We start from the raw sequence: 55,600 nt of genomic DNA on the forward strand, positions 1-55,600 counted from the left end.
CCCGCCCACGCTCCCCCCGGCCGCGCGCGGTCCCCCCCCCCCCGCCACCCCCCGCCCCCCCCCCCCCGCCCGCCCCCGGGGGGTTACCGCCGGGGCACGTCGCTTTTCGGGCGTGTCCTGGCGTTTCGCCGGGCAGGACCGGCGCCTCGACGCCCCGGTGATGCACCGCAGATCGACCGCCGAGAACGGTAGACTGTCGGTTGACGTTTGGGCTGGGAAGGCGCGCATGAACGATCTGGTCGACACCACCGAGATGTACCTGCGGACTATCTACGACCTCGAGGAAGAGGGCGTGGTGCCGCTGCGTGCGCGTATTGCCGAACGGCTCGACCAGAGCGGGCCGACGGTCAGCCAGACGGTGTCGCGGATGGAACGCGACGGCCTGCTGCACGTCGCGGGCGACCGGCACCTGGAGCTGACCGACAAGGGTCGTGCCCTCGCTGTCGCCGTGATGCGTAAGCACCGGCTCGCCGAACGGTTGTTGGTCGATGTGATCGGATTGCCGTGGGAGGACGTCCACGCCGAGGCCTGCCGCTGGGAACACGTGATGAGTGAGGACGTGGAGCGTCGGCTGGTTCAGGTGCTCGACAATCCGACCACCTCACCGTTCGGCAACCCCATCCCCGGCCTCGCCGATCTGGGTGTCGGCACGATCGGGATCGACGATGTCAGCCTCGTCCGGCTCACCGAGCTCCCGGTCGGGTTGCCGGTGGCCGTGGTGGTGCGCCAACTCACCGAGCACGTTCAGGGTGACACCGAGCTCATCGGCCGGCTCAAGGATGCCGGCGTGGTGCCCAATGCCAGGGTCACCGTGGAGGCCAACGACCACGGCGGCGTGATGATCGTGATCCCCGGGCATCAGCAGGTGGAACTGCCCCACCACATGGCACACGCGGTCCGCGTCGAGAAGGTCTGATTCCTTCAGCCCGCCCGCCGGCGCCACGTCCGGCGCGGCGGTAACTGCACGCCGAGTTGCTCGGCCATCCGATACCCGGTGATGGCGAGATCCCGGATTCGTTCGGGTCGCATCCCCGACTGCAAGGCGGTATCGAGCATTCCGGCCATCCGATGGGTCGGTCGGGCCTGTAGGGCAGCGTCCAACGACACCCCGGCCAATGGGCCGTCACCGCGGGCATACGCCGAAAAGGCGAGAAGAACAAGCGCTTCCACGCGCCACGGTTCGGGCAGAGTGCGAGCCAGCAATCCCCACAAAGCTTCGGCTTGCTCGGCGCATTCCCCGACTGCCAACGCGTAGAGCGTGTCCCGGACCCTGGGATCGGCCAGACCGAGCGCCAATTGCGCCAACTCGGCATGTGCCGGCGTCTGCCCCTCGGCCACCTGCAGGGCCGCAGCCATCACGGCCTCCACATCGCCACGCACATCGGCATCGGGACGGGAGTCCGGGCACCCCGGCCGTTGTGTGGCGAACGCCAACGACCGCTGCATCGATGCCGCCGCGACCGGATCCGGCTGGATCACCTGCAGCAGTTCCTCGCGGCTGGCGTAGAGCCGCCGGCCGTCCAGCACCGCGGCGGCCGCCAGCGGTGAGGCACCCGGATCATCGACGTATCCCGCCTCACCGCAGCCGTCGGCGCAGCGCCAGCGTCCACCTGCGGCCACCCGGTCCACGACGTGCGCGGCGTAGAGGTCGATGCCTACGGCGGCCAGGTCCTGGTCCAACATCAATGCCTGATCGCGGTAGCGGTCATCACAGCTCTGGCAGTCCGCGCTGTTTTCACAGCCGGCGTCCACGATGACCGCGATCACCGCGTCCGCTCCTGCCGCGTCCGCCAGTTCGGCCAGATGCTCGATGCGCTCGGCCATTTCGGTCATGTCGGTGCTCAGATCGGCGCGCATGACGCAACCCAACTCACCGCGGCTGACGGTGACGACGACGAGGCTCTGCTGCGGCACGAAGCCCAGAACCGGGGGGAGGGCGGCGATCAGCGCTCCCGGCTTGCTGAGGTGATAGTCGAATTGCGGGGTGGACGGTGGTGTTGTCATGGACCGACGGTGTCAACCGCGACCGTCATCCACCGCGACACCGCGGGGCCTCGGCGGGGTGGCTGGGGATGAATGCTGCGCTGGGGATAACCTGCGTGCGCTCAGCCGCTTCCGAAACTAGCAGTCCGAATCGAACGCCGCGGGCGCGGAATCGCCGTCTCCGCCGGCTTCGGCCCTGGCCAGCAGAGCCGCGATCCGCCCGTCGAATCGCGGTGAATAGGACACGTCGTCGTCACATCCACCGCCGTCGAGCCCGCCGACCAGTCCCGTCACCGTCGACCCGGAAACCCACGGCGCGCCGCTGAATCCGTCGGTGAGTCCGATACAGGCCAATGCCGGAAATCCCTGCGGCGACCACTCGGTCGCGCCGCGACAAGCCAGCGGGCTGCCACCCTCACCCATCGGGTAACCGGTCACCGTGACGGCGCTGCCTGCCTCCGGCGCCGAACCCAACGTCAGCCCGCCACCGGCGTCCGCCAGCAGGCTGGAGCCGGAACCGCCGGTCACCCGCACGATGGCGTAGTCGGCCTGCGGGTCCTGCCCGTCGGTCCAGCGTGGGTCGAGATAGACCGTGCTGACGTGCCACGTGTCACCTCCGCCCTCGCCGAAACCGGGTACGAACGTGGTGTCGACACCGTCGAGCAGGCAGTGCGCGGCGGTGAGGACGAGATCGCCGGTGGTGCTGTCCAGCACCGCGCCGCTGCAGGTGTGCATCGTGGTGTCGCCGAGGAACAGCGCTCCCACCCGCCGATCCGGCGTCACCGCCTCGGCTCCGGCGTGTGACAACGGATCCGCCGCGGCCGGTGGACGGCTCGGCGCCGCCGTCGGGCCCGTGGACTCGGCACCGACCGTCCGGCCGCCCGGCACGCCACAAGCCGCGACTCCCACGGCCAGCACGGCCGCGGCGACTGTGAGCTTTGCCATCGAGGTCGTGCGCATCATCGCAATCTTGCCTGATTGTGGGGATGTCCGTCGGAATGCCGCACACCACCGCGGGCGTTCGGACGCACAAATGGGGCGGATCGAACCCGCCACGTGGGTATGCGAGACACTGGATGGCACGGTGGTAGCCCGCCACAGCGTGTTACCGCAGTGAGGAGACGAGCGAGATGACCGACAGCACCGACACCCCCGACCAGCACTACCAGCCCGATCAGAGCGGCATGTACGAGCTTGAGTTCCCGGCGCCGCAGCTGTCGGCATCGGACGGCCGCGGGCCGGTGCTCATCCACGCCCTGGAGGGTTTCTCCGACGCCGGGCACGCGATCCGGCTCGCCGCCGAACACCTCAAGGACACCCTCGACACCGAACTCGTGGCGTCTTTTGCCATCGACGAGCTGCTCGACTACCGGTCGCGCCGGCCATTGATGACCTTCAAGACCGACCACTTCACCAGCTATGACGAACCCGAGCTGAACCTGTACGCGCTCCACGACGGGCTCGGTACACCGTTTCTGTTGTTGGCCGGCCTGGAGCCGGACCTGCGCTGGGAGCGCTTCATCACCGCGGTCCGGCTTCTGGCCGAGCAGCTGGGGGTGCGGCAGGTGATCGGGCTGGGCACGATTCCGATGGCAGTGCCGCACACGCGCCCGGTCATGCTGACCGCGCATGCCAACAACAAGGAACTGATCACGGATCACACCCCGTGGGTCGGCGAAATCCAGGTTCCGGCGAGTGTTTCCAATCTGCTCGAGTATCGGATGGCTCAGCACGGCCACGAGGTGGTGGGGTACACCGTGCACGTGCCGCACTACCTGGCGCAGACCGCCTACCCGCCGGCCGCCGAGGCGCTGCTCGCCGAGGTCGCGCGCACCGGTTCGCTACAGCTGCCGTTGGAGAAACTGTCCGAGGCCGGCGCCGAGGTGTACGGCAAAATCAACGAGCAGGTAGAGGCCAGCGCCGAAGTCGCTCAAGTGGTGACGGGGTTGGAGCGCCAGTACGATGCGTTCGTTGCCGCACAGGAGAATCGGTCTCTGCTCGCGCATGACGAGGACCTGCCCAGTGGCGACGAACTCGGAGCGGAGTTCGAACGCTTTCTCGCCCAAGAGGCCGACAAGCACAAAGAGGACAAATACAAGGACGGACGAGACGGCTTCGGCGAGGGATTCCCGAACGGCGACACCCACTCCTAGGCGCCCGCGCGCGGGCCGAGAGCGAGGTTGACCAGCATGACCGAGCGCAAACCGAATCTGCGGCCCGTTCGCGAGCTCACCCCGACGCTCGAATACCGCACGATCCACGGCTACCGGCGGGCGTTCCGGGTGGCCGGCTCCGGACCGGCCATCCTCTTGATCCACGGCATCGGTGACAACTCCACCACCTGGCATTCGGTGCAGTCGACGCTGGCGCAGCGATTCACGGTGATCGCGCCGGACCTGCTCGGCCACGGCAGCTCAGACAAGCCGCGGGCGGATTACTCGGTGGCCGCCTATGCCAACGGCATGCGCGATCTGCTCAGCGTGCTCGACATCGACCGGGTGACCGTCGTCGGCCACTCGCTGGGCGGTGGTGTCGCCATGCAGTTCGCGTATCAGTTCCCGCAGTTGGTGGACCGGCTCATCCTGGTGGGTGCCGGCGGGGTGACCAAGGATGTGAATGCGGCGTTGCGGGTCGCGTCACTGCCCATGGGCACTGAAGCCCTGGCCCTGCTGCGCCTGCCGCTGGTACTCCCCACCTTGCAACTGGTGGGCCGCGCGGCTGGGTCGTTGCTGGGTTCCACCGGGCTGGGCCGCGACATCCCCGACATGTTGCGCATCCTGGCCGATCTGCCCGAGCCGACGGCCTCGTCGGCATTCGCCCGGACCCTGCGCGCCGTAGTGGATTGGCGAGGGCAGGTGGTCACCATGCTGGACCGCTGTTACCTGACCGAATCGGTTCCGGTCCAATTGATCTGGGGTGAGTGCGATTCGGTCATCCCCGTCAGCCACGCCGAGATGGCACACGCCGCAATGCCCGGTTCTCGGTTGGAGATCTTCGCTGGGTCCGGGCATTTTCCGTTCCACGACGACCCTGACCGCTTCGTCGAGGTGGTCGAGCGCTTCATCGATTCCACCGAACCCTCGGTCTACGACCAGGATCGGTTGCGTCATCTGCTGCGCGCGGGATTGAGCGAATCGGTGATCAGCGGGCCGTTCGACACGCAGGTTGCCGTGCTCGACGCCATGGGCACCGACGAGCGCAGCGCGACCTGATGAGGGTGGCGTGGCGGTCCGCCGGTGACGCCACCACGGTCCACCCAGACCACGAGCGCGGCCACGTAGCATCGGGGCTATGGCCATCGACGTCACCGTGTTGCGGGTGTTCACCGACTCCGAAGGCAAGCACGGCAATCCGCTCGGTGTGATCGACAACAGCACCGTCGCGCCGACCGACCGTCAGCGCATCGCCACCGAATTGGGTTACAGCGAAACCGTATTCGTCGATCTGCCACAGCCGGGCGCGAACTCTGCGCAGGCACGCATCTTCACACCTGTCGCCGAGATGCCGTTCGCCGGCCACCCCACCGTGGGGGCCTCCTGGTGGCTGCGTGAACTCGGGCGGCCCGTCAACACCCTGCAGGTGCCCGCAGGGATCGTTCAGGTCGCTTACGACGGCGAGTTGGCCGCGGTCAGTGCGCGTTCGGAGTGGGCACCGGAATTCGCCATCCATGACCTGACCTCCACCGACGAGCTCTTCGCCGCCAGAGCCGACGACTACGCCGACGACGTCGAGAACTATCTGTGGACCTGGCTGGATCGGGATCGAGGCGTACTGCGGTCGCGGATGTTCGCCGCGCACCTGGGCATTGCCGAAGACGAGGCCACGGGTTCAGCCGCGGTGCGCATGACCGACTATCTCAGCCGCGACCTGACGATCATCCAGGGCAAGGGTTCGGTGATCGAAACCCGATGGAGCGCGGAGGGCTGGGTCCGTGTGGCCGGACGGGTTGTCAACGACGGCACCACGCAAGTGGGCTGACTGTCCTGAATTACGCCTCGGCGCGGTGAGCCCGCAGCGCCTCGATCTCACGTTCGAAGTCTTCGGCTGACGAGAACGAGCGGTACACCGAGGCGAATCGCAAATAGGCAACCTCGTCGAGTTCGCGCAACGGGCCCAGGATCGCCAATCCGACCTCGTGGCTGGGAATCTCGGGGGTGCCGAGGCCACGCACCGCGTCCTCGACCTTCTGCGCCAGCACGTTGAGCGCGTCATCGTCGACCTGTCGGCCCTGGCAGGATCGGCGTACGCCGCGGATGACCTTCTCACGGCTGAACGGCTCGGTCACCCCACTGCGCTTGACCACCGCCAGCACCGCCGTCTCGACGGTGGTGAATCGACGGCCGCACTCTGGGCAGGACCGTCGCCGCCGAATCGCCTGGCCTTCGTCCGTCTCGCGGGAATCGACCACACGCGAGTCGGGATGACGGCAGAACGGACAATGCATTACCGCTCCTTCGTCATGCTGCCGGACAACTAGTTCGAGCGCCCTTGAGCGTACCCGCGCTGCCCTCGGCAGGTTCACCGCCGGGTCCAGTGGCGTGTAGGTGATCACGCCGGGGCGGGCCAGTGTGGCTGCCTGCCAGGATGATTCAGCGGACATCCCGCTGCTCAACCAACCGGGGCGAGCAGGGTCTGCCCGGCGTCGACCGCCGACGATTCGAGCTGGTTCAGATCGCGAATCTGCTCGACCACGCGCGATACCGGAGCGTCCGGGGCTACTCGCCGAGCCACCTGCTGCAGTGTCTCGCCGGTTTTGACCTGGACTACCGCCAGTTCGGCCGCGGCCGGAGCTTCGTCGCCCCTCACCCCACCGAGTTGTGCCACCAGGCCCAGCCAGACCGTGATACCGGCGGCCACCAGCGCCAACAGCACCGTGGTGACCGGTGTGATCGGACGGCTGCGGTGCGAGGCACGCGACATCAGGACACCGGTGCCCCGGTAGTGGACCGCGCCCGCGGCCGGCCGAGACGGCGCCGGACGCTGGACCCGGCGCAATGGTCGGGGCGCCGCGGCACCGAACTGGGCACGGCCGCGGGACAGCTGCGGATGGGACGGGGCCCCAGCAGCACGAACAGCGCGGGAACGGCTTTCGGCGGGGATATCGATGATCGCCATCTGTCTGCCTTTCGAGTGACAACTTTCGCTCTTGTGTTCGAATATAGTCGCTCACATGTTCGATGAATAGAACGTGTGATCGAACTGTTGCCAAACGATATGACGGACCACCGACACGTTTTCGGGCCGCGAGGCATTGCAGGCTCCCGATCGCGCCGTCCGCCGCGGTCGGGCAGCGGCCCCCGCGACACGCGTCGAACACATGTTTGATTAATGTTCGAACAAGGACTAGATTCGCCCTCATGAGCGACGACCTCAGCAGGGACGGCAGCACCGAAACCCCGGCGGGCTCCGAGGGCGCGAGTCCACGCCGCGCCGCCGACACCGGCCTCACCGACCGGCAACGGACCATCCTCGACGTCATCCGCGCCTCGGTGACCAGTCGTGGCTATCCGCCCAGCATCCGCGAGATCGGAGACGCGGTAGGTCTCACCTCGACGTCCTCGGTCGCGCATCAACTGCGCACCCTCGAACGCAAGGGCTACCTGCGCCGCGACCCCAACCGCCCCCGAGCGGTCGACGTTCGCGCCGCCGATGATCCGGCGGCCACCCCGCTCGTCTCCACCGACGTGGCCGGCTCGGATGCGCTACCCGAACCGACGTTCGTCCCGGTGCTCGGGCGCATTGCCGCGGGCGGACCCATCTTGGCCGAGCAGGCGGTCGAAGACGTCTTCCCGCTCCCCCGCGAACTCGTCGGTGAGGGCTCGCTGTTCTTGCTGAAGGTCGTCGGCGACTCGATGGTCGACGCGGCGATCTGCGACGGCGACTGGGTGGTGGTTCGCCAGCAGAGCGTGGCCGACAACGGCGACATCGTGGCCGCCATGATCGACGGCGAGGCCACCGTCAAGACGTTCAAGCGGACCCGCGGTCAGGTCTGGCTGATGCCCCACAACCCGGCATACGACCCGATCCCGGGCAACGACGCGGCCGTGCTCGGCAAGGTCGTCACCGTGATCCGCAAGATCTGAGCTCAGTCCGCTCGCACGAATCCGTTCGTGCGAGCGAACTCCTCGCTGGCGAACCAGATCTCGGCCACCGCATCGTCGTACTCGCTGCTGTCAGGTGACCAGTACTGGCCAGACTTGGTGTCCGCCTTGATCGGATAGCCCTCAGGGGCGCGGTTGGGATCATCCAACGGCAGGTGGATCGCCGTCACTGCCGGCACCTCGTCGAGTTCGATGGCAGCGTGACGCCCGCTGTGAGCCTCACCGCCGTAGGCCTCGGCATGGGTGATCACCCGGGTCGGCGCAGTATCCACATTGTCCTGATCACCGGACAATCCGAAATCCCCAGGAATCGGGAAGCCGACCGGGGCACGCGGGCCGTCGGTCGGGCCGGCGAATGCGCCGGTGTCGACGAGGTCCTCGTCCTCGAGTTCAGCCTCGACATCGTCGTCGGCGTCGCCTTCGGCGACTTCCTCGAATTCCGCGTCGATGGGCGTGTCGAGGTCCTCGTGCTCGAGACCCTGGCGCCCGAGATCCCGGTGGTCCAGATCCCGGTGGTCGAGATCCTCGTCGTCGAGATCCTCATCGTCGAGGTCGTCGTCTTCGAAATCATCACCTTCGAAGTCGTCGTCGAAATCGTCACCGTCGCGGTAGTCGTCGAAACCCTGTTCCGGACTTGCCAGTTGCGAAGAGTCCTCCGGCGGTTCCTCTTCGTCATCCGGGGCGCCGTATCCGGGCGACGACTGCGGTGCCGCCCATTGACTGACCGGCATCGCGATATCGGTGGGACCGTCGTAGGGAGACGTCGCGGGACCCGTCGATTCGTCCACCGGCCCGCTGAATCTTGCCGTCGCGGCCTCACCGCCATAGGCGGCGTCCGGCTCGTCCCGGTAGTCGTCCCGGAAATCGTCGTGGTCGTATCCGTGCGACTCGTAGCGCCCTTCGCCATAACGATCCTCGTCGTACGGCGACCCGCCGTGATCGTCGTCGTACTCGTCATCGAAGGGATCATGGTCGAACTCGTCGTCGCCACCGGCGCGTCGCCGGTGCCACAGCGCCGCCCCGACAATCAGCGCGGCGAGCAGCAGAACCGGAACCACGGCGATCAGCCACCACCAGCTCCAGTGCCAACTGAACGGCTTGTCGGAATCCGCAGCCGCCGCGGGCGGGGCCCCGGCCGGCTGTTCGATGCCGGGCACCTGCAGCCCACTCAACTCGGCGGCGAGGTTGGCGGGTTCGGTGGTGAACTTGTTGGCGGAACGATCCCAGGAGATGGCTCCCCCGCTGAATCGCTGCGTGATGACGGTGCCGTCCTCGGTCTGGTCGGCCATCGGGGCGCCGAGCTCACCCTTGGCTCCCCCGAGCTTGTCCCAGGCTGCCTTCATCGCGCCCCGGACGATCACCGCACCGTAGTCGGGGGTCCAGAAGATCACCGGATTGTCGGCAGCGGCGAAGGTGCTGATCCGGCTGTTCGGCCCCAGACCGCCTTCTGCCTCGCTGGCCGTCGGGAAGCCCAGATCACCCTCGGGGCCGCCGACGCTCTCGTACTTCTCCAGAAGCTGACCGGTGATGGCGTTGGCGCCGGTGGCGGGGCTGTAGAAGATCTTGCCGCCGGCGAAGTTCTGGCCCACCCCGCTGTCGCCGATCGGGTACTGGTCACCGTCCTTGGCACCCAGCGGTCCCATCGCGCCACCGGCCGCCCGGCGCGCCATGGCGATCGCCGAGGCCGGATCCGACGGCACGTCCAGACCAGCGAGTTGATCCGCCAGCTCGGGCGGCGTGGTGGTGAACGCCTTGGTCTTGCGGTTCCAGGAAATCGCCCCGCCGGTGAACTTCTGCGAGTTCACATCCCCGTCGAAAGACTCATCCTCGGCAGGAACGCCCAGCACCCCGGCCGAGCCACCGAGCTTGTCCCACGCGGCATTGACCGCACCGCGCACCACGTGGGCGCCGGTACCCGGCGTCCAGAAGATCACCGGATTGTCGGGTGCGCTGAATGTCGAGTTGCGGCTGTCCGGAGCCCGTCCGGGTCCCTCGTCGATGGTCGGAAATCCCAGGTCACTGTCGGCCGGGCCGCCCAGAGACTCGTACTTCTCCAGGATCGCGCCCTGCATGAAGTGCGCGCCGGTCGCCGGGGTGAAGAACATCTTGCCCCCGGAGAAGTTTTGCGCGAAGCCCGAACCCGCCGCAGACACGTCGCCCTGGCGTGGCCCGAGCGGGCCGCCATCGCCGCCGCTGGCCTCCCAGGCGGCGGTGATCGCGGCGTCGGCATCCGACTCCGGGGTGGCCGAGGCCACCGCGGGCAGCATCAAACCAGCGACTACGAATGCGAGCAGGCCGACCGCCAACCGCCATACGGCCGCGTTCAGCCTTGCTCCCGGCCTAGTCATGCGCCCTCCCCGCTCGTTCGGCAAAGTTTTCTTGGAAATGTCCCGCCCGACAACTCTGCTTCAGCACGTGACGATAACCAAGGGACGTGGCCGAGCTCGGCCAAAAAAGCCGCAATATCTGGGTCAAATGGTCCAAAATCGGGCGGTTTGGGCTTCCGGCGGGGCCGAACGTGGGTTTTCAGACGCCCAGACTGCGTCCGATGATCTCCTTCATGATCTCGGTGGTGCCGCCGTAAATCGTCTGCACCCGCGCATCGAGGTAAGCCCGGGCGACCGGGTACTCACGCATATAGCCGTAACCGCCGTGCAGCTGCAGGCAGCGGTCGATGAGGTCGACCTGCTTCTCGGTGGAGTACCACTTGGCCATCGCGGCCTGTTCCACGGTGAGCTTCTCGTCGAGATGCAACCGGAGGAACTCGTCGACCATCATCCGGACCACGGTGGCCTCGGTGGCCAACTCGGCGAGCAGGAACCGGCTGTTCTGGAAGCTGCCGATGGGCTTGCCGAACGCCTTGCGCTCCTTGGTGTACTGCACGGTCTGCTCCAGCACCGACTCCATCGCCGCGGCGGCCATGATGGCGATCGAGATGCGCTCCTGCGGCAGGTTCTGCATCAGGTAGACGAAACCCTGGCCTTCCTCGCCGAGCAGGTTCTCGACGGGCACCTTGACGTCGGTGAACGACAACTCGGCGGTGTCCTGGGCGTCCAGTCCGATCTTGTCCAGGTGCCGGCCCCGTTCGAAGCCCTCCATGCCCCGCTCGACGACGAGCAGAGAGAAGCCCAGCGCACCCTTCTCGGGGTCGGTCTGAGCTACGACGATCACCAGATCGGAGTGGATGCCGTTGGTGATGAACGTCTTCGAGCCGTTGAGCACGTAGTGATCGCCATCGCGGACGGCCCGGGTCTTGATGCCCTGCAGGTCGCTGCCGGTACCGGGTTCGGTCATTGCGATCGCCGTGATCAATTCGCCCGTGCAGAACTTGGGTAGCCAGCGCTGCTTCTGCTCGTCGTTGGCGAGCCGGAGCAGATACGGCGCGACGACATCGTTGTGCAGGCTGAAGCCGATGCCGCTGTACCGGCCTGCCACGGTCTCTTCGCAGACGATCGTGTTGTAGCGGAAGTCGGCATTACCACCGCCGCCGTACTCCTCGGGCACCGCCATGCCGAGAAAGCCCTGCTTGCCGGCCTCGAGCCAGACCCCGCGGTCGACGATTTTGTCTTTTTCCCACTGGTCGTGGAACGGCGCGACGTGGCGTTCCAAGAAAGCCCGGTACGACTCGCGGAACAGCTCGTGCTCGGGCTCGAACAACGTACGGTCGTACTTCACAACACTGCCCATGGGGTGATACCTCCGGTACCGGTTACGTGGTTGTGGCCAACCTATACCAACTGGATGGTTGGGCCGCTCGGGGCCTGCCAGAGTCGCCCGTAAACTCTGGCCATGCCCCGGTCCACCACCAGCCTTGCGCACTGGGGCGCTTTCACCGCCGCTGTCGACGCGGGCGACATCGCCAGGGTCACGCCGATGGCCGGTGACGCCAATCCCTCGCCACTTTTGGGAAATCTGCCGGGTTCGATCCGGCACCGCTCCCGCATCGCCGGTCCCGCCGTGCGACGCGGCTGGCTGCGCGACGGCCCGGGGCCCAGCACCGAACGCGGCGCCGACGAATACGTCGCCCTGTCCTGGGACGAGTTGACCGAGGTTCTGGCCGACGAACTGCGCCGCGTCGTGGACACCTACGGCAACGAAGCCATCTACGGCGGCTCGTACGGCTGGGCCAGCGCCGGCCGCTTCCACCACGCCCAGAGCCAGGTGCACCGCTTTCTGAAGATGCTCGGCGGTTACACGTCCTCGCGTCATTCCTACAGCTTGGGCGCGACCGGCGTGATCATGCCTCGGGTGGTCGGCACCCATGACGACCTGTTCAAACGCTCCACCGCGTGGGACGTCATCGCCGAACACACCGACCTTCTGGTGTGCTTCGGCGGCCTTGCCCTCAAGAACACCGGCATCAACCACGGCGGTACCACCGGCCATCCGGCGCGCGACGCGCTACACCGGTTCCGTGCCCGCGGCGGGCAGATCGTCTCGCTGAGCCCACTGCGCGACGATGTCGACGGCGATTGCCAGTGGCTGGCGCCGATCCCGGGCACCGATGTGGCGGTGATGCTGGCGCTGGCCTACGTGTTGGTCACCGAGGGTTTGGCCGACCTCGATTTTCTGGACACCTACTGCACCGGCTATCCGCGGTTCGAACGGTACGTCCTGGGCCGCGACGACGGCATCGCCAAGACCCCGCAGTGGGCATCGGCGCTCAGCGGATTGCCGGCCGAGGAGCTGCGGTCGCTGGCCCGGCGGATGGCCGCCGCGCGCAGCCTGGTCACGGTCAGCTGGTCGCTGCAACGGGTGCGTCACGGTGAGCAGGCGCCCTGGATGGGTCTGACCCTGGCCGCCATGCTGGGTCAGATCGGCTTGCCGGGCGGCGGTTTCGGGCACGGCTACGGATCGATGAACGAGCCGGGTCTGGCACCGCTGCAGTGTCGCCTGCCGGTCCTGCCACAGGGGCTCAATCCGATCCAGACGTTCATCCCGGTCGCGGCGGTCAGCGATATGTTGCTGCACCCGGGTGAGCCGTTCGACTACAACGGCCTGCAGCTCAGATATCCCGAAATCAAATGCGTGTACTGGTCCGGCGGCAACCCGTTCCACCATCACCAGAACATCCCGCGGCTGCGCCGCGCCCTGGCACGGGTGGACACCATCGTGGTGCACGACCCGTACTGGACAGCGATGGCCAAACACGCCGACATCGTGGTGCCCTCGACCACCGCCTACGAGCGCGAGGACTATTCGGGGTCTCGCAACGATCCCCTGCTCGTGGCCATGCGGGCGCTGGCGCCGCCGTACGCGGATTCCCGCGACGACTACACCACCTTCTCGGCCCTGGCCGAGCGGCTGGGTTTCGGCGAGCAGTTCACCGAGGGCCGCACCGCCCGTGAGTGGCTGGTGCACATGTACGAGAAGTGGGCTGCCGTTCTGGATTTCGAGGTTCCGGAGTTCGACGCGTTCTGGGCCGCGGGCCAGTTGCGGCTGCCCACCGAGCCCGGGTTGACCCTGCTCGCCGATTTCCGCGCCGACCCGATCGGGCACCGACTCGGCACGCCGAGCGGACGCATCGAGATCTTCTCGGCCGACATCGACGGTTTCGGTTATCCCGACTGCGCCGGGCACCCCCGGTGGTACGAACCGACCGAGTGGCTCGGCGGCGAACGTGCCAAGACCTATCCGTTGCATCTGCTGGCGAATCAACCCGCGAGCCGTTTACACAGTCAACTCGACGGCGGTGCCACCAGCCAGTCCTCGAAAGTGCAAGGCCGCGAACCGATCCGGATCCATCCGGCCGACGCGTCGGCGCGTGGACTCTCCGACGGCGACGTGGTGCGGGTGTTCAATGATCGCGGGTCGTGCCTGGCCGGGGTGGTGATCGACGCCCGGCTGCGCCCCGCGGTGGTACAGCTGGCCACCGGGGCGTGGTTCGACCCGGCGAATCCGGCCGATCCCGATGCCATGTGCGTGCACGGCAACCCTAACGTACTCACCGAGGATATCGGCACCTCGGCGCTGGCACGCGGTTGCACCGGCGCGCATGTCCTGGTGCAGGTGGAGAAGTTCGACGGAACCCCGCCCCCGGTCCGGGCCCACCGACCGCCTTCCATCATCCCTCGGTAAAGCGTTGCACGGCAACCACTTCCGTCGTTTCTCGATGAATTTTTGAGCGCCGGTGCAAAGATCCCTTCAGCGCTGACGGCGTCGTCAGCAGAAGGAGACCTCCGCCGATGCGATTCTCACCCCGCGCCGCTGCCAAAACCCTGCTGGTCGGGGCGGTGGCCCTGTCCGGGACCGCGGCCGTCGGGTTGACGCCGGCGGGCACGGCAGCGCTGGGCTTGGTGGTGGCGACGACACCGCTGGTCGTGCCCGGGACCGGGACCCCGAACCCGCTGGACTCCAACAATTATCTGGCCAACGCGGTGGACTACTACGTCCAACCGAGTGGGAGTTGTGGCACCGACGGCTGCGCGGATGCGGTGCCGATCCCCTACATCGCCCAGTTCTGGCCGTTTCCGTTCGAAGGCTGGGGCGGGCTTGAGGGCGCCAAGTGGAACGTGTCGGTTGCCAGTGGAGTCACTCGCCTGACCAGCGAACTCGTCGGCGACAACAACCCGAACGCGGCACATCCGGTGACCGTCTTCGGTTACTCGCAAGGCGCCACCGTGGCCAGCATCGTCAAAGCCAACCTTGCCGACCTGACCGACGAGCAGAAGCAGAATTTGAGCTTCGTGTTGATCGGGAACCCCAACCGGCCCGACGGTGGCCTCTTCGAGCGGTTGGCGATCCTGGGTACCCTGCCCATCCTCGATGCGACGTTCGGCCGGCCGACCCCGACCGACACGGGTATCGAGACCCACGACATCGCGCTGCAGTACGACGGGGTCGCCGACGCGCCCTCGTGGGTGCTCAATCCGCTTGCCCTGCTGAACGCGTTGGCCGGTTTCGAGTATGTGCACGGCACCTACCTAGATCCCCGTGGCGACGACCCGGAAACCGCGACGCCCTACGGGTACACGCCCGAGCAGGTGCAGGCCGCGATCGAGAACGCCAAGGAGGACTGCACCGCGGCGACGCATTGCCAGAAGGTCGACGGCAGCGACACGTACTACATCACGCTGCCGGCCAAGACGTTGCCGCTCATGCAGCCATTCCTGGACCTCGGTGCGGCGACCGGCACCTCGGCCGTGGTGATACCGCTCGTCGACCTGGTCTCACCACTGGTGCAGACGTTGATCGAGACCGGTTACACCCGAACCGATTACAGCAAGCCGACACCGTTCCAGCTGCTGCCCAAGGTCAATCCCGTCAAGCTGGTCAGTGATCTCGTCAACGATATTCCCGAGGGCGTCAAGGCGGCGCTGAACCCGGGCCTGGACCCGCTGCCGGGATGGACCGATCCGACCCAGACCGGCGATACGGGCGACACCGCCACGCTGAAGGAGCACGATGAGGTGTCGGTCGCGCCGGTGGCGGCCACACCGCTCGCGCTCAAGTCCGATGGTCAACGCCTGCGACTGAACTCGATCGCCGAGCCGAAGGATGATGAGTCCACGGCGCCCGGTGCGACCGAGCCGCAGCGCGTGTCCGCGCGGAAGATTTTGGGCGCCAAGGGGCATTCGATCCGGGACTTCACCAGCTCGATCGGCCAGAACGTGCGCAAGGCGTTGGGGCAGGACCGCACGAACGACACCACGAAGGACAGCTCCAAGCTCACCACGAAGAACACCGGCAGCGAGAAACACCAGAAGCAGAAAGGCCAGAAGAGGGCGTCCAAGTCCGCCGCCTGACCGGCGAGTCGCTGACCCTCGGCGCTCAGAACGTGGCGTATTCCCGCAGGCTGGCCGCCAGCGCCATGGGCACTCGCGCCTTGATCCGGGTGCCGTCGGCGGTGTGCTCGGTGGCGTCCACCCGGCCGTCGGCGTGGACCCGCGCCACCAGATCCCCACGGTCGTAAGGGATCGTCACATCGACGGTGGCGTCGGTGGGGGCGATCATCTCGCTCATCTTGGCGCGCAACCGGTCCAGACCGTCACCGGTGCGGGCCGAGACGAACACCGCATCGGGCAACGCACGCCTCAGCGAGGCCAACCCGACATCGGTGGCGGCGTCGATCTTGTTGACCACCAACAACTCCGGCGGTGGCGCGATGTCGTATTCGGCGACGACCTCGTTGACCACCTGCCGGACCGCGTTGATCTGTGCCAGCGGTTGACTGTCGGAACCGTCCACCACATGGACCAGCAGATCGGCGTCGACCACCTCTTCCAGGGTGGAGCGAAACGCCTCGACCAGCTGGGTGGGCAGGTGCCGGACGAAACCGACGGTGTCGGTCAGGACAAACGGCCGCCCGTCGTCGAATTCGCCTTGGCGCGTGGTGGGTTCGAGGGTGGCGAACAGTGCGTTCTCGACCAGGACGCCGGCCCCGGTCAGCGCGTTGAGCAGGCTCGACTTGCCGGCGTTGGTGTAGCCGACGATGGCGATCGACGCGGCATCCGAGGACAGCCGGCGGCTGCGCTGGGTGTCGCGGATCTTCTTCATCTCACGAATCTCGCGGCGCAGCTTGGCCATCCGCTCACGAATGCGTCGGCGGTCCGTTTCGATCTTGGTTTCGCCCGGACCACGGGTGCCCACCCCACCGCCGGCGCCGCCGGCGCGTCCACCGGCCTGGCGTGACATCGATTCACCCCAGCCACGCAGCCGGGGCAGCATGTACTCCATCTGGGCCAGCGACACCTGCGCCTTGCCCTCGCGGCTGGTGGCGTGCTGGGCGAAGATGTCCAAGATCAGCGCGGTGCGGTCGATGACCTTGACCTTGACCACTTTCTCCAGCGAGTTCAGCTGGGCCGGTGAGAGCTCACCGTCACAGATGACGGTGTCGGCTCCGGTGGCCAGCACGATCTCGCGCAGTTCCTGGGCTTTACCCGAGCCGATGTAGGTCGATGGGTCCGGCTTGTCGCGGCGCTGGATGAGCCCTTCGAGCACTTCGGAGCCCGCCGTCTCGGCCAGTGCCGCCAACTCGGCGAGGCTGGCGTCGGCGTCCGCAGCGCTGCCTTCGGTCCATACCCCGACCAAGACCACCCGCTCCAGCCTCAGCTGCCGGTATTCGACCTCGGTGACGTCGGTGAGTTCGGTGGACAGGCCGGCCACGCGACGTAGTGAGGCACGGTCTTCGAGCGCCAGCTCACCGGTGCTGGGGGTAACGGGATGTTCGGGATGAGTCATATGTGCTTACAGGTTGTCACGTGGATCGGGCCACGCGCACGCCATTTATCCGTGCGCAGCATTCCACCACTCGTCGGCCAGTTCGCCCCGGGCCAGCAACACCGACGGCCCGCGCAGGTAGCTGGTGGATTCGGTGACGGTCACGGTGACTTCACCGCCCGGGATCCGCACCCGCAGAGTGCCGGTGTCGGCGCCCTGATGGGCCAACGCCGCGAGCGTGGCCGCGACGGTGCCGGTGCCGCAGGAGCGGGTTTCGCCGACCCCGCGTTCGTGCACCCGCATCGACACCGCGCCATCGGCTGGAGCGGTCAGGACCTCCACGTTGACCCCGTCAGGAAACAGCTGCGCGTCGAAGGACACCGGTGCCGCGACGTCGAGGGCCGCCAGCTCGGTCTCGCTGATCCCGACGCAGGCCAGATGAGGATTGCCGACGTCCACGGCCACCCCGCTGAAGCTGCGGCCGCCGACCATCGCCGTCCCGGTGCCGAACCGGTTGGCCTTGCCCATCTCGACGGTGACCTCGGCCGTGGTGGCGTCGACGCGGTGCAGCACCACGGGGCGTGGCCCGGCCAGCGAGCCGACCACGAACTCGTCGGCGGTTTCCAGCCCGGACGCGCGGAGGTAGTGCGCGAAGACGCGGACCCCGTTACCGCACATCTGCGCAACGGACCCGTCGGCGTTGCGGTAATCCATGTACCAGTCGGCGGCGGAGACACCGTCGGGCAACCGCTCGAACACGCCGGCGGCCTGTGCGGCACCGACGGTGGTCACCCGCAGCACGCCATCAGCGCCCAGGCCGCGACGACGGTCGCACAATGCGGCCACCACCGACGGCGTCAACGACAGCGCGGCGTCAAGGTCGGGCAAGACCACGAAGTCGTTCTGCGTGCCATGCCCCTTGACGAAGCCAACCCCGGAGATCACCTGATCAGGATACGTGCCGCCACACCTGCAGTACGTCGTCCACCAAGTCGGGCGCCGCGCCGTCCAGCCACACCACCCGGTGGTCGCGCCGGAACCAGGACCGTTGCCGGCGCACATAGCGGCGGGTGCCGATGAAGGTGGGTTCGCGCGCCGCGGCGCCGTCTCCTCCCGCGTCGAGATCGGCGAGCACCTGCGCATAGCCCAGCGCCCGCGCCGCGGTGACCCCGTCGCGCAGACCCCGGCCGATCAGCGTGCGCACCTCGTCGACCAGCCCATCGTCGAACATGAGATCGGTGCGTTGCGCCAACCGCTCGTCGAGAACCTCTGTTTTCCAATCCAATCCGATGATCACGGTGTCCCAGCGGGGCGTGCCGATCCTCGGCGCGGAGGCGGCGAACGGTTGCCCGGTGAGTTCCACGACCTCAAGCGCCCGCACGATCCGCCGGCCGTCGCTGGGCAGGATGGAGGCTCCGGCGGCCGGATCGACGTCGCTCAGCTCGGCGTGCAGGGCGGCCACCCCCACCTCGGCCAATCTCGCCTCCCAGCGGGCCCGCACCGCGGGGTCGGTGGCCGGAAACGTCCATTCGTCGAGCAGAGATTGGATGTAGAGCATGGACCCGCCGACGATCAGCGGTACCGCGCCCCGGGCAGCGATGGCCTCCACGTCAGCCGCGGCGTCCTGCTGATAGCGCGCCACTGTCGCGGTCTCGGTGACCTCCAGGACATCGAGCTGATGATGCGGGATTCCGCGCCGCTCGGCGGGGGGAAGCTTGGCGGTGCCGATGTCCATGCCGCGGTAGAGCTGCATCGCGTCGGCGTTCACGATCTCTCCGCCGAGCTGCTCGGCGATTGTCAGCGCCAGCGCTGACTTACCGGTGCCGGTCGGCCCGATGATCGCGATCGGCCGAGTCATGGCAACCATTCGCCGACGAAATAGCCGACCCCGTACGGCGCACCGCGGAAGAGCTCACGGGCCGAGCCGGGCTCGGGTCCGGCCAGCCCGGCCAGCACCTGGTACGCCACGCGGCCGAGCACGGTGTCCGGCAACTCGACCAGCGCCGCGAGATCTGCCGTGGCGAGCGCATCGTCGAGGTCCTGCTGGGTGGCCACGGATTCGGGCACGTGGCCCCCGGGGGCCGAGACGGTGAGGGTGTGCAGGCCGTCGGCCACAACGAGCACACCGACCGGCTCCGAAGTTTCGTCGATCCGGGCCCGCAGGGCGCGGCCGTGGGCCAGCGCCGCACCAACCGGGTGTGAGGCGGCATAGACATGCACCTCGACCGAAGCCTCGGGGGCGGTGAGACCGCGGACCCAGCCGGCGATCAGGGCGCACAGCGGCAGTTCGACCGCCTCACCGGCCGGGCCCGGCCCGAGTGTCACCGCGACGTCGACGCCGTAGCCGGCGAAGGTACCGGTGTGTTCGGGCCCGTAGACCGCGTCGCCGGCGCCGACGCCGATCACCAGCCAGCGCGGCGGTAACGCACCTGCCGCGGCGATGACCGCGTCACGTAATCCGACCACCTCGGCAGCGGCCGCGCCCACCAGTTCGGGCACCAGCACCGGTGTGGCGGGGACGATCGCGATGGCGCTCAGCACGTCACCAAACTAGTGCGCCGCAGACACGTGAGCGTCGGCGGCAGGACCGCCAGAACCGCTCGATCCGTCGTCGTCTCCGTCGACGTCATTCGACTTTGTGGGGGCATTGAGCCTAAAGCCATGGGCACGGCACAGGACGACCTGCTTGAATAGCGGTCAAAGCGACAGCATCGGGCGCCGCGTCGCGCGGCAGATGCGCGGGCCGACCGCGCGGAGTACGAGGAGCGGATATGACAACCAGTGAGCCAGGCGCAGGCACCCCTCAGCCGACCCCCGGGCCCACGCCGACGCCGACGCCGAGGCCAGGACCACCCCGCCCCGTCCCTCGCCCCAGCCGGGTTGCCCCGGTGGTCGCGGTGGCGCCGTCCAGTGATCCGCACCGCTTCGGGCGGGTGGACGACGACGGCACGGTGTGGTTGATCACCGGATCCGGCGAACGTGTCATCGGGTCGTGGCAGGCCGGCGACACCGAGTCGGCGTTCGCCCACTTCGGCCGGCGCTTCGACGATCTGCACACCGAGGTGGCTCTGCTGGAGCGTCGCCTGTCCTCCGGTACCGGCGATGCCCGCAAGATCAAGTCGGCAGCGGCCACGTTGGCCGAAAGCCTGCCCACCGCAGCAGTTCTCGGCGACGTGGATGCGCTGGGTGCCCGCTTGTCGGCGATTCTGGAGCATGCCGACGAGGCGGCCCAGACCGAGCGCGCGCAGCGCGATGAGCACCGCGCCGCGCAGACCGCGCGCAAAGAGGCACTGGCCGTCGAGGCCGAGGACCTGGCGGCGAACTCCACCCAGTGGAAGGCCGCGGGCGATCGTCTGCGCGAAATCCTCGATGAGTGGCGCACCATCACCGGGCTGGACCGCAAGATCGACGACGCCCTGTGGAAGCGGTACTCGACGGCACGGGAAACCTTCAACCGCCGCCGCGGCTCACACTTCGCCGAACTGGACCGCGGCCGGGCCGGCGCTCGCCAGGTCAAGGAGGCGCTGTGCGAACAGGCCGAGCAGTTGTCCGGCTCGACCGATTGGGGCGCCACGAGCGCGGCGTTCCGTGACCTGCTGAGCCAGTGGAAGGCCGCGGGCCGAGCGGCCAAGGATGTCGACGACACCCTGTGGCACCGCTTCAAGGCCGCGCAGGACACGTTCTTCGGGGCCCGCAACGCCGCGCACGCCGAACGGGACGCGGAGTTCAAGGCCAACGCCACTGCCAAAGAGGCGCTGCTGGCCGAGGCCGAGAAGATCGACACCAGCGATCTGGATGCGGCTCGTGCGGCGCTGCGCGCCATCGGCGACAAGTGGGACGCGATCGGCAAGGTTCCGCGGGAGCGGGCGGCGGATCTGGAGCGACGGCTGCGTGCGGTGGAAAAGAAGGTTCGCGACGCCCCGACCGGAGGCGTGGATCCCGAGGCCCAGGCTCGTGCCGATCAGTTCCGGGCCCGCGCCGAGCAGTTCGAGCGGCAGGCCGAGAAGGCCGAGGCGGCCGGCCGGGCCAAGGACGCCGCCGAGGCCAGGGCCAGTGCCGAGCAGTGGCGACAGTGGGCGGACGCCGCCGCTGCCGCGCTGTCCGAGCGCAGTTAGGGCCGGCCCGGCTCGTCCGGCTTCTGATCGGTGACGCCGTTGCCGGCCGGGCCCAGCAGCCCCTGCTGCTGAACCTGGGCCGCCGCGCGACGTCGGTCCTCCTCGGCGGCCAACTGCAGGGCCGTGCGCGACCACACCACCCGTGCCCAGTGGAAGGTCAGCACGATCACCGCAAGCCAGGCGATGATCAACCCGATGCCGGGGCCGGGGTGGCCGGCCGCGGTCTGCCGCGACCACACCGCGAGCATTCCCAACGCGCAGGCCACCGCCGAGCCGGCCAGGGCCACCCAGGCCAGCGCCCAGCGGCGGGTGATCAGCGCCAGCATCGAGAATCCGACCGAGAACACCAGCGCGAGCCAGACGAACACCCGCGACGGTAGCGAGACACCGTCAGCGACGGCCGTGGCGTCGCCGACGAGGACGTCGAACCCCTTGGTGTGCCCGGTGTGCGGCAGCACGAACGACAGCACCACCACGAACACCAGGATGGCCACCACCATCGCGCGAGGGCCGGTGTCGAATTCGCGGGCCACCCGACGTTCGACGTCGGCCAGGTCGTTCTTGAAACGGTCGAAATCGCTTTCGTTGCTCAACAGCCACATCCTCCTGACGCCGGCGCGGTGGTCGGCGCACCGATCCTCGGCAGTCCCAGCCCGACGCCGGTGCGGGGACGCTGCCCCGCCGCATGGGCGTCGCCGGCGCGGGTGCGCCGATGACCGGCCAGCGGGGCATCCGCGATCAGATGATGGGGCGCGGCGCCGGTCACGGTCGTGACGACGATGTCGCCGGGCCGGATCTCACCGTCGCCCGGACTGAAATGCACCAGCCTGCCGTCGCGGGCCCGACCGGACATCCGCGCCGTGCTGGCATCCTTGCGCCCCTCACCGGTGGCGACCAGCAGCTCGACCGTCTGGCCGACCTGAGCCTGGTTCTCCTGCAGCGAGATTCGCTCCTGCAGCTCGATCAGACGCTGATAGCGCTCGGTGACAACCGCTTTCGGCAGCTGATCGGGCATCTCGGCCGCCGGGGTACCCGGCCGGATCGAGTACTGGAAGGTGAACGCGCTGGCGAACCGCGACGCCTCGACGACGTCGAGGGTGGCCTGGAAATCTTCCTCGGTCTCCCCCGGGAACCCGACGATCAGGTCGGTGGTGATCGCGGCGTGCGGGATCGCCGCCCGCACCTTGTCGATGATGCCGAGATAACGCTCGGCCCGATAGGACCGGCGCATCGCCTTGAGGATGCGATCGGATCCCGACTGCAGCGGCATGTGCAGCGTCGGACACACGTTCGGCGTCTCGGCCATCGCCTCGATGACGTCGTCGGTGAACTCGGCCGGGTGCGGTGAGGTGAAACGCACCCGCTCCAGCCCGTCCACCTCGCCGCAGGCGCGCAGCAGCTTGGCGAACGCGCCGCGGTCACGGGGTACGTCAGGGTCCCAATTCGCCGGGTCCTCACGCAAGCGCTCGTCCGAAAACGACACGCCGTAGGCATTGACGTTCTGGCCGAGCAGGGTGATCTCGAGCACACCCTGGGCGGCCAGGGCCTGCACCTCGGCCAGGATGTCGCCGGGCCGACGGTCCACCTCTTTGCCGCGCAGCGACGGCACGATGCAGAACGTGCAGGTGTTGTTGCAACCCACCGAGATGGAAACCCATGCCGCATAAGCAGATTCCCGCGTCGCGGGCAGCATGGACGGGAATTCCTGCAGGGCCTCGACGATCTCGACCTGTGCAGCGCGGTTGTGCCGGGCCCGCTCCAGCAGCGTGGGCAACGACCCGATGTTGTGGGTGCCGAACACCACGTCGACCCAGGGGGCTTTCGTCAGCACCGCGTCGCGGTCCTTCTGCGCCAGGCACCCGCCGACGGCGATCTGCATGTTCGGGTCGGAGTGTTTGCGTGGGGCCAGGTGGCTGAGATTTCCGTAGAGCTTGTTGTCGGCGTTTTCGCGCACCGCACACGTGTTGAACACCACGATGTCGGCGTCGGTGCCGTCGTCGGCCCGCCGGTAACCGGCGTCCTCCAGCAGGCCCGACAGCCGCTCGGAGTCGTGCACGTTCATCTGGCAGCCGTAGGTACGGACCTGATAGGTGCGCGCGGAGCTGCTGCGCTGTGACGTCGGCTCACCGGCCGCCGCTTCCGGAACGGACGGCTCCTCGCGCACGCGCTCGTTCGGGGGCACCATCGTTGTCACGGCTTCAATGGTACGGAGCGGGCCAAATCGTCCACGCGGCGGATTCTCCAGATCCGGGCAGGTTGGACGTTCCCTGGGTAAGGTCACCTGCCATGGGAAGCCCCGGCGAGCCGCCGCAGGTCGATGCTGCGGCGCCACCAGATGTGCCGATGATCTCACTGGCGGGAGTCAACAAACACTTCGGATCGTTGCACGTGCTCAACGACATCAATCTCGAGGTGGGCCGCGGCGAGGTGGTGGTGGTGCTGGGACCGTCGGGCTCGGGCAAATCCACGTTGTGTCGCACCATCAATCGGCTGGAGACCATCGACTCGGGCACCATCGCCGTCGACGGGCAGCCGCTGCCGGCCGAGGGTCGCAAACTGGCCCAGCTGCGTTCGGATGTCGGCATGGTGTTCCAGTCGTTCAACCTGTTCGCGCACAAGACGATCCTGGAGAACGTCACCCTCGCCCCGGTGAAGGTGCGCCGCAAATCCAAGGCGCAGGCCCGCGAGACGGCGATGGGTCTGTTGGAGCGGGTCGGCGTGGCCAACCAGGCCGACAAATATCCGGCCCAGCTGTCCGGCGGTCAGCAGCAGCGGGTCGCGATCGCGCGGTCGCTGGCGATGAACCCCAAGGTGATGCTGTTCGACGAGCCGACCAGCGCCTTGGATCCCGAGATGATCAACGAGGTTCTGGCGGTGATGAGCTCGCTGGCCGGCGAAGGGATGACGATGGTCGTGGTCACCCACGAGATGGGTTTCGCCCGCCGGGCCTCGGACCGCGTGGTGTTCATGGCCGACGGCGCCATCGTCGAGGACGCACCGCCGGCCGAGTTCTTCGACAATCCGAAATCCGATCGCGCCAAAGATTTTCTCGGCAAGATCCTCTCCCACTGATCACTGACGCTTCGCCGAAAGGAACCCGAACATGCCCTCTGTGCCGTTCAAGTTGGTCGGTACCGTCGCACTCGCCATCGCGCTGCCCCTGGCGGCCACCGCGTGCGGCGGTGGCAATGACGGCAACAAGATCGTCATCGGCACCAAGTACGACCAACCCGGGCTCGGCCAGAAGAAGCCGGACGGCACGATGGCCGGATTCGACGTCGACGTGGCGAAGTACGTCGCCAACGAGTTGGGCTACAGCGAGGACCAGATCGAGTGGAAGGAAGCCCCCTCGCCTCAGCGTGAAACGCTGATCCAAAACGGCCAGGTCGACTACATCGTGGCCACCTACTCGATCACCGACGCCCGCAAGGAGAAGGTCGACTTCGCCGGGCCCTATCTGGTCACCGGCCAGAGCCTGTTGGTCCGCTCGGACAACAACGACATCACCGGCGCGGCGTCGCTGGAGAACAACAAGAAGCTGTGCTCGGTGTCGGGTTCGACCCCGGCGCAGCGGATCAAAGACGAGTACCCGAAGGTGCAGTTGCAGCAGTACGACACCTACACGCTGTGCCTGGACGCCCTCAAGAACGGGGCCGTGGACGCGTTGACCACCGATGAGGTGATCTTGGCCGGCTACGCCGCGCAGAGCCCGGGGGCCTTCAAGATCGTCGGCGACAAGTTCTCCGAGGAGCGCTACGGCATCGGACTGAAGAAGGGCGATACCGAACTGCGCACCAAGATCAACGACGCCATCGAGAAGATGGAATCCAGCGGCGCCTGGAAGGAAGCGTTCGAACGTAATCTGGGCCCGGCCGGGATCACCACCCCGCAGCCGCCCGCCGTCGACCGCAACTGAGCCGGGGTAACGCACCGACCGTGGAGATTTTCAACGAGTACCGCGATCAGATTTTCGCGGCGTTCTGGACCACGATCCAGCTGACGGTGTACTCCGCGATCGGTGCGCTGATCCTGGGCACCGTGCTGGCGGCCATGCGGCTGGCGCCGGTCCCGGTGCTCAACTGGCTCGGCGCGGCCTACGTGAACATCATCCGCAACACTCCCCTGACCCTGATCATCGTGTTCTGTGCACTCGGGGTCGGACAGACGATGCGGATCACGTTCACCGATCCGAACTCGCCGACATCGATCACCGACAGCAACTTCCGCCTGGCCGTGCTCGGATTGACCGTCTACACCGCATCTTTCGTGTGTGAGACGGTGCGTTCGGGGGTCAACACCGTGCCGATGGGCCAGGCCGAAGCCGCCCGGTCACTGGGCTTTTCGTTCGGGCAGAACTTGCGATTGATCCTGCTGCCCCAGGCATTTCGCGCCGTGATCATTCCCCTCGGATCGGTGCTGATCGCCTTGACGAAGAACACCACCATCGCTTCGGCGATCGGCGTGGCCGAAGCGGCGTTGTTGATGAAGGACATGATCGAAGACACCGCCGCGGTCCTCACGGTCGGCGCGATCATGGCGGCCGGATTCATCCTGCTGACCTTGCCGCTGGGTCTGTTGTTCGGTTGGCTGGGTAAGCGCCTCGCGGTGGCACGGTGAGCGGCGCATCAGTCCTGTTCGACGCACCCGGTCCGCGGGCGCGGGTACGCAACCTCATTCTGGCGGTGCTGGCCGTGATCGGGGCCGGCGTCTTGATCGTGTACGTCCTCTTCCGGCTGTGGGAAAAAGATCAACTCCAGGCCGAGAAATGGACCCCGTTCCTCACGTCGGATCTGTGGATCACCTACGTGCTTCCCGGCATCAAGGGCACGCTGACCGCAGCGGCGGTGTCCATCGTTCTGGCGTTGGTGTTGGGCCTGGTGCTGGGGATCGGCCGTCTGTCACCGATCGCTCCGATCCGATGGGTCAGCGCGGTGATCGTGGAGTTCTTCCGCGCCGTGCCGGTGCTGATCATGATGATCTTCGCGTTCTTCCTCTACGGCCTCTCCGGCAACTTCCCGTCCGAGTACGTCGCGCTGGCCGGGGTGGTGACGGGGTTGACGCTCTACAACGGGGCGGTGATCGCCGAGATCGTCCGGGCCGGCGTCAATTCCCTTCCCCGCGGGCAGCAGGAAGCCGCGTGGTCACTGGGACTGACGTGGACACAAACCATGCGACTGGTCCTGCTGCCCCAGGCGATCACCGCGATGCTGCCGGTGCTGGTATCTCAGCTCGTCGTGGTGCTCAAGGACACCGCCATCGGCTACCAGATCACCTTCGTGGAAATGGTGCGCCAGGGCACGAACATCGGCTCGGTGTACCAGAACATCCTGCCCGCGTTGATCGTCATCGCCATCCTGATGATCAGCGTGAACATCGGCCTGTCCTCATTGGCCACGAGGATCGAGCGCCGGATGCGGCGTTCCGGCCGCGGGCCCGCACCGCTGGAACCCGAGGCCGTCGAGCAGGAAGGCGCGCCGGGAGCGCAGGTGCTGCAGACCCAACGGGACTGATCAGACCCGACGACGCTCCCGCTCGCCGGCAAGCTCGACGCTGACCACGTCGAAGGCCATCGACTGGTTGTAGCCCCGGCGAGCGAGCATGCCGACCAGCCGGCGGGTCACCTTCACGTCGCCGTCGTCATCGCTGAGCTTCTCGCGACGCAGCTTGTCCCGGACGAGTTGTTCGGCCCGCTGCCGTTCGGCAGCCGGGTCGAGATCGGCCAGCGCCGCGTCGATGACGTCGTTGTCGACGCCCTTCTTGCGAAGCTCGACAGCCAAGGCACGCTTGCCTTTCCCCGCGTTCGCGTGCCGGGATCGAACCCATTGCTCGGCGAAGTCCTCGTCATCGATCAACCCGACTTCGGTGAGCCGGTCGAGCACCTTGGCGCTGAGGTCCTCTTCGTAACCCCGTTTGACGAGTTGTTCGGTCAGCTCGGCGCGGGTGCGGGCCCGCACGGTGAGCAGGCGCAGGCACACGTTCTTGGCCTGTTCCTCGCGCTTGCGCGGGTCCTGCGTCTGCTCACCCTCAGGCGTACCCGACGGCTCAGAAGTCAACCGGGGCGGGAAGGACGTCATCAGTCGCCTCCGCGGTCACGACCGCACCGATACCGAGCTTCTCCTTGATCTTCTTCTCGATCTCGTTGGCGACATCGACGTTCTCCAGCAGGAACTTGCGGGCATTCTCCTTGCCCTGCCCCAGCTGTTCACCCTCATAGGTGAACCAGGAGCCGGACTTGCGGATGAAGCCGTGCTCAACCCCCATGTCGATGAGTGAGCCCTCACGGCTGATGCCGTGGCCGTAGAGAATGTCGAACTCGGCCTGCTTGAACGGCGGCGAGACCTTGTTCTTGACGATCTTGACGCGGGTCCGGTTGCCGACCGCGTCGGTGCCGTCCTTGAGGGTCTCGATGCGGCGGACGTCCAGACGGACCGAGGCATAGAACTTCAATGCCTTACCGCCGGTGGTGGTTTCGGGTGAACCGAACATCACACCGATCTTCTCGCGGAGCTGGTTGATGAAGATCGCGGTGGTGCCCGAGTTGTTCAGCGCACCGGTCATCTTGCGCAGCGCCTGGCTCATCAGGCGGGCCTGCAGACCGACGTGGCTGTCCCCCATCTCACCCTCGATCTCGGCGCGGGGAACCAGCGCCGCCACCGAGTCGATGACCAAGATGTCCAACGCGCCCGAACGCACCAGCATGTCGGCGATCTCCAGCGCCTGCTCACCGGTGTCGGGCTGGCTCACCAGCAGTGAATCGGTGTCCACACCGAGTTTCTTGGCATACTCGGGATCCAGCGCGTGCTCGGCGTCGATGAACGCCGCGATGCCGCCGGCGGCCTGCGCGTTGGCCACCGCATGCAGCGCCACGGTGGTCTTACCCGAGGATTCCGGGCCGTAGATCTCGACCACACGGCCGCGGGGCAGGCCGCCGATACCGAGGGCCACATCCAGAGAGATCGAGCCGGTGGGGATCACCGAGATGGGCTGGCGGACCTCGTCACCGAGGCGCATCACCGAGCCTTTGCCGAAATTCTTGTCGATCTGGGCCATCGCCAGCTCGAGCGCTTTTTCACGATCAGGGGCCTGTTGCGCCATGATGGTGCCTCTCCAAGTAGTCGTGTTGACCGGTGTTCCGATCGGTTGGCCGTGACGCTAGAGCAAGGGACCGACAACCCCCGGCTTTCCAGTCGAACACCGACCAGAGTAGACGAACATCTGTTCGATTCAAGCAGACACGCCGGAGTATCCGGCGTCAGCGACGCCAGTTCGGAAAGTTGTCGAGATCTCGTAACGTCATCACGAAACCGGTCGCCCCGACCGCGATGGCCAGGAGATATCCGATGGCGGCCTGCCATCCGGTCAACACGGACGCGACCAGCCAACACAGCAGTACCGCTGCGATCACCAGCAGGACACCGTAGAGCGGCGTCCGCATCGGATGGTCACCCAGACCCATGAGTCCGGTATACGCCCAAAAGCCGAGCAGGAAAAGACCGGCCGCTCACCATCGATCACGTCACCATTGATCACGCGGGACATCGAAGTCGGCACACAGTGCCCGCCATACCGTGCGCGGTTCCACTCCGTCCTCGATGGCCTGTGCCGGTGTCCGACCGTCGAGGTCGGCGAGCACATGGTCGACGAGCATCGAGCGACCCCGGATCGAACCGAACTGGCCGTCCACGAGTTCATGGAATTCCGTCAACCGCACGCGCCCAATTTACCCAGCGCCGACCAGGGCGTCATGGCACACCCGTACCGGATCCGCCACCTCGGCCACCGAGGCGCCGGCCCGCTGCGCGGCCGACCGGTACGACGGCGAGGCCAGCACATCGCCCACCGCCCGGGTCAGCGCCTCACCGGTCAATGGCCGCACCAACTGCGCAATGCCTTGGCGCACAACCCGATTGGCGAGCTCCCATTGGTCGCCGCCGCCGGGCACCACCACCATGGGCACGCCGGCCAACAAGGTCTTGGACACCATGCCGTGGCCACCACCGCAGATCACCAGGTCGGCATGTGACAACAACTCATCCTGACGGCCGAGCCCGACGACGGCCCATGGCGGTACCTCGACATCGGCCCCACCCAACCGCGACACCACCACGCGGGCACCGTCGGGCAGCGTCTGGCCCGGCCGCAGCGACTCCAGGGCCAACTCGGCCATCCCCTGGGTCCCGGTGGTCGCCGTGGAGGGCGCCACCACGATCACCGGGCCCGTGCCCGGCGGCACGGTCAACACCGCGTCGGTCGGCTCGAAGTGCAACGGACCCACCACCACCGCCTCGGCCGGCCAATCCGGGCGGGCCACCTCCAGGGCAGGCAGGGTGGCGATCAATCGCCGCAACGGCCCCGGGTCGACGACCGGCAGGCCGATCCGCGTCCGCACCTCGGCCCGCTGCGCCAGCCCGGCCCGCCAGGATCGCGCGGTCAGCGCCCGCATGACGGAGTCGCGCAGCCGGCCCCGTACGCCGACGCCGGGGGCCAACCCGCTACCGATCGGCGGCAAACCCTTCGACGGCAGGTACAGCGGATGCGGGTTGAGCTCGACCCACGGCAGCCCCAGCAGCTCGGCGGCCAGTCCGCCACAGGCGGTGATCACATCCGATACCACCAGGTCCGGGCGCAAGTCACGCAGCCCGGGCACATTGAGCTGCGCCATCCGCCCGGCACGCTGATGAATCTTGGCCCCGGCGTCGGCATCGTCATCGTCGTCGACCGGATCGAGACCGACCAGCTCGACCGCATCGACCCCCACGGCGCGCGCGGTCTCGAGCCATTCCACGCCGGTCAGCAGCGTCGGAGTGTCCCCGGCAGCGGCGAACTTCAGACACAACGCAAGGGCCGGGAAGGCATGTCCGGGATCGGGTCCGGCGACGATGGCAACGCGCACCGACCTACCCTGCCACAGCGCATCCCACTAGGCTTCGGGCATGGCTGACCAATCCACCACGGCTGCGCAGGCCCCGACTTCGTCTGTCAAGACGGTCGAGACGTTCCTCAACGCGCTGCAGGAGCAGGACTTCGCCACCGCGGAAAACGCGCTGGCCCAGAACCTCGTCTACCAGAACGTGGGTCTTCCGACCATCTACGGGCGCAACCGGGCGATGAAGCTGTTCCGGTCGATGCAGGGCCGCACCGGCTTCGAGGTGAAGATCCACCGGATCGCCGCCGACGGCAACGCCGTACTGACCGAACGCACCGATGCCCTGGTCTTCGGCCCGCTGCGGCTGCAGTTCTGGGTATGTGGGGTGTTCGAGGTGCACGACGGGCGAATCACGCTGTGGCGGGACTACTTCGACTTCCTCGACATGTTCAAGGCGACGCTGCGCGGCCTGGCCGGCGTGGCGGTGCCGTCGCTGCGCACCTCGCTGTAAGGCGGTTCAGGCGCGGCGCAGCTGTCCGAGTTCGTCGAATGCCTGCGCCCAGCCCAGCAGCCGGTCGGTCGCGCCGGTCAACTCGTTGCGGTAACGCTGCTGCGACAACGGTGAGGCTTCACCCTGACCACTGTTCACCGTTGACACCAATTGCGCTGCAGCCGTGACCATCTCGTTGTACTGACGGACGCCTTGTCCGAGCTGTGCGGTGAAGGCGTTGATGGTGGGCACCAGATGCTGCCGAGACTGCGGGGCATTGCTGACCGCACGTTCCATCGCAACCACCTCGGCGGCGGTGGCCGCCATCGTCCGCGCCGTGTGATCGGCCACCGCATTGAGCTCACGCAGCTCGTCGGCCGGTAGCATCCGTCCGCGCTCCAACACCCCGAGCAACGAGAACATCCCCCGCTCGGAGGCCATCAGCGCCGCCATGGGCTGACGCGCCGCAGAACTCCACGGCGGCAACCGGCGTCCGGAGACGGGGCGCTGCGGCGGAAGGGGTTCCGCACGCAGCCAGCGGTAGCGCAACCAGAACAGCGTTGCGGGAAAGGCCGCGCCGGCGGCGATCGCACCGGTGATGATCAGGCCCCAGACCGGTGTGCTCCACGACGCCAACAGCGCCGTGACAAGCACCCAGAACGCACTCGACAGGGTGAAGAACACCGCGAGCCGTGCCGCCCACCGCCGCTTGCGCAGCAGTTTGGCGCGCGGATCGGCGGCGGCGCTGAGCTTTTCGCTCAGCGCACCGGACAGGTCGGCGGCGGTGTCGATACCCCGCTGCACACCGTGCTGCAGCAACGACTTCCAGATGCTCGATCCGCCGGTCTTGGTAGCCATGATCTACGACACTCGAATCACTATTGGCCGAGCGGCTTTTCGGGGCTGGCCGGGGTCTGGTTGGTGGCCGGGGTGGCCGGGTTCGCCGGGGCGGCATCCCCGCTGGGAAGGGCGTCGCCACGCATCGAGGCGCGGATCTGCTCCAGCCGGGAGTGGCCGGCCATCTGCACGCTGGCCTGCTGCACTTCCATCATGCGGCCCTGCACGGAGTTCTGCGCCAGTTCGGCCTGCCCGATGGCGTTGGCGTAACGGCGCTCGATCTTGTCGCGGACCTCGTCCAGACTGGGCGTGTTGCCCGGGGCGGCGACCTCGCTCATCGACCGCAGTGAGGCGCTGACCTGCTCCTGCATCTTCGCCTGCTCAAGCTGCGACAGCAGCTTGGTGCGCTCGGCGATCTTCTGCTGCAGCATCATCGCGTTCTGCTCGACGGCCTTCTTGGCCTGCCCCGCGGCTTGGAGGGCCTGATCGTGCAGACCCTTGAGATCCTCGACGCTCTGCTCGGCGGTGACGAGTTGGGCGGCGAACGCCTCGGCGGCGTTGTTGTACTCGGTGGCCTTGGCGGCGTCACCGGCCGACGTGGCCTGATCGGCCAGGGTCAATGCCTGACGGACGTTCACCTGCAGCTTCTCGATGTCGGCGAGTTGACGGTTCAGCCGCATCTCCAGCTGACGCTGATTGCCGATGACCTGGGCGGCCTGCTGGGTGAGCGCCTGGTGCTGACGCTGGGCGTCCTCGATGGCCTGCTGGATCTGCACCTTCGGATCGGCGTACTCGTCGACCTTGGAGCTGAACAGCGCCATCAGGTACTTCCACGCCTTGACGAACGGATTGGCCATGGGTTCGTTCCGCCTTATCTGTCGGGCTTGTCGGTCAGACCCGTGACCGGGCCTCATTGGTTCAAGTTGCCGAAATTATTCTGATGCCAACTTATCGGTTCCGGGCATGGCGCCACAGCCCCGCGGGCTGTTCGCATGGGCGTTTCGACGAAAATTTGCGTTCACCCACGCGCCGCCCTCAGCCTGGCATCGGCGCCTTGTCACACCCGCGTCACGCGACAGCCATCGAGACGGCCTGAGGAATGACCACCTTGGTCGACACATCGATGTGCGCCACGTTGGGCGCCGTCGCGGCAGCGGCATGTTCACGCTCGGCCAGGTTCTCACCGGCATCGGTGAGCACCCGCGACAACGGCACGTCGAGCGCGTCGCAGATCGCGCTGAGCAGTTCACTGGAGGCCTCCTTGCGGCCCCGCTCCACTTCGGAGAGGTACCCGAGGCTGACTCGCGCCGCATCGGAGACTTCACGCAACGTGCGTCCTTGGTCGGTGCGGGCGTTGCGCAGCACGTCGCCAATCACCTCGCGCAGCAATGCCGTCATCGTGCCTCCTTCGCCTGTCTGTCACAGGTTCGCTACGACACCAACGTCGCAGGCCACCGCAAGGTTCCCGAACAGGGGCAGTTATTGATTTTCCACCAGCACACGCAGCCGGGCGATCGCCTCGTCCACCGCCGCGCGCCGGATGTCCCAGCGCGAGCCCGACAGCGACAACTCGATGACCTCGGTGTCCACCGGCCCGGCCAAGCCGATGAAGACCGTGCCCACCGGATGCCCGCCGTGCGGTTCGGGTCCGGCGACGCCGGTCAGGCCGACACCCCAGGTGGCGGCGCAGCGTTGCCGGGCGCCGACGGCCAGGGCCCGGGCCGTGGGCGCCGCCACCGGCCCGACCGCGTCGAGCACCTGCGGAGCCACTCCCGCCAACCAGATCTTCGTGTCCTCGTTGTAGGTGATCAGGCCGCCCTGCAGCACCGCACTGGCCCCGGGCGCCCCGGCCAGTGTCGCCGCCAGCAGCCCGCCGGTCAGCGACTCGGCGGTGGCCACGCTCTGGGAACGCACGGTCAGATCGGCGACCAGCGCCTTGGCGCCATCAGTGAGCAGCGGATCGTCCACGAGAATCCCTGATCGCCGAGATGACGTAGTCGGCACCGGTGAGCACGGTCAGCACCACCGCGGCCCACATGATCGCCCAGGCCACGTCGAGCCAGATGGCCGGCCACGAGTGCAGCGGCAGTACGAACAGCCCGATTGCCACCGCCTGCACCAGTGTCTTGAGCTTGCCGCCGCGACTGGCCGGGATGACCCCGTGACGCAGCACCGCAAAGCGCAGCACCGTGATTCCGATCTCACGGATCAGCACCACCACGGTGATCCACCACGGCAGATCATCGAGCAGTGCCAGCCCGATGAGCGCGGCGCCGATCAACGCCTTGTCGGCGATCGGATCGGCCAGTGTGCCGAATTCGGTGATCATCCCGTAGCTGCGGGCCAACGCACCATCGAAGTGGTCGGTGATCACCGCAACCGCGAACACGGCGAAAGCAGCGATCCGCCAGCCGGTTTCATGACCGTCGCCGACGAAGAGGAAGACGAGGAAGACCGGGACCAGCACCATCCGCACACCGGTGAGCACATTGGCGAGGTTGGCCACGCGCGCACGCGGGACCACCGGATCGGTAGAAGGTTGGCCCGGCACCGCAACAGAATATCGGTAGCCACAACGGATACTCTTGCGCCTGTGAACCCAGGCAGTGTCGCGTCGCGCAAACACCCTGTGGTGCGCCGCGCCAGCACCTCCGATGTCCCGGCGATCAAGAGCCTGGTCGACGTCTATGCGGGCAAGATCCTGCTGGAGAAGAACCTGGTGACGTTGTACGAGGCGGTCCAGGAATTCTGGGTGGCCGAACTCGACGGTGAACTCGTCGGGTGTGGCGCCCTGCATGTGCTGTGGGCCGACCTCGGCGAGGTCCGCACCGTGGCCGTGCATCCGAAGGTCCGCGGCACCGGTGTCGGCCACCTGTTGGTGGAGCGCCTGCTCGATGTCGCCCGCGATTTGCACCTGCGACGAATCTTCGTATTGACCTTCGAGGTCGACTTCTTCGGCAAGCACGGTTTCGAGGAGATCGACGGCACCCCGGTGACCGCCGAGGTGTACGAGGAGATGTGCCGCTCGTATGACACCGGTGTGGCCGAATTCCTCGACCTGTCCTACGTCAAGCCCAACACGTTGGGCAACACCCGGATGTTGTTGACGCTGTGAAACCGCCATCGTCAGGCTGGGGTGGCCGCCACCGGCGAGCGCCACTCCAGCGTGACGAACGGCCCACTACACCCGTAGCGCCCCGGCCGACTCCGGGCTAGAACTCGTCCGAATCCTCTTCCGCGTCAGCGCCATTGGCATCGGAGCCGCCCCGGATCAGCATCAGCGTGCCGGCCAGCTCGTCCGGCTTGACCAACACCTCGCGCGCCTTGGAACCCTCGGACGGGCCCACGATGCCGCGGGTCTCCATCAGGTCCATCAGGCGACCGGCCTTGGCGAACCCGACGCGCAGCTTGCGCTGCAGCATCGAGGTGGACCCGAACTGTGAGGACACCACGAGCTCGACGGCCTGCAGGAAGACATCCATGTCGTCGCCGATGTCGGGGTCGACGTCCTTGCGCTCACCGGCCTTGACCGCGGTGACGCCCTCGACGAACTCGGGTTCGGCCTGGGTCTTGGTGGCTTCGACGACGGCGTGGATCTCCTCGTCGGTGATGAACGCGCCCTGCATACGCAACGGCTTGTTCGCGCCCATCGGCAGGAACAGACCATCGCCCATGCCGATCAGCTTCTCCGCACCCGGCTGGTCCAGGATGACGCGGGAGTCGGTGAGCGAGGACGTCGCGAAGGCGAGCCGCGACGGCACGTTGGTCTTGATCAGACCGGTGACGACGTCCACCGACGGCCGCTGCGTGGCCAGCACCAGATGGATGCCGGCGGCGCGGGCCTTCTGGGTGATGCGCACGATCGCGTCCTCGACGTCACGCGGAGCGGTCATCATCAGGTCGGCGAGCTCGTCGACGATGGCCAGGATGTAGGGGTAGGGCTTGTAGACCCGTTCGCTGCCCAGCGGTGTGCTGATCTCGCCGGAGCGCACCTTCTCGTTGAACACGTCGATGTGACGGACCCGGGACGCCTTCATGTCCTGGTAGCGCTGCTCCATCTCCTCGACCAGCCAGGCCAGCGCGGCCGCGGCTTTCTTGGGCTCGGTGATGATCGGCGTGATGAGGTGCGGAATGCCTTCGTACGGCGTGAGTTCCACCATCTTCGGGTCGATCAGGATCATCCTGACCTCTTCCGGGGTGGCTCGGGCCAGCAGTGACACCAACATCGAGTTGACGAAGCTGGACTTACCGGAGCCGGTGGAACCTGCCACCAGCAGGTGCGGCATCTTGGCCAGGTTGGCCGAGACGAAGTCGCCCTCGATGTCCTTGCCGAGGCCGATCACCAGCGGGTGGTGGTCGCGCCGTGTCGACGGCGCGGTGAGCACGTCGGACAGCCGCACCATCTCGCGGTCGGTGTTGGGCACCTCGATCCCGACGGCCGACTTCCCGGGGATGGGCGCCAGCATGCGGACGCTCTCGGTGGCCACCGCGTAGGCGATATTGCGGTGCAGCGCAGTGATTTTCTCGACCTTGACGCCCGGTCCGAGCTCGACCTCGTACCGGGTGACGGTCGGCCCGCGCGTGCAGCCGGTGACGGCCGCGTCGACCTTGAACTGCTCCAGTACCGAGGTGATGGAGTCGGTCATCTGATCGTTGGCGGCGGTACGCAGTTTCGGCGGATCGCCGGCGATCAGCAGGTCCAGCGACGGCAGGGTGTAGGGCCCCTCCACCACCCGGTCCATGACCAGGGTGTCTTCCGGCTTGGGCTTCGGCTCGCTCTTGAGTTCGGTCTTCTTGCGGGGACGTGGCTTGGCCGCGGGTTCGGGGATGGTGGGTGCGTCGGCATCCTCGGGCAGCGGATAGTTGTCCATCGGCGTGCCGGTCGGCGCCTTGGGTGCCTCGATGGCGGCCGTCGGCCAGGGCTGGGCCTGGGAGTCGCCACGGGCGATGTCGTCGTCGTAGTAGCCGTCGGCGTAATCGTCGGGGTCTGATCCGTCGTACTCGTCGGCATATTCGCTGTCGTAGTCGTCGTACTCATCGTCGTAATCGTCGCGGAAGGCCCGGGTGCTGAACATGGCGCGCAGCGTCGAGGGCACCTCCCGAATCGTCGTGCCGGTGAGCAGCAGCAGCCCGAACAGCACCCCGATGAACAGCAGTGGTGCGGCGATCCACTCGGTCAGGCCGTCCGACAGCGGGCCGCCGATGGCGAAGCCGACGAACCCGGCGGCATGCTGGCGGGCGATCGGATCTTGCGGCGATCCCGACCACAGGTGCCACAGACCGAGCATCGGCAGCATGATCATCGCCGAACCCAGGATCAGGCGGGGACGCGATTCCGGGTCCGGTTCGGTGCGCATCAAGATGACCGCGACGGCACCCAGGATGATGGGCACCAGCACCACCGGGCCGCCGATCAACGTCCGCAACACGGTGTCGATCCACTGCCCCACCGGACCGGCTGCGTGGAACCACGAGCTGGCGGCCACGACGACGGCGATGCCCAGCAGTGCCAGCGCCAAGCCGTCGCGGCGGTGGCCCGGTTCGATATCGCGAGCGCGTCCCACCGAGCGGGCCGTCGATCCGGCCCCCTTGGCCAGCATCAGCCAGCCGGCGCGAGCGCCTTGGCCCAATTTCTGGCCGGCCACGGACACCGGCGAGGTCTGCGGCCGGCGGGCGGGCTTGCGTCGCGGCGCGGCCGGTCGGCCCGAGCGGGCCGGCGCGGGACGCCGGGACCCGCCGCGCGAGCTGGCGTTTGACCTGCTCGAACGCGCTCCGGATCGGCCGGCGGTCTTGTTAGCCATGCCTGCAAGCCTAGTCGCATATGCCCCACAACCACCATCTGCCACACGGGTCACAACACGGTATCGAATGACACTTAGCCATACGAACCGTATTCAACGGGTTATCGCCTAGGGTGGACACTCGTCCAGTTTCGGCACTCATCGAGGAGTTCTGCACCTATGCCTGTTGTCGTCGTCGCCACCATGAAGGCCAAGCCCGAGTCCGTCGACGCCGTGCGCGAGGCCTGCACCAAGGCCGTCGCAGCCGTGCACGAGGAGCCGGGATGCCAGCTGTATTCGCTGCACGAGACCGATGGCACCTTCGTGTTCGTCGAGCAATGGGCCGACGCGGACGCCCTCAAGACCCACAGCAGCGCACCGGCGATCGGCGCCCTGTTCGGCTCTGTGGGCGAGCTGCTCGACGGCGCCCCCGACATCAAAATGTTGCAGCCGGTGGTCGCCGGTGACCCGGCCAAGGGCCAGCTGCGTAGCTGATGAGCGCTTGCGCGAAGAAGAATTGGTATTGATGAGCGCTTGCGCGAAGAAGAATCGGTATTGATGAGCGCTTGCGCGAAGAAGAATCGGTATTGATGAGCACCATCGCTCCCCTGGCCGGCAAGGTCGCGTTCATCACCGGCGCCGCCCGCGGCCAGGGGCGCGCCGAGGCCCTGCGCCTGGCCACCGACGGAGCCGACATCATCGCCGTCGACCTGTGCGAGCAGATCGACTCGGTGCCCTATCCGTTGGCCACTCCCGACGACCTGACCGAGACCGTCACGCTCGTCGAAAAGACGGGTGCGCGCATCGTGGCCGCGCAGGCCGACGTGCGGAACGAAGAGGCCCTGCGGAATGCGCTACAGACCGGGGTGGAGCGCCTCGGCCGGCTCGACATCGTCGTCGCCAACGCCGGGATCGCCCCGATGCAATCAGGGCCCGACGGCTGGCGCGACGTCATCGACGTGAACCTGAGCGGCGTTCACCACACCGTGGAAGCGGCCGCCCCGATCATGATCGCTCAGGGCGACGGCGGATCGATCGTGCTGATCAGCTCAGCGGCCGGCCTGATCGGCATCGGCGGCGGCGATCGCGGTTCGCTGGGCTACACCGCGGCCAAGCACGGAGTGGTCGGGCTGATGCGCGCCTATGCCAACCACCTTGCGCCGCACAGTATCCGAGTCAACACGATTCATCCGACCGGGGTGGACACGCCGATGATCAACAACGAGTTCACCCGGTCCTGGCTCAAGCAGGTGGCCGAAGAATCCGACACTCCCACCGACATGGGCAATGCCCTGCCCGTGGGCGTACTGGCCGCCGAGGACATCGCCAATGCGGTGGCGTGGCTGGTTTCCGATCAGGCCCGCTATGTCACCGGGGTGACGCTTCCGGTCGACGCCGGGATCGTGAACAAGCGTTAGCAGGCGACCAGAGCGTCCAGCTCGGCGGCGTCGACGCCGGCCAACCGGCGGTGCATCGCCTTCGCGATACGTCCGGCTTGGAGTTTGGCCCGCTCGGCGTGCGGGCCCTGGTAGAGCTCGTCGACGGTCTCCGTCCACAACGTCAGCCACCGCACGAAATGCCTGGCCGACAAGGGATGGCGGCCGTGCAGATCACGGTGGACGGTGAGCGCGCTGCCGTGATAGAGCCCGGCACGAAACAGCACGGTCTCCCAGAAATCGCACATGACCGGCAGGTGGGAGCGCAGCCCTTTGGCCCGCAATTCGGCAAACGGCTCGGCAAGCACCGGGTCCGACAGCGCCTTGCCGTAGAAGCGCCACAACAGCAACTCGACGTCGTCTCGGCCTGTCAGGTCCTCAGCCATCGGAGGAAACCCTCTCTGGGTCGGTTGCGCGCCGCCCTAGTTTCTACAACATTTTCTTGTATAAACTGTAGCCATGATCGCTGCGATCGGGAAGCGCCGTGTGGATGTTCTCCGCACGTTGAAAGCGTCCGAGAACCCGATGACCATCGCACAGATAGCCACCGAACTTGCAGTTCACGCCAACACCATCCGGTTTCACCTCGAGCATCTCGAAGCCGCCGGACAGGTGGAACGTGTCGAACCTCACCACCGCACCCCGGGCCGGCCCGCGCAGCTGTATCAAGCGGTGCGCCGCATGGATCCGGCCGGACCGACGCGCTACCGATTGCTCGCCGAAATCCTGGCCAACGGGTTGGCAGTCGATGATGATCCCGCCGCCAAGGCCCGCGAGATGGGTCGCGCGTGGGGACGCTCGATGCAGAAGCCGGCGGACAACTCCCCCGTCGAGGCGTTGGTGCAGTTGCTCGACGACACGGGTTTCGCCCCCGAACCACCCGCGGACGGCCGACTCAACCTGCGCCACTGCCCATTTCTCGATCTCGCCCGGACCCGGGCCGCGGTGGTGTGCCCGATCCACCTCGGCCTCATGCAGGGTGCGCTGGAAAGCTGGCAGGCACCCGTCGCAGTAGAGCGGCTCGACGCATTCGTCGAGCCGGATCTGTGTGTGGCCCATCTGGGGCCGAAAGTCGGTCCGAAAGTCGGCCTGAAAGGAAACATGTCATGAACGCCGGTGTGGCTGTCGCAGTCGCTGTCGCCTTCTGCTGGCTGGGGATGGTATCGGCAATCTCGTTCATCGAGGCACCGCTGAAGTTTCAGGCACCCGGGGTGACGCTGCAGATCGGGCTTGGCATCGGGCGCAGGGTTTTTCGCGCACTCAATTCCGTGGAGACCGTCTTCGCCGTCGTCATCATCGTGGTGTTCGCGCTCGACCGGCCATCAGCGGCAGTGATCACAGCTTTCGCAGTTGCGATCGTGGCTCTGGCGGTGCAACTGGTCGCGGTGCGCCCCAAGCTGATCCAGCGTTCGAATGCCGTGCTGGCCGTCGCCCCCGGAGAGGAAGCCGAGGGGCGGTCGCAGGCCCACTATGTCTACGTGGCGTTCGAGCTCGTCAAGGTCGTCGCACTGCTGACCGGCGGCATCCTGCTATTTGTCGGATGACTCCAGGCTCGGCGTAACGACCTTCACCACAACACCATTCGCATACGGCCGGTGCGGGTCACGCGGATTCGCCTCGGGCAGGATCAAACGCCACCCCCGGTAGGGGTCCGTGTCGTGGGCTACGAGGAACCCGCCGTGGGCGCCCGGGCCTGCGAGTTCGTCGGCACTGCGAATCTGCCCATTGGCGAACAGGTCTGCGGCGGGTGTGCGTGCTACGGGATCCGCCGCCCACCGCCCGAGCCAGGAGATGATCGAATCATGCACGTAAGCCGCCTGGGCATCAGACAATCGGGCGTCGATCAACAACGCGGCCTTGGCATCCGGCAAACCGGCGGGATAGACGTCGCACAGTATTCCGCCGCGCATCACCCGATCGTAGAAACGCCGCATCAGCCCCGGCAGCACGACCTTGGTCGCGCCGAACAAGAATACGAACCACCCGGCCACCAGCACCGTGACGACAACCATGTTCTGGTGACCACTGGTGAGCAGGGCGTAGGCCACCACACCCAACAGGTAGAGCGCCCCGATCGCCATCATCGTCACAAACGCACGGATCGTGTCCGGGTACACCACAGCGCGTTTCACTTCGTCGGCCGAATTCAACGGGGGAATCGGACGGCGTCGCTCGAATGGCACCTGCGGTGCGGGGCGGCTCATCGACCCAATCTAACCGGCCGGGCGAGCCGGTCGGTGCACCAATTCGGCTAGATCTCGATGACCGTCGGGACGATCATCGGCTGGCGCCGATAGGTTTCACCCACCCACTTGCCCACAGTGCGCCGCACTGCCTGCGCGATGCGGGTCGGGTCGGTGATGTTGTCGGCGGCAAGGCTTTCCAGCTCCCGCTCGACGTTGCGGGCCACCGGTTCCAGCGCCTTGGGATCCTCGGAGAAACCGCGGGAATGCAGGTGTGCCGGCCCGGCGGGTTTGCCGGTGTCGCGATGCACGACGACCGTGACCGCCACGAAACCCGATGACAGGATGAGGCGTTCACCCAGCGTCGCGTCACCCACATCGCCGGTGATCAACCCGTCGACGAACATCTTGCCGACAGTCACGGCACCGGCAATCGACGCTCGACCGGCCACCAAATCGACGCTCACCCCGTTCTCGGCGAGCACGATGTTCTCCGGAGGTACTCCGGTACTGGCGGCCAGCGCCGCATTCGCCCGCATGTGCCGCCAGGTGCCGTGCACCGGCATCACATTGCGGGGCCGAACCCCGTTGTAGAGGAACAGCAACTCCCCCGCGTAGGCATGTCCGGAAACATGCACGCGCGCTTGAGCATTCGTGACCACCCGGGCGCCGATCTTGGCCAGGGCATCGATCACGCCGTAGACCGCTTCCTCATTGCCCGGGATCAGCGACGAGGACAGGATGATCAGATCGCCTGCCGTCAGCGTGATACTGCGGTGCTCACCCCGTGACATCCGCGACAACGCGGCCATCGGCTCCCCCTGGGTGCCAGTGGTGATCAGCACGACCTTGTCGGCCGGCATCATCTCGGCCGCCCCGATATCGAGGATGTCGGCGTCGGCCACCCGCAGGTAGCCCAACTCGCGCGCGATACCCATGTTGCGCACCATCGAGCGTCCGACGAACGAGACCCGCCGACCCAGCGCCACCGCCGCATCGATGATCTGTTGCACGCGGTCGACATTCGAGGCGAAGCAGGCCACGATCACCCGGCCTTCGGCACCGCGGATCAGCCGATGCAGCGTCGGGCCGACTTCACTCTCGGACGGGCTGACGCCCGGGTGTTCGGAGTTCGTCGAGTCGCACAGGAACAGGTCCACCCCGGCGTCACCGAGCCGCGACATGCCCGGCAGGTCGGTCGGGCGTCCGTCGAGCGGCAACTGGTCGAGTTTGATGTCGCCGGTGTGCAACACTGTGCCGGCTCCGGTGTGGATCGCCACCGCCAGACATCCGGGAATGGAGTGGTTGACCGCGAAATACTCGCACTCGAAGACGCCATGACGGCTGCTCTGTCGCTCGGCGACCTCGACGAACACCGGCTTGATGCGGTGCTCGCGGCACTTCTCCCGGATCAGGGCGATGGTGAATTTCGAACCCACCACCGGGATGTCGGGACGCAGCTTGAGCAGGAACGGAATTGCCCCGATGTGGTCCTCGTGGGCGTGGGTGACGACGAGCGCCTCGACATCATCGAGCCGGTCTTCCACATGGCGCAGATCGGGCAGGATCAGATCCACCCCGGGCTCGTCGTGGCTGGGGAACAGCACCCCACAGTCCACGATCAACAGCCGGCCCAGGTGCTCGAACACCGTCATGTTGCGGCCGATTTCGCTGATTCCGCCCAGCGCGGTAACTCGCAGACCGCCGGGGGCCAAGGGCTTGGGAGGCGCGAGTTCGGTGCTCACTATCGCAACACCGCCGCCGCACGCATATCGGCGGTCAGCGCCTCGATTTCAGCAGGGCTGGCGGGGATCTGCGGCAGTCGCGGCAGGCCGGCATCGAAACCCTGCAACCGCAACCCCTCCTTGGACATGGTGACCCCGCCGAGATGGGCCTGGGCGCGGGCCAACGGGGCCAACGACAGGTTGATCTTGCGAGCAGTGGCGATATCGCCAGAGTTGAACGCAGTCAACATATCTCGCAACTGACCGGCAGCCAGATGCCCCCAGACACTGACGAATCCGACCGCCCCCATGGCCAACCAGGGCAGGTTCAACGTGTCGTCGCCCGAGTAGTAGGCCAGGCCGGTCTCGGCCAAAATCTGACCGCCGCCGTGCAGATCGGCCTTGGCATCTTTGATGCCCACGATGTTCGGATGCCCGGCCAGGATGCGGATGGTCTCCCAGGCGATCGGGATCGAGGACCGCGGCGGGATGTCATAGAGCAGATTCGGCACGTCTGTGGCGTCGGCCACCGCGGTGAAGTGGGCGATCAGACCGGCCTGCGGGGGCCGCGAGTAATACGGCGTCACCACCAGCAGACCGTGCGCCCCCTCGGCGGCGCTGGCTTTAGCCAGGTGCACGCTGTGGGCGGTGTCATAGCTGCCGGCGCCGGTGATGATCCGGGCCCGGTCCCCCACGGCCTCGAGCACCGTGCGCAACAGCGTGAGTTTCTCCTCGTCGGAAGTGGTCGGCGATTCGCCGGTGGTGCCCGACAGGACGAGGCCGTCACAACCGGCGTCGACCAGGCGATTGGCCAGCCGAGCCGCCGCATCGAGGTCCAGCGAGCCGTCGGGCTTGAACGGGGTCACCATTGCGGTCAACACCGTGCCCAACTGCGCTGTTACATCGATTCCGCTCGTACTCACGCGCCAAGATTACCCCGGCCGATTCGGTCCTCCGTCGCCGTCCTGACCGGCGGCTCCGTCACGCCTCCGTCGCCAAAGGCGACGTTGCCACCTCGCTGCCGTCCGCCATCGTCGAAATCTCGAAATCGGAGAACACCGCCGGGGCCGCGTCGAGGAGCTCCCGCAGACACGCGATGGCCAGCCGACGGATCTCCACGTCGGCATGTTCACTGGCCCGCATCGCGATGAAGTGGCGCCACGCACGGTAGTTCCCGGTGACCACGATGCGCGTTTCGGTGGCGTTGGGCAGCACCGCCCGCGCGGCCTGACGGGCCTGCTTGCGCCGCAGCACAGCAGAGCTTCCGCCGGACTGATCGCCCATGAATTTGGCTTCCAGCCGCGTCAACAGTTCGGCGTAGGTCGCCCGGCTGGCGTCAGCTGCTGTGGTGAAGATCTCGACCAGCTCCGGGTCGTCCTCGAATCCCGGCGGGACCACCACCTCGGCGTCGTTCTCGGGCACGTAACGCTGTGAGAGCTGCGAGTAGGAGAAGTGCCGGTGCCGGATGAGCTCGTGGGTGGCCGACCGGGAGATGCCGGTGATGTAGAAGGACACCGAGGCATGTTCGAGCACCGAGAAGTGCCCGACATCGATGATGTGGCGGATGTAGCCGGCATTGGTTGCCGTCTTCGGGTTGGGCTTCGACCAACTTTGGTAGCACGCACGGCCGGCGAACTCGGTGAGCGCGGGGCCGCCCTCGGCATCGGTGCTCCACGGCACATCCGGAGGGGCCACAAATTCCGTCTTGGCGATCAGCTGCACGCGCAGCGGCGCGATCTCGGCCACGGCCTCACCTTACTGTTGGTGCCCCGCGTGCTGAGCAGCGCGCCGGTTTCCACCGCACGGCTGTTACCCGGCCACGGCGACAGCCCTCTGGTCGGAATCGGCGCCGGTTTGGTCACGGGCGTCGACGCCCAGCGCTCCTACAATCGGCTGATGCCCGGCCGCCTCTGGTTCGCCCGCCTTCGATCCGGCTGCGGATTGTGTTGATCGGTGTGGCCGCGGCGGTGCTGGCCTGCGTCGGCTATGGCACCGCATCGGTCCTTCAGTCTTATGCCGCAGGCCATTCCGTGGCCGGCGGCGGTGACATTGCCGACGCCCGCCCCACCGTACGGTCGACGTTCACCGCGATGCTGGCGCCGATCTTCATTCTCGGCGTGGTGCTCGACCTTCTGGGCTTCGTCGGCAGCCTGGTCTCGGCCCGGTTGATTCCCCTGTTCCTGTCGCAGACGATCATCAGCGCCAATCTGGTCATCACAGCTGTGTTGAGCGTCTTCGTGCTCCAGGTGCGGCTGCACCGGCGGGACTGGGTCGCGATCGTGACCGTCCTTGTCGCGCTGTGTGTGTTGGGGGCGACGGCCGGGCCGCTCGGTGATCGTGATCCCGGAGCGGTCATGCACTGGGGCGTCCTGGCGGTGTCGGCGATCATCCTGGGTCTGGGTGCCGGCTCGGTCCGGCTGCTCGGCCGCAAAGCCGCGGTGCCCGCCGGCCTGACCGCCGGGGTGCTCTACGGCGCGATGGCCGTCGCGGTCCGGGTCGTCGATGGCCTTGAGCCACTGAATCTCAGGGTGCTCATCACCGATCCCGCGCTATGGGCTGTCCTGGTTGCCGGCCTCGGCGGTTTCTACCTGTTCACCGTGGCGCTGCAAGTCGGCTCGGTCAACGGCGTCGCAGCGGCGTTGGTGGCCGGCGAAACCGTGGTGCCCGGCATCGTCGGCGTGGTCGTGCTGGGCGACATGTCGCGTCCGGGGTACGGCTGGTTGGTGGTGATCGCCTTCATCGCGGCCGTCGCCGGCGCCGTAGTGGTCGCCGTCTCCAGCGCTGCCGAGTACGAACGGGCAGCGAGTTCCTAGCCCCATACTGCCGACGTGCGCCGGTTTCCACACCATGGTCGTGGTTCGGCGTGTGCAACAGCCCCACGGTAGGAATCGGCCGCTGAGCCGTGCTTCCTCTGCTGTCCCCCGATCGGCGGACGTCGGTTCGGCCGGAACATCGCCCGATCAGACGACAGACGCCGGATATCCATTCGAGCACGATTGACCCACGGATAAAGGAGGTACCAAATGACCTACCACGTCATGGATCTGGTGTGCGAGCGCGCCAACGAGCGGGACTGGGAACTGATCTTCGACAGCGGCCCGAACACCGATCAACGCACCATCGTGTGGGAACACATGAGCCCGGACGAAACCGGGCAGCCAGTCGAGCTGGAGATCACGTTCAACGTCGACGGCCGGGTGGTGCAGACCGAGAAGCGGCAGGGCGGCAGGTGGTGCCAGCGCACGACGCCCACCTCCGATTACGCCTCGACGGAGGTCCATCTCGAGACCCTCAGCATGATCTGAGCCGGGGCCCGCCTCAGTCGACGAGTACGCCGGCACGACGCATCGCGGCCGAGATGTGTTCGAAGTCGATCGCCAGATGTGCACGGGCCAACGCTTCGGCGTCGTCGCCCCGGCGTCCGGCGATGGCGTCGATGAGCAGTTCGTGCTCGCGCAGCGCCCGCAACTCCATCTCGCGCATCGTCGCCGGCTCCCCCCACAGGTGCGCCGGTGCGGCAATGCTGACGGACGCCTCCAGCTCCAGCAGCATCTGTTTGAGCACGGAGTTGTGGGCCGCGTCCATGATCGCCAGGTGCAGAGCGCTGTCGGCTTGTTGTGCCGCCAGGCCGCTCTCGGCGGATCGGAACGTCTCGAGCCGTTCCCGCAGCGCCGCGAGGTCGCGATCGGTGCGGGCCTCGGCCGCCGCCCGGCACACCGCACCGTGGATCCGGCCGATGGCATCGCAACGCTCGCGCAGTTCGTCGAGACGGATGGTCAACGTGCGCCCGACCGCGGCGGTCGATGATTCGGGCCACTGCTGCAGCACGTAGGTGCCGCCGCTGCGGCCGCTGCGACGGGTTTCCACCAAGCCGAGGTCGACCAGTCTGGCCAGTGCGGCCCGCACGGTCATCCGGCCCACCCGCAGCGACGCGGCCAGTTCCCGTTCGGCCGGCAGGCGAGAGCCAGGCAGGTATTCGCCGATCGCCACGGCGGTGACCAGTCGATCGGTGATCTCGTCCACTCGCGACGAGGGTTCGAGCTCGCGCTCCAGCAGCCCGGGTGCCACGCCCGCGGGAGCGGTCGGCTGCGGTTCGGCTGTCCCCATGGACACACAGTATCGACGTCTTCCGTTAAAACCTGATTAATGGTCTTGCTGCGAGACCATTCATGGTTCATGCTGTCCGCCATGCCTTGTTCCACCCGCACCGTGCCGTTTCGCGGACATGAGACCTGGGTCCAGGTCACCACCCCCGTCACCGCCCGCCCCGAGGCTCTCCCCCTGTTCGTCCTGCACGGTGGACCCGGCATGGCCCACAACTATGTCGCCAACATCGCCGCTCTGGCCGGTGAGACCGGCCGCACCGTCATCCATTACGACCAGTTGGGCTGCGGCAACAGCACTCACCTGCCGGACGCACCGGCCGAGTTCTGGACGCCGCAGCTCTTCGTCGACGAGTTCCACACCGTGCGTGAGAATCTCGGGATCGACCGCTACCACGTGCTGGGACAGTCGTGGGGCGGCATGCTCGGCGCCGAGATCGGCGTCCGCGTCCCGGACGGACTCGCCTCACTGTCGATCTGCAACTCCCCCGCCTCGATGCAACTGTGGGTCGAAGGTGCGGCCGAACTGCGCGACCAACTGCCGCCGGAGGCCCGATCCGCACTGCAGCGTCACGAAGCCGACGGGACCGTCACCGATCCCGAATACCTGGCCGCCACGGAGGAGTTCTACCGTCGCCATGTCTGCCGCGTCGAGCCGATGCCCCAGGACTTCTCCGACACCGTGGCCCAGATGGAGGCCGAGCCGACGGTGTACCACACGATGAACGGCCCCAACGAGTTTCACGTCATCGGCACCTTGCGGGGCTGGAGCATCATCGACCGACTACCGTCGATCAACGCACCCACCCTGGTCATCGCCGGTGAATTCGACGAGGCCACCCCGGCAACCTGGCAGCCCTACGTCGACCAGATTCCCGACGTCCGCAGCCACGTGTTCCCCGGAACCAGCCACTGCACCCACCTGGAGAAGCCTGAAGAGTTCCGCGCAGTGATCGCGAACTTCCTCGATCAGCACGATCTGGCCGCTGCTGCCCGGGTCTGACTCTTCCGCCCGCCGACCCGACAGGAATCTGATGGCCACTGACGCCAGCTCGGCAGCTGCCCCACTCACCACCGGTGAGGGACAGCGGGATCTCGAATCATTCGGCTACAAACAAGAACTCAGCCGCTCGGTCTCCACGGCCGATCTGATCGTCTACGGCCTGGTCTTCATGGTGCCCATCGCACCGTGGACGATCTTCGGCACGGTGTACAACAGCGCCTCGGGCATGGTGCCGCTGGTCTATCTGATCGGGCTGATCGCCATGGTGTTCACCGCGCTGGCCTACTCGCAGATGGCCAAGTCGTTCCCGTTGGCCGGATCCGTGTACGCCTATGTGGGTCGCGGCATCCATCCGGGACTCGGCTTTTTCGCCGGCTGGGCCATCCTGCTCGATTACCTGCTGATCCCGACGCTGCTCTACGTCTTCGCCGCCGAATCGATGGTCGGGCTCTTCCCGGGGACGCCGCGCTGGTTGTGGGCGATCGTCTTCGTGGTGGTGAACACGATCATCAATCTTCTCGGCGTGAGTTCGCTCAAGATGGTCAATCGGGTATTCCTCGCCGTGGAGCTGGTTTTCGTCGTGCTCTTCGTGGTCATCGCGGTACGCGCCATCAACGGACAGTCGCTTCCCGACGTCGGCTGGAGCACACTGCCGATCTGGAACTCCGAGGTGGTCACCGCGCCGCTGATCGCGACCGCGCTGTCGATCGCGGTACTGAGTTTCCTGGGTTTCGACGGCATCTCGACACTGGCCGAGGAATCCACCGGGAAGAAGAACCCGGCCGGTCGCGCGATGATCGTCGCCTTGTTCGTGGTCGCGTCGCTGTTCATCACCCAGACCTGGCTGGCCAGCCTGTTGGCCGGAGGCCGCGAATCCTTCGGCGACGACGAGATGGGCAACGCCTTCTTCCTGCTCGTGCAGGCCGCCTCGAGCACCGGCTGGATGAACGCGTTCTTTGTGGTCAACGTCCTCGCGGTCGGCTTCGCCAACGCCATGGCCGCTCAGGCCGCGACCAGCCGCCTGTTGTTCTCGATGAGTCGTGATCGCCAACTGCCGGCGTTCCTGTCCGCAGTGAGCTCCCGCAAGGTCCCGATGGCGGCCATCCTGGTGGTCAGCGCCCTGAGCCTGGTACTGGTGCTGTTCTTCGTCGGTCAGATCGGCTTGATCTCGTCACTGGTGAACTTCGGTGCGCTGTTCGGCTTCTGCCTGTTGCACGCCTCGGTCATCTGGTACTACACGGTGCGCAAGAAATCGAAGAACTACCTGCTCCACCTGGTGGTGCCGATCGTCGGGTTCCTCATCATCGGCTACGTGTTGATCAACGCCGACGCGCTGGCCAAGATCGGCGGGGCGGTGTGGCTCGTCATCGGCGCGGTCATCTTCGCCACCAACGTGTTCCGAGGTCGTGGGGTGCCTGAACTGGCCGAGGAACCGGCGACGTAGCGGCTCGGCGAGTTCGCCCAGCCATTCGCTGCCTTCATCTCGGCCCACGTCTATGTCAGCGGCGCTGCCGATGATCTGATCCGGCGATCTGCCACCGTGCCGCGAGGATTGTTGGCATCCTTGGTCAACTATGGGCGACTTCGGGATCGTCGGTACGTGGGTGATGCTCGCCGTGGTGGTCGTCGGCGCGGTGGCGCTGGCCATCGGCAGCGTTCTACTGGCCAGCCGTGTCATCGCGCGTGACACCCGCCCCGAACACAACTCGGTGTTGTCGCCGTTTCTCACAGTCGTCGGACTTGTCTACGGTGCGCTGCTCGGGTTCACGGTGGTGGTCGGATGGCAGCAGTACCTGTCGGCCGAGACGAACGTCTCCAACGAGGCCTCGACGTTGGTCACCATGTATCGCCAGACGGTGGCCATGCCGCAGCCCGAACAGGGGCAGGTGCGCGAGCAGCTTCGCCGGTATGCCGCGGCGGTTCACGGCCCCGAATGGGGCAAGGAAGAGTTCGGTCCGATCAGCAACACCGGCCGCCACGCCCTCACCGAGATGTACCGCGTCGTCGGCAGCGCCCCGTCCGAGGGGACAGCGAGCGCGATCAACAGCCAGTTCCTCGGCCAATTGGCGGTCCTCACCTCGGACCGCAGTGCACGAATCCTCAACTCGAATCCGCGGATACCAACGCTGCTGTGGTGCGCCTTGATCTTCGGCAGCCTGGTTGTGATCAGCCTTGCCAGCTTCATGCGGCTCGCGAACAGCCGGGCCCACCTGATTCTGGTCAGTGCGGTGACCGTCCTGCTTTCGTTGTTGCTCTTCCTGGTATTCACGCTGGACCACCCCTACGGCCCGATAGGCGTCACACCGCATCGGTTCGAGCACGCCGTGATGGTGTTCGACCTGATCGATCGCGGAACCTGAGGCGCTCAACCGACAGCGGCGCCCAACGCCGCCGCAAGGTCACCGCGCTCACCCACCGTGACATCACCGACCCCCAACCAGCCGGCCATCGACCGCAGCTCCCGCGCCAGCGCGTGCGCCACCCGTTCGGCGTCCTGACCTTCCTCAGTGAAGGCACCCAACACCTGCAGGGCGGCATCCGTGCGTTTGAGGTCCACACGCGCCACCAATTCGCCGTCGAGCAGGAACGGCCATACGTAGTAACCGAATTGGCGTTTGGGCGCCGGGGTATAGATCTCGATCCGGTAATGGAAGTTGAACATCCGTTCCACCCGGGGCCGGAAGAAGATCAACGGGTCGAAGGGGCACAGCAGCGCGGTCCCGCCGTCATCGCGCGGCACGCTCTGGCCCGAGCGCAGATAGGCCGGCGCGCCCCACCCCTCGACCTCCACGGGCTCGAGTTCCCCATCGGCGACCAGCTTGGCGATCGCCGGCTTGACCTGCCTGGCCGCCATCCGGAAATAGTCGCGGATATCGGCCTCGGTGCCGACCCCCAACGCGGTGGCCGCACGCAGCGCCAGCTCGCGGACCGCCTCCTCGTCATCGACCTCACGGGCCAGCACCTCGGCCGGCAGGACCCGCTCGGTGAGGTCGTAATGTCTTGCGAACCCGACACGGGTCGCCGTCGTCAGAACTCCCGACGACCACAGCGCCTCGGCCACCCACTTGGTCTCGCTGCGGTCCCACCACGGGCCCTTGCGACCACGCGGCTCGGCTTCCAGATGCGCCTCGATCTGCCCGGCAGTGGCGGGCCCGAGCTCGGCTACCGCCGCCACGATGTCCTCGGCCAGCTTGGGGTTCTTCCGCACGATCTCGGTGCCCCACCGGCCATGGGTGTATTCACGCATCCGCCACCGCAGCAGCGGCCAGTCCTCGACCGCCATCAGCGCGGCCTCGTGCGCCCAGTACTCCACCAGAAGCCGCGGTGAACGGACGCTGTGCGACCACGCCGCGCGGTCGAGTGTCTCGCGGTCGTACGCCCCCAACCGGCTGAACACCGGCGCGTAGTGCGCACGCACCGCCACCGACACCGAATCCAGCTGCAGCACCTGGATACGGGAGATCAGCGTGCGCAGGTGGGCGCGGGTGACCGGCCCCCGGGGCTTGGGCCGGCGGAATCCCTGCGCGGCAACGGCGACGCGGCGCGCCTGCGCCGCAGTGATGGTGGCCACCCCGCCATCGTCCCCTACGGGACCGACAACTCTCGGGTGTAGCTGCAGAACCGGTACCGCAACCCCGACGCGCTGGTCAGCCACTCACCTGTGTCTTTGATCCAGGACTCGTCGAGTTCGGGGGCCAGGGCGTCCCCGTGCGCCGGCGGCAGGTCGATGTCGATCTCGGTCACCTCACACCGCACCGCGGCCGGCAGGGCCTGGGCATAGATCTGCGCCCCGCCGATCACCCAGCCGCGGAAGACATCGTCGAGTCCGGTCAGGACCTCGGCCCCGTCGGCGACGTACCCAGGATTGCGGGTGATGACGATGTTGCGTCGTCCCGGCAACGGACGGACCTTGGCCGGCAGCGACTCCCACGTCAACCGGCCCATCACCACCGTCTGTCCGAGGGTGAGCTGTTTGAACCTGGCCTGATCCTCGGGCAGGTGCCAGGGGATGTCGTTGTCCCGGCCGATGACGCCCGAGGTCGACTGGGCCCAGATCATCGCCAGTTGTCGAAGATCACCGGTCATACCGCGACGGGAGCCTTGATCGCCGGATGCGGATCGTAGTTCACGATCGCGATGTCCTCGTAGGCGTAATCGAAGATCGAATCACGATGGGCCAGAACAAGTTCCGGGTAAGGCCGGGGTTCGCGGCCGAGCTGGAGGGCCACCTGCTCGACGTGGTTGTCGTAGATGTGGCAGTCACCGCCGGTCCAGACGAATTCGCCGACCCCGAGCCCGGCCTGAGCCGCCATCATGTGGGTGAGCAGGGCGTAGCTGGCGATGTTGAACGGCACGCCGAGGAACAGGTCGGCGCTGCGCTGATAGAGCTGGCAGGACAGCTTTCCGTCAGCCACGTAGAACTGGAAGAACGCGTGGCACGGCGGCAGCGCCATCTGCGGGATCTCACCGACGTTCCACGCCGAGACGATGTTGCGTCGTGAATCGGGGTCGTTCTTGAGCAGCTCCAGGGCGGCCGAGATCTGGTCGATGTGCTTCCCGGACGGCGTCGGCCATGAGCGCCACTGCACGCCGTAGACGGGCCCCAGATCGCCTGTCTCACTGGCCCATTCGTCCCAGATGGTGACCCCGTGCTCCTGCAGCCAGCGTACGTTGGAATCGCCGCGCAGAAACCACAGCAGTTCGTAGATCACCGACTTGGTGTGCACCTTCTTGGTGGTGATCAACGGAAAACCGGCGGCCAGGTCGTAACGCATCTGATGCCCGAACAGGCTACGGGTACCGGTGCCGGTGCGATCGGATTTTGGTACGCCCTGCTCACTCACCTTCCGCAGCAGGTCCTCGTACGGCGTCTGGATCGGCACGCCCTCAGCTTACGTGCCGGCACAGGGAGTAGAACGGTAGCCATGCCGACCACAAAGGACACCATCACCACGCCCGCCGGGACCTGCTCGGTCACCCTCGCCACCCCCGAAGGCACGGGACCATGGCCGGGCATCGTCATGTATCCCGATGCCGGTGGAGCCCGCGCCACGTTCGACGAGATGGCTGCTCAGCTCGCCGGCTATGGCTACGCGGTGCTGGTTCCGGACATGTACTACCGCGACGCCGGCTGGGCCCCGTTCGAGATGGCGACGGTGTTCGGCAACCCGTCCGAGCGCCAGCGCCTGTTCGCCATGATCAAGAAGGTGACTCCGGAGATCATGGCGGCCGACGCCGCAGCCTTCTTCGACTACCTGCAGTCCCGGCCGGAGGTCAGCGGCGAGAAGTTCGGCACCACCGGCTATTGCATGGGCGGGCGCACGTCGCTGGTGGTCGCCGGCCGGCTGCCCGACCGGGTCGCTGCGGCGATGTCGTTCCATGGCGGCGGGTTGGCCTCCGACGATCCGGGCAGCCCGCACCTGTTGGCCGACCAGATCACGGCGGCGGTCTACGTAGGTGGCGCCAAGGGCGATGCATCGTTCACCGCCGAGCAGGCCAAAACCCTCGATACGGCGTTGACCGACGCCGGTGTCGAGCACACGATCGAAACCTACGACGCCGCACACGGTTTCGCGGTCCCGGACAACGCACCGTACGACGAGGCGGCCGCCAAACGGCACTGGGACGCGATGGAGGGCTTCTTCGGCGCCCGCCTGGGTTGAGCTACTGCGGGTCGTTGCGGTGCAGGTACGTGTTGATCGCACGGGCCACACCGCGTCCCGCGTACACGGCTGCGGCCACCGAAACCAGGATCATCGCGACGAAAGTGAGCGTCCAGTGGGGTCGACTGTGGCTGACGTTCCACCAGATGAAGGTGAACAGCAGGGCACAGACGAAGACCACGATGTCGCGCCAGTTGCCGCGGTAGGACATCGCGGCCTCGCGAAGTTCATGGGTGCGGTCACTGGCCTGGATGAGTTCGTCGATGCGTCGGTCGATGCTGGCCTGCAGGCGCGCGCGTCGGTCGACCTGATCTTCCGGAATTCGCGCGAGCAGGTCCAGATCTTTGGTGATCATGCCGCGGACGTCGGGCGGCTTGAGGTTGCCTGCGGCGACACCCAGTAAAGCGCCGCCGGCGATGGGCGCTGCGCCAAGCGCGAGTTCGGCGATACCTGGCATGCTTCTCCTTCACTCCATCAGCGTCGCGGCCAAGGTGCCGCCCAGCTCGTAGGCGCGTTCCCGGACACCGGCGTCGACCCCGCCGGTGACTTCGAGCACGTCGGCCGCTTTGGTCAGCGCCAAGCCCGCGGCGATCCTGTCGACCGCGTTCACCGCACCGGCCGTGTCGTTGTTGCCGTGCACCCACAGACCGTACGGACGTCCGGCCACATGGTCCAGGCTCGGGTAGTACACGGTGTCGAAGAAGTGTTTCAGGGCACCACTCATATAGCCGAAATTGGCTGTGGTGCCGAACAAATAGCCATCGGCGCTCAACATGTCCGGCACGGTCGCAGCCAACGCCGGCCTGGTTTCGATCGCCACGCCGGAGATGTCCGGATCATGTGTGCCGGCCAGCACTGCTTCGAGGAGCTCCCGCGTCGCCGGAGACGGCGTGTGATGCACCACGAGCAGCGTCTTGGTCATGCCGACTGTTGCTCCTGCAGGCGCACCGCGGTGCGCATGGTCTCCCGGGCACGGCCGCGGTCACCGGCGAAGTCGTAGGCCCGGGCCAGTCGGTACCAGCGAATCCAGTTGTCCGGATCAGCTTCCAGTTCGGCCTTGACGGTGCTGAACAATCCATCGGCGGCCTCTCGCTCGACGCGCCCGGAGGGCCGCGTCGGCAACTCACTGACGTCGAGCTCCATGCCCTGTTCGCGCGCGAGGCGGGCCAGCCGCTGGTGCGCCAGCCCGGCCCGCAGGGTGGTGACCAGCACCCAGATGCCGATCAGCGGGAACACCAGCAGCGCCAGGCCCAGGCCGATCGCGGCGGGCTCGCCCGAGGTGATGAAGACGAGCGCAGCCCGGCCGAGCATCACGAAGTAGGCGATCAGTGCCAGGCACATGAAGCCGATCACCAGTTGGATGCGCAGCGACCGCGCGCCGTCGTTCACGACAGATCGAGCAACGGTTCAATGCCGATCGTCAACCCCGGCCGCTCGCCGACCTTGCGGACGGCCAGCAGCACACCGGGGACGAACGAGGACCGGTCCAGGCTGTCATGGCGGATCGTCAGGGTCTCCCCCTGCGTTCCGAACAGCACCTCCTGGTGTGCCACCAACCCGGCCAGCCGCACCGAGTGCACTGGCACGCCGTCCACATCGGCGCCGCGGGCACCGTCCAAGCCGGTGCTGGTGGCGTCCGGGTTGGGCGGCATGCCTTTTCGCGCCTCGGCGATCAGCTTTGCGGTGCGGGCGGCGGTGCCCGAGGGCGCGTCGGCCTTGTGGGGGTGGTGCAGCTCGATGATCTCGACGGACTCGAAATACCGTGCCGCCTGCTGGGCGAAGTGCATGGACAGCACCGCGCCGATGGCGAAGTTCGGCGCGATGAGCACCGCGGACTCGGGCTTGGCCTTGAGCCAGGTCTCGACCTGTTCGATCCGTTCCCAGGTGAATCCGGTCGTCCCGACGACGGCGTGAATTCCGTTGTCGATGAGGAACTTCAGGTTGTCCATCACAACGTCGGGGTGGGTGAAGTCGATCACCACGTCGGTTTGGGTGTCGGTGAGCGACGACAACGAATCGCCCACGTCGACACCGGTGGTAAATGTCAGGTCGTCGGCGGATTCGACCGCATGCACCATCGTCGCGCCGACTTTGCCCTTGGACCCGAGAACGCCAACTCGCATGGCTGGCAGCCTACTGCCCGCGGCCGTCGCGAGG

The 55,600-nt window shown here is 67.0% G+C and carries 60 protein-coding genes; 24 read left to right on the forward strand and 36 right to left on the reverse strand.

Features of this window, described 5'->3' with window-relative positions; translation table 11 throughout:
* The first annotated feature begins 226 nt into the window (after window positions 1–226).
* Window positions 227–916, forward strand: a complete 690-nt coding sequence (locus A5740_RS14755; protein ID WP_076195201.1) for a metal-dependent transcriptional regulator — start codon at window positions 227–229, stop codon at window positions 914–916.
* A 5-nt stretch (window positions 917–921) separates the two neighbouring features.
* Here A5740_RS14755 and A5740_RS14760 read toward each other — a convergent pair whose 3' ends face one another.
* Window positions 922–2,004 (reverse strand): DUF4192 domain-containing protein, encoded by a 1,083-nt coding sequence (locus A5740_RS14760; protein ID WP_076195202.1) that lies wholly within the window; start codon window positions 2,002–2,004, stop codon window positions 922–924.
* Window positions 2,005–2,121: 117 nt separating this feature from the next.
* The gene (locus tag A5740_RS14765; RefSeq protein ID WP_076195289.1) at window positions 2,122–2,943 is read right to left on the reverse strand and encodes a serine protease; all 822 of its coding nucleotides are present in this window, start codon (window positions 2,941–2,943) and stop codon (window positions 2,122–2,124) included.
* Window positions 2,944–3,113: 170 nt separating this feature from the next.
* Here A5740_RS14765 and A5740_RS14770 point away from each other — a divergent pair, with 170 nt between their 5' ends.
* The 3 genes from A5740_RS14770 (at window position 3,114) to A5740_RS14780 (ending at window position 5,961) form a co-directional block, all read left to right on the forward strand.
* On the forward strand, window positions 3,114–4,136 hold the full coding sequence (locus A5740_RS14770) for a proteasome assembly chaperone family protein (RefSeq protein ID WP_076195204.1): 1,023 nt from the start codon (window positions 3,114–3,116) through the stop codon (window positions 4,134–4,136).
* Window positions 4,137–4,172: 36 nt separating this feature from the next.
* Window positions 4,173–5,195: an alpha/beta fold hydrolase gene (locus tag A5740_RS14775; RefSeq protein ID WP_076195205.1), complete on the forward strand. Its 1,023-nt coding sequence runs from the start codon at window positions 4,173–4,175 to the stop codon at window positions 5,193–5,195.
* Between the two features lie 79 nt (window positions 5,196–5,274).
* Entirely contained in the window at window positions 5,275–5,961 is a 687-nt protein-coding gene (locus A5740_RS14780) for a PhzF family phenazine biosynthesis protein (RefSeq protein WP_076195207.1), read from the forward strand.
* A gap of 10 nt (window positions 5,962–5,971) precedes the next feature.
* On the opposite strand, the gene nrdR is transcribed toward A5740_RS14780, so the two are convergent.
* Together nrdR and A5740_RS14790 are read right to left on the reverse strand one after the other, a co-directional pair.
* Window positions 5,972–6,427, reverse strand: a complete 456-nt coding sequence (gene nrdR / locus A5740_RS14785; RefSeq protein ID WP_019348288.1) for a transcriptional regulator NrdR — start codon at window positions 6,425–6,427, stop codon at window positions 5,972–5,974.
* 164 nt (window positions 6,428–6,591) lie between these two features.
* Window positions 6,592–7,098, reverse strand: coding sequence for a LysM peptidoglycan-binding domain-containing protein (locus A5740_RS14790; protein ID WP_139335141.1), 507 nt, complete (start codon window positions 7,096–7,098; stop codon window positions 6,592–6,594).
* A 242-nt stretch (window positions 7,099–7,340) separates the two neighbouring features.
* Between A5740_RS14790 and lexA the strand changes: the two genes are divergently transcribed.
* Entirely contained in the window at window positions 7,341–8,066 is a 726-nt protein-coding gene (gene lexA, locus A5740_RS14795) for a transcriptional repressor LexA (protein WP_076195208.1), read from the forward strand.
* Between the two features lie 2 nt (window positions 8,067–8,068).
* Here the strand turns inward: lexA and A5740_RS14800 are convergent, their stop codons facing one another.
* Window positions 8,069–10,432: an LGFP repeat-containing protein gene (locus A5740_RS14800; protein WP_076195210.1), complete on the reverse strand. Its 2,364-nt coding sequence runs from the start codon at window positions 10,430–10,432 to the stop codon at window positions 8,069–8,071.
* Between the two features lie 178 nt (window positions 10,433–10,610).
* A complete protein-coding gene (locus A5740_RS14805; protein WP_076195211.1) occupies window positions 10,611–11,771 on the reverse strand; it encodes an acyl-CoA dehydrogenase family protein in 1,161 nt (386 codons plus the stop codon).
* 102 nt (window positions 11,772–11,873) lie between these two features.
* Between A5740_RS14805 and A5740_RS14810 the strand changes: the two genes are divergently transcribed.
* Complete coding sequence (locus tag A5740_RS14810) at window positions 11,874–14,162, forward strand: molybdopterin-dependent oxidoreductase (RefSeq protein WP_076195213.1); 2,289 nt, start codon at window positions 11,874–11,876, stop codon at window positions 14,160–14,162.
* A 107-nt stretch (window positions 14,163–14,269) separates the two neighbouring features.
* On the forward strand, window positions 14,270–15,829 hold the full coding sequence (locus A5740_RS14815) for a PE-PPE domain-containing protein (protein ID WP_076195215.1): 1,560 nt from the start codon (window positions 14,270–14,272) through the stop codon (window positions 15,827–15,829).
* A gap of 25 nt (window positions 15,830–15,854) precedes the next feature.
* On the opposite strand, the gene hflX is transcribed toward A5740_RS14815, so the two are convergent.
* Genes hflX through A5740_RS14835 form a run of 4 tightly spaced genes read right to left on the reverse strand, consistent with a single transcriptional unit; the run spans window position 15,855 to window position 19,784 of the window.
* Window positions 15,855–17,264, reverse strand: coding sequence for a GTPase HflX (gene hflX / locus A5740_RS14820; RefSeq protein WP_076195217.1), 1,410 nt, complete (start codon window positions 17,262–17,264; stop codon window positions 15,855–15,857).
* A gap of 45 nt (window positions 17,265–17,309) precedes the next feature.
* Window positions 17,310–18,185, reverse strand: a complete 876-nt coding sequence (dapF, locus tag A5740_RS14825) for a diaminopimelate epimerase (protein ID WP_076195291.1) — start codon at window positions 18,183–18,185, stop codon at window positions 17,310–17,312.
* 7 nt (window positions 18,186–18,192) lie between these two features.
* On the reverse strand, window positions 18,193–19,101 hold the full coding sequence (miaA, locus tag A5740_RS14830; RefSeq protein WP_076195218.1) for a tRNA (adenosine(37)-N6)-dimethylallyltransferase MiaA: 909 nt from the start codon (window positions 19,099–19,101) through the stop codon (window positions 18,193–18,195).
* Window positions 19,098–19,784: a hypothetical protein gene (locus A5740_RS14835; protein WP_076195220.1), complete on the reverse strand. Its 687-nt coding sequence runs from the start codon at window positions 19,782–19,784 to the stop codon at window positions 19,098–19,100. The genes miaA and A5740_RS14835 overlap by 4 nt, the downstream gene beginning before the upstream one ends.
* 230 nt (window positions 19,785–20,014) lie before the next feature.
* Between A5740_RS14835 and A5740_RS14840 the strand changes: the two genes are divergently transcribed.
* Entirely contained in the window at window positions 20,015–21,358 is a 1,344-nt protein-coding gene (locus A5740_RS14840) for a DUF349 domain-containing protein (protein WP_076195221.1), read from the forward strand.
* On the opposite strand, the gene A5740_RS14845 is transcribed toward A5740_RS14840, so the two are convergent.
* Entirely contained in the window at window positions 21,355–21,960 is a 606-nt protein-coding gene (locus A5740_RS14845; RefSeq protein WP_076195223.1) for a hypothetical protein, read from the reverse strand. The genes A5740_RS14840 and A5740_RS14845 overlap by 4 nt on opposite strands.
* On the reverse strand, window positions 21,948–23,543 hold the full coding sequence (gene miaB / locus A5740_RS14850; protein ID WP_139335145.1) for a tRNA (N6-isopentenyl adenosine(37)-C2)-methylthiotransferase MiaB: 1,596 nt from the start codon (window positions 23,541–23,543) through the stop codon (window positions 21,948–21,950). Before miaB ends, A5740_RS14845 begins: the two co-directional genes overlap by 13 nt.
* Window positions 23,544–23,701: 158 nt before the next feature.
* Between miaB and A5740_RS14855 the strand changes: the two genes are divergently transcribed.
* From A5740_RS14855 to A5740_RS14870, 4 genes are read left to right on the forward strand one after another with little or no spacing between them, the layout of a single operon-like run.
* The gene (locus A5740_RS14855; RefSeq protein WP_076195293.1) at window positions 23,702–24,430 is read left to right on the forward strand and encodes an amino acid ABC transporter ATP-binding protein; all 729 of its coding nucleotides are present in this window, start codon (window positions 23,702–23,704) and stop codon (window positions 24,428–24,430) included.
* Window positions 24,431–24,461: 31 nt separating this feature from the next.
* A complete protein-coding gene (locus A5740_RS14860; RefSeq protein ID WP_076195224.1) occupies window positions 24,462–25,274 on the forward strand; it encodes a glutamate ABC transporter substrate-binding protein in 813 nt (270 codons plus the stop codon).
* Between the two features lie 20 nt (window positions 25,275–25,294).
* Entirely contained in the window at window positions 25,295–25,975 is a 681-nt protein-coding gene (locus tag A5740_RS14865) for an amino acid ABC transporter permease (RefSeq protein WP_076195226.1), read from the forward strand.
* Window positions 25,972–26,868 carry an amino acid ABC transporter permease gene (locus A5740_RS14870; RefSeq protein WP_076195228.1) on the forward strand — a complete coding sequence of 299 codons (897 nt, stop codon included), beginning with the start codon at window positions 25,972–25,974 and terminating at the stop codon, window positions 26,866–26,868. The genes A5740_RS14865 and A5740_RS14870 overlap by 4 nt, the downstream gene beginning before the upstream one ends.
* Here A5740_RS14870 and recX read toward each other — a convergent pair whose 3' ends face one another.
* From recX to A5740_RS14895, 5 genes are all read right to left on the reverse strand, one after another.
* Window positions 26,869–27,432, reverse strand: a complete 564-nt coding sequence (recX, locus tag A5740_RS14875) for a recombination regulator RecX (protein WP_076195229.1) — start codon at window positions 27,430–27,432, stop codon at window positions 26,869–26,871.
* On the reverse strand, window positions 27,401–28,453 hold the full coding sequence (recA, locus tag A5740_RS14880; RefSeq protein ID WP_076195231.1) for a recombinase RecA: 1,053 nt from the start codon (window positions 28,451–28,453) through the stop codon (window positions 27,401–27,403). Before recA ends, recX begins: the two co-directional genes overlap by 32 nt.
* Window positions 28,454–28,610: 157 nt before the next feature.
* Entirely contained in the window at window positions 28,611–28,814 is a 204-nt protein-coding gene (locus tag A5740_RS14885) for a hypothetical protein (RefSeq protein ID WP_067767058.1), read from the reverse strand.
* Window positions 28,815–28,874: 60 nt separating this feature from the next.
* Window positions 28,875–29,069 (reverse strand): DUF3046 domain-containing protein, encoded by a 195-nt coding sequence (locus tag A5740_RS14890; RefSeq protein WP_076195232.1) that lies wholly within the window; start codon window positions 29,067–29,069, stop codon window positions 28,875–28,877.
* Window positions 29,070–29,078: 9 nt separating this feature from the next.
* Entirely contained in the window at window positions 29,079–30,251 is a 1,173-nt protein-coding gene (locus tag A5740_RS14895; protein ID WP_076195234.1) for a glycosyltransferase, read from the reverse strand.
* Window positions 30,252–30,291: 40 nt separating this feature from the next.
* On the opposite strand from A5740_RS14895, the gene A5740_RS14900 reads away from it, so the two are divergent.
* The gene (locus A5740_RS14900; protein ID WP_076195235.1) at window positions 30,292–30,735 is read left to right on the forward strand and encodes a limonene-1,2-epoxide hydrolase family protein; all 444 of its coding nucleotides are present in this window, start codon (window positions 30,292–30,294) and stop codon (window positions 30,733–30,735) included.
* Window positions 30,736–30,741: 6 nt separating this feature from the next.
* Here A5740_RS14900 and A5740_RS14905 read toward each other — a convergent pair whose 3' ends face one another.
* The 5 genes from A5740_RS14905 to pgsA form a co-directional block, all read right to left on the reverse strand.
* A complete protein-coding gene (locus tag A5740_RS14905; RefSeq protein ID WP_076195237.1) occupies window positions 30,742–31,572 on the reverse strand; it encodes a hypothetical protein in 831 nt (276 codons plus the stop codon).
* A gap of 20 nt (window positions 31,573–31,592) precedes the next feature.
* Complete coding sequence (gene pspA, locus A5740_RS14910) at window positions 31,593–32,408, reverse strand: phage shock protein PspA (protein WP_076195238.1); 816 nt, start codon at window positions 32,406–32,408, stop codon at window positions 31,593–31,595.
* A 211-nt stretch (window positions 32,409–32,619) separates the two neighbouring features.
* Window positions 32,620–32,949, reverse strand: a complete 330-nt coding sequence (clgR, locus tag A5740_RS14915) for a transcriptional regulator ClgR (protein ID WP_076195240.1) — start codon at window positions 32,947–32,949, stop codon at window positions 32,620–32,622.
* Between the two features lie 81 nt (window positions 32,950–33,030).
* A complete protein-coding gene (locus A5740_RS14920) occupies window positions 33,031–33,519 on the reverse strand; it encodes a CinA family protein (protein WP_076195241.1) in 489 nt (162 codons plus the stop codon).
* Window positions 33,497–34,102: a CDP-diacylglycerol--glycerol-3-phosphate 3-phosphatidyltransferase gene (gene pgsA, locus A5740_RS14925; protein ID WP_139335143.1), complete on the reverse strand. Its 606-nt coding sequence runs from the start codon at window positions 34,100–34,102 to the stop codon at window positions 33,497–33,499. Before pgsA ends, A5740_RS14920 begins: the two co-directional genes overlap by 23 nt.
* A gap of 42 nt (window positions 34,103–34,144) precedes the next feature.
* Here pgsA and A5740_RS14930 point away from each other — a divergent pair, with 42 nt between their 5' ends.
* Window positions 34,145–34,666, forward strand: coding sequence for an amino-acid N-acetyltransferase (locus A5740_RS14930; protein ID WP_175616261.1), 522 nt, complete (start codon window positions 34,145–34,147; stop codon window positions 34,664–34,666).
* A gap of 97 nt (window positions 34,667–34,763) precedes the next feature.
* Here A5740_RS14930 and A5740_RS14935 read toward each other — a convergent pair whose 3' ends face one another.
* Window positions 34,764–37,352 carry a DNA translocase FtsK gene (locus A5740_RS14935; RefSeq protein WP_175616262.1) on the reverse strand — a complete coding sequence of 863 codons (2,589 nt, stop codon included), beginning with the start codon at window positions 37,350–37,352 and terminating at the stop codon, window positions 34,764–34,766.
* A 159-nt stretch (window positions 37,353–37,511) separates the two neighbouring features.
* On the opposite strand from A5740_RS14935, the gene A5740_RS14940 reads away from it, so the two are divergent.
* Window positions 37,512–37,826 carry a putative quinol monooxygenase gene (locus A5740_RS14940; protein ID WP_076195246.1) on the forward strand — a complete coding sequence of 105 codons (315 nt, stop codon included), beginning with the start codon at window positions 37,512–37,514 and terminating at the stop codon, window positions 37,824–37,826.
* A 95-nt stretch (window positions 37,827–37,921) separates the two neighbouring features.
* Complete coding sequence (locus A5740_RS14945; RefSeq protein ID WP_076195247.1) at window positions 37,922–38,749, forward strand: mycofactocin-coupled SDR family oxidoreductase; 828 nt, start codon at window positions 37,922–37,924, stop codon at window positions 38,747–38,749.
* Here the strand turns inward: A5740_RS14945 and A5740_RS14950 are convergent.
* Window positions 38,746–39,153, reverse strand: a complete 408-nt coding sequence (locus A5740_RS14950) for a group III truncated hemoglobin (protein WP_076195249.1) — start codon at window positions 39,151–39,153, stop codon at window positions 38,746–38,748. The two genes, A5740_RS14945 and A5740_RS14950, sit on opposite strands and share 4 nt — an antisense overlap.
* A gap of 73 nt (window positions 39,154–39,226) precedes the next feature.
* On the opposite strand from A5740_RS14950, the gene A5740_RS14955 reads away from it, so the two are divergent.
* Both A5740_RS14955 and A5740_RS14960 read left to right on the forward strand, forming a co-directional pair.
* Window positions 39,227–39,877 carry a metalloregulator ArsR/SmtB family transcription factor gene (locus tag A5740_RS14955; RefSeq protein WP_076195250.1) on the forward strand — a complete coding sequence of 217 codons (651 nt, stop codon included), beginning with the start codon at window positions 39,227–39,229 and terminating at the stop codon, window positions 39,875–39,877.
* Complete coding sequence (locus tag A5740_RS14960) at window positions 39,874–40,311, forward strand: hypothetical protein (protein WP_076195252.1); 438 nt, start codon at window positions 39,874–39,876, stop codon at window positions 40,309–40,311. Before A5740_RS14955 ends, A5740_RS14960 begins: the two co-directional genes overlap by 4 nt.
* On the opposite strand, the gene A5740_RS14965 is transcribed toward A5740_RS14960, so the two are convergent.
* From A5740_RS14965 to thyX, 4 genes are read right to left on the reverse strand one after another with little or no spacing between them, the layout of a single operon-like run.
* Window positions 40,297–40,971, reverse strand: a complete 675-nt coding sequence (locus tag A5740_RS14965) for a hypothetical protein (protein WP_076195254.1) — start codon at window positions 40,969–40,971, stop codon at window positions 40,297–40,299. The two genes, A5740_RS14960 and A5740_RS14965, sit on opposite strands and share 15 nt — an antisense overlap.
* Window positions 40,972–41,018: 47 nt before the next feature.
* Window positions 41,019–42,695: a ribonuclease J gene (locus A5740_RS14970; RefSeq protein ID WP_076195256.1), complete on the reverse strand. Its 1,677-nt coding sequence runs from the start codon at window positions 42,693–42,695 to the stop codon at window positions 41,019–41,021.
* Window positions 42,695–43,597, reverse strand: a complete 903-nt coding sequence (gene dapA / locus A5740_RS14975; protein ID WP_076195257.1) for a 4-hydroxy-tetrahydrodipicolinate synthase — start codon at window positions 43,595–43,597, stop codon at window positions 42,695–42,697. The genes A5740_RS14970 and dapA overlap by 1 nt, the downstream gene beginning before the upstream one ends.
* A gap of 58 nt (window positions 43,598–43,655) precedes the next feature.
* Window positions 43,656–44,420, reverse strand: a complete 765-nt coding sequence (gene thyX, locus A5740_RS14980) for an FAD-dependent thymidylate synthase (RefSeq protein ID WP_076195259.1) — start codon at window positions 44,418–44,420, stop codon at window positions 43,656–43,658.
* A gap of 197 nt (window positions 44,421–44,617) precedes the next feature.
* Here thyX and A5740_RS14985 point away from each other — a divergent pair, with 197 nt between their 5' ends.
* A complete protein-coding gene (locus A5740_RS14985) occupies window positions 44,618–45,487 on the forward strand; it encodes a hypothetical protein (RefSeq protein WP_076195261.1) in 870 nt (289 codons plus the stop codon).
* A 210-nt stretch (window positions 45,488–45,697) separates the two neighbouring features.
* Window positions 45,698–45,979: a hypothetical protein gene (locus A5740_RS14990; protein ID WP_076195263.1), complete on the forward strand. Its 282-nt coding sequence runs from the start codon at window positions 45,698–45,700 to the stop codon at window positions 45,977–45,979.
* Window positions 45,980–45,992: 13 nt separating this feature from the next.
* Here A5740_RS14990 and A5740_RS14995 read toward each other — a convergent pair whose 3' ends face one another.
* Complete coding sequence (locus tag A5740_RS14995; protein ID WP_076195265.1) at window positions 45,993–46,781, reverse strand: FadR/GntR family transcriptional regulator; 789 nt, start codon at window positions 46,779–46,781, stop codon at window positions 45,993–45,995.
* A gap of 69 nt (window positions 46,782–46,850) precedes the next feature.
* On the opposite strand from A5740_RS14995, the gene A5740_RS15000 reads away from it, so the two are divergent.
* From A5740_RS15000 to A5740_RS15010, 3 genes are all read left to right on the forward strand, one after another.
* A complete protein-coding gene (locus tag A5740_RS15000; RefSeq protein WP_076195295.1) occupies window positions 46,851–47,780 on the forward strand; it encodes a proline iminopeptidase-family hydrolase in 930 nt (309 codons plus the stop codon).
* 31 nt (window positions 47,781–47,811) lie between these two features.
* On the forward strand, window positions 47,812–49,224 hold the full coding sequence (locus A5740_RS15005; RefSeq protein WP_076195267.1) for an APC family permease: 1,413 nt from the start codon (window positions 47,812–47,814) through the stop codon (window positions 49,222–49,224).
* A gap of 130 nt (window positions 49,225–49,354) precedes the next feature.
* Window positions 49,355–50,140: a DUF4239 domain-containing protein gene (locus A5740_RS15010; protein WP_076195268.1), complete on the forward strand. Its 786-nt coding sequence runs from the start codon at window positions 49,355–49,357 to the stop codon at window positions 50,138–50,140.
* A gap of 5 nt (window positions 50,141–50,145) precedes the next feature.
* Here the strand turns inward: A5740_RS15010 and A5740_RS15015 are convergent, their stop codons facing one another.
* Genes A5740_RS15015 through A5740_RS15025 form a run of 3 tightly spaced genes read right to left on the reverse strand, consistent with a single transcriptional unit; the run spans window position 50,146 to window position 52,663 of the window.
* Entirely contained in the window at window positions 50,146–51,351 is a 1,206-nt protein-coding gene (locus A5740_RS15015; RefSeq protein WP_076195270.1) for a winged helix-turn-helix domain-containing protein, read from the reverse strand.
* Window positions 51,352–51,365: 14 nt separating this feature from the next.
* Window positions 51,366–51,866 (reverse strand): dihydrofolate reductase, encoded by a 501-nt coding sequence (locus A5740_RS15020; RefSeq protein WP_076195272.1) that lies wholly within the window; start codon window positions 51,864–51,866, stop codon window positions 51,366–51,368.
* Complete coding sequence (locus tag A5740_RS15025) at window positions 51,863–52,663, reverse strand: thymidylate synthase (RefSeq protein WP_076195274.1); 801 nt, start codon at window positions 52,661–52,663, stop codon at window positions 51,863–51,865. Before A5740_RS15025 ends, A5740_RS15020 begins: the two co-directional genes overlap by 4 nt.
* A gap of 42 nt (window positions 52,664–52,705) precedes the next feature.
* Between A5740_RS15025 and A5740_RS15030 the strand changes: the two genes are divergently transcribed.
* Complete coding sequence (locus A5740_RS15030; protein ID WP_076195276.1) at window positions 52,706–53,443, forward strand: alpha/beta fold hydrolase; 738 nt, start codon at window positions 52,706–52,708, stop codon at window positions 53,441–53,443.
* 1 nt (window position 53,444) lies between these two features.
* On the opposite strand, the gene A5740_RS15035 is transcribed toward A5740_RS15030, so the two are convergent.
* The 4 genes from A5740_RS15035 to dapB are packed head-to-tail and all read right to left on the reverse strand — an operon-like array spanning window position 53,445 to window position 55,566.
* Window positions 53,445–53,900, reverse strand: coding sequence for a hypothetical protein (locus tag A5740_RS15035; protein ID WP_076195278.1), 456 nt, complete (start codon window positions 53,898–53,900; stop codon window positions 53,445–53,447).
* 9 nt (window positions 53,901–53,909) lie between these two features.
* A complete protein-coding gene (locus A5740_RS15040) occupies window positions 53,910–54,365 on the reverse strand; it encodes a flavodoxin family protein (protein WP_076195280.1) in 456 nt (151 codons plus the stop codon).
* Window positions 54,362–54,832: a hypothetical protein gene (locus A5740_RS15045; RefSeq protein ID WP_076195282.1), complete on the reverse strand. Its 471-nt coding sequence runs from the start codon at window positions 54,830–54,832 to the stop codon at window positions 54,362–54,364. Before A5740_RS15045 ends, A5740_RS15040 begins: the two co-directional genes overlap by 4 nt.
* The gene (dapB, locus tag A5740_RS15050; protein ID WP_076195284.1) at window positions 54,829–55,566 is read right to left on the reverse strand and encodes a 4-hydroxy-tetrahydrodipicolinate reductase; all 738 of its coding nucleotides are present in this window, start codon (window positions 55,564–55,566) and stop codon (window positions 54,829–54,831) included. The genes A5740_RS15045 and dapB overlap by 4 nt, the downstream gene beginning before the upstream one ends.
* Between the last annotated feature and the right edge of the window lie 34 nt (window positions 55,567–55,600).

It is taken from the genome of Mycobacterium sp. GA-1841 (assembly GCF_001954135.1).
GTDB lineage: Bacteria > Actinomycetota > Actinomycetes > Mycobacteriales > Mycobacteriaceae > Mycobacterium.

Coding starts and splice junctions, on each gene's coding strand:
- A5740_RS14755 (WP_076195201.1), top strand. CDS start 227: ATGAACGATCTGGTCGACACCACCGAGATGTACCTGCGGACTATCTAC.
- A5740_RS14760 (WP_076195202.1), bottom strand. CDS start 2,004: ATGACAACACCACCGTCCACCCCGCAATTCGACTATCACCTCAGCAAG.
- A5740_RS14765 (WP_076195289.1), bottom strand. CDS start 2,943: ATGCGCACGACCTCGATGGCAAAGCTCACAGTCGCCGCGGCCGTGCTG.
- A5740_RS14770 (WP_076195204.1), top strand. CDS start 3,114: ATGACCGACAGCACCGACACCCCCGACCAGCACTACCAGCCCGATCAG.
- A5740_RS14775 (WP_076195205.1), top strand. CDS start 4,173: ATGACCGAGCGCAAACCGAATCTGCGGCCCGTTCGCGAGCTCACCCCG.
- A5740_RS14780 (WP_076195207.1), top strand. CDS start 5,275: ATGGCCATCGACGTCACCGTGTTGCGGGTGTTCACCGACTCCGAAGGC.
- nrdR (WP_019348288.1), bottom strand. CDS start 6,427: ATGCATTGTCCGTTCTGCCGTCATCCCGACTCGCGTGTGGTCGATTCC.
- A5740_RS14790 (WP_139335141.1), bottom strand. CDS start 7,098: ATGGCGATCATCGATATCCCCGCCGAAAGCCGTTCCCGCGCTGTTCGT.
- lexA (WP_076195208.1), top strand. CDS start 7,341: ATGAGCGACGACCTCAGCAGGGACGGCAGCACCGAAACCCCGGCGGGC.
- A5740_RS14800 (WP_076195210.1), bottom strand. CDS start 10,432: ATGACTAGGCCGGGAGCAAGGCTGAACGCGGCCGTATGGCGGTTGGCG.
- A5740_RS14805 (WP_076195211.1), bottom strand. CDS start 11,771: ATGGGCAGTGTTGTGAAGTACGACCGTACGTTGTTCGAGCCCGAGCAC.
- A5740_RS14810 (WP_076195213.1), top strand. CDS start 11,874: ATGCCCCGGTCCACCACCAGCCTTGCGCACTGGGGCGCTTTCACCGCC.
- A5740_RS14815 (WP_076195215.1), top strand. CDS start 14,270: ATGCGATTCTCACCCCGCGCCGCTGCCAAAACCCTGCTGGTCGGGGCG.
- hflX (WP_076195217.1), bottom strand. CDS start 17,264: ATGACTCATCCCGAACATCCCGTTACCCCCAGCACCGGTGAGCTGGCG.
- miaA (WP_076195218.1), bottom strand. CDS start 19,101: ATGACTCGGCCGATCGCGATCATCGGGCCGACCGGCACCGGTAAGTCA.
- A5740_RS14840 (WP_076195221.1), top strand. CDS start 20,015: ATGACAACCAGTGAGCCAGGCGCAGGCACCCCTCAGCCGACCCCCGGG.
- A5740_RS14845 (WP_076195223.1), bottom strand. CDS start 21,960: ATGTGGCTGTTGAGCAACGAAAGCGATTTCGACCGTTTCAAGAACGAC.
- miaB (WP_139335145.1), bottom strand. CDS start 23,543: ATGGTGCCCCCGAACGAGCGCGTGCGCGAGGAGCCGTCCGTTCCGGAA.
- A5740_RS14855 (WP_076195293.1), top strand. CDS start 23,702: ATGATCTCACTGGCGGGAGTCAACAAACACTTCGGATCGTTGCACGTG.
- A5740_RS14860 (WP_076195224.1), top strand. CDS start 24,462: ATGCCCTCTGTGCCGTTCAAGTTGGTCGGTACCGTCGCACTCGCCATC.
- recX (WP_076195229.1), bottom strand. CDS start 27,432: ATGACGTCCTTCCCGCCCCGGTTGACTTCTGAGCCGTCGGGTACGCCT.
- recA (WP_076195231.1), bottom strand. CDS start 28,453: ATGGCGCAACAGGCCCCTGATCGTGAAAAAGCGCTCGAGCTGGCGATG.
- A5740_RS14885 (WP_067767058.1), bottom strand. CDS start 28,814: ATGGGTCTGGGTGACCATCCGATGCGGACGCCGCTCTACGGTGTCCTG.
- A5740_RS14900 (WP_076195235.1), top strand. CDS start 30,292: ATGGCTGACCAATCCACCACGGCTGCGCAGGCCCCGACTTCGTCTGTC.
- A5740_RS14905 (WP_076195237.1), bottom strand. CDS start 31,572: ATGGCTACCAAGACCGGCGGATCGAGCATCTGGAAGTCGTTGCTGCAG.
- pspA (WP_076195238.1), bottom strand. CDS start 32,408: ATGGCCAATCCGTTCGTCAAGGCGTGGAAGTACCTGATGGCGCTGTTC.
- clgR (WP_076195240.1), bottom strand. CDS start 32,949: ATGACGGCATTGCTGCGCGAGGTGATTGGCGACGTGCTGCGCAACGCC.
- A5740_RS14935 (WP_175616262.1), bottom strand. CDS start 37,352: ATGGCTAACAAGACCGCCGGCCGATCCGGAGCGCGTTCGAGCAGGTCA.
- A5740_RS14940 (WP_076195246.1), top strand. CDS start 37,512: ATGCCTGTTGTCGTCGTCGCCACCATGAAGGCCAAGCCCGAGTCCGTC.
- A5740_RS14945 (WP_076195247.1), top strand. CDS start 37,922: ATGAGCACCATCGCTCCCCTGGCCGGCAAGGTCGCGTTCATCACCGGC.
- A5740_RS14950 (WP_076195249.1), bottom strand. CDS start 39,153: ATGGCTGAGGACCTGACAGGCCGAGACGACGTCGAGTTGCTGTTGTGG.
- A5740_RS14955 (WP_076195250.1), top strand. CDS start 39,227: ATGATCGCTGCGATCGGGAAGCGCCGTGTGGATGTTCTCCGCACGTTG.
- A5740_RS14960 (WP_076195252.1), top strand. CDS start 39,874: ATGAACGCCGGTGTGGCTGTCGCAGTCGCTGTCGCCTTCTGCTGGCTG.
- A5740_RS14965 (WP_076195254.1), bottom strand. CDS start 40,971: ATGAGCCGCCCCGCACCGCAGGTGCCATTCGAGCGACGCCGTCCGATT.
- A5740_RS14990 (WP_076195263.1), top strand. CDS start 45,698: ATGACCTACCACGTCATGGATCTGGTGTGCGAGCGCGCCAACGAGCGG.
- A5740_RS14995 (WP_076195265.1), bottom strand. CDS start 46,781: ATGGGGACAGCCGAACCGCAGCCGACCGCTCCCGCGGGCGTGGCACCC.
- A5740_RS15000 (WP_076195295.1), top strand. CDS start 46,851: ATGCTGTCCGCCATGCCTTGTTCCACCCGCACCGTGCCGTTTCGCGGA.
- A5740_RS15005 (WP_076195267.1), top strand. CDS start 47,812: ATGGCCACTGACGCCAGCTCGGCAGCTGCCCCACTCACCACCGGTGAG.
- A5740_RS15010 (WP_076195268.1), top strand. CDS start 49,355: ATGGGCGACTTCGGGATCGTCGGTACGTGGGTGATGCTCGCCGTGGTG.
- A5740_RS15020 (WP_076195272.1), bottom strand. CDS start 51,866: ATGACCGGTGATCTTCGACAACTGGCGATGATCTGGGCCCAGTCGACC.
- A5740_RS15030 (WP_076195276.1), top strand. CDS start 52,706: ATGCCGACCACAAAGGACACCATCACCACGCCCGCCGGGACCTGCTCG.
- A5740_RS15035 (WP_076195278.1), bottom strand. CDS start 53,900: ATGCCAGGTATCGCCGAACTCGCGCTTGGCGCAGCGCCCATCGCCGGC.
- A5740_RS15040 (WP_076195280.1), bottom strand. CDS start 54,365: ATGACCAAGACGCTGCTCGTGGTGCATCACACGCCGTCTCCGGCGACG.
- dapB (WP_076195284.1), bottom strand. CDS start 55,566: ATGCGAGTTGGCGTTCTCGGGTCCAAGGGCAAAGTCGGCGCGACGATG.